Raw genomic sequence first — 57,671 nt, 5'->3', positions numbered from 1 at the left:
CATTTGAGCCCTCGGCGTTTGTTGAAATGAGGCAGGGATTCGCATAAGATTGAAGCAGATGGCACCCGTTGCCGCGGGTTAGCCAACTCCGAAACACGTTTGTAGCGTGAGAAGTGGCCGTCTTCGCATTATGCGGGGGCGGCTATTTCATTCGACCTCCAATGTGGATGCCGAGCTCCACAGCCGCGATTACAAGCAATAACAACGTCAGGACATCGTCAATACTCATAGTCCATCTCCTTCTTGGGTAGAGGGAGCTGGCCCATCTGCTTCAGCTTCCATTGTAGCTAAATACGAACGAATGTTCTATAGATGCTACGGAATTAGACAATTAGACAAGCATCTAAATATCGAGTATAGTGTGCGCGTCGTGAAAGATAGTGAGAGGAGGTTCTATGCCGGGAGAGGGATTTAAGGCACTGGCGGATCCAACGCGGCGGCGCATTTTGGAGCTGCTGCGCGAGGGCAACCGCACGGCAGGGGAGCTTGCCGAGCATTTTGACATCAGCAAGCCGTCCCTCAGCCATCATTTGGCAACGCTCAAAAACGCCGGGTTGGTGACCGATGAGCGCCATGGTCAAAACATCGTATACAGCTTAAACACCACCGTCATGCAGGACTTGATCGGTTGGTTTATGGGCTTTACAAACACTGAAGGTGATGAGGATGAATAACGAAAACAAGGGCATTCACGCCACGGGGGTATCGTCGCGCGTGTGGATTGCGCTGGTCGCTCTATGCGTCGCCAATGTCGCAGCGCATCTGATAGTGATGCCGAGCTTGCCTGCGCAGATTCCCACGCACTGGGGCGCGAACGGCGCCGTCGACGGTTGGGGCCCTAGCTGGATGGCCTCCGCGCTCGGCGTGCTGCCTCTGGCGCTTCTCGCAATGTTCTGCGTGGTGCCGCGCATCGATCCCAAAGGTGAGGCATATCGAACCTCCGGCAAGTTCTATCAGGGCTTCGTAATCGCCTTCACCTTGTTCATGTGTGCCATAAGCTGGTTGGGTGAGCTTACGGTCTGGGGCGTGGTGCCGGCGGTCGGTTCGGTCAACGTGCTGATTTCCGGTGCTATCGGTTTGCTGTTCATCGGCGTAGGCAACTACTTGCCGCGTGTGAAGCAGAACTATACGCTCGGTATCAAGACGCCCTGGGCGCTTGCCGATCCCGAGAACTGGCGCCGTACGCAGCGCTTTGGCGGTGCCTGCTTTATGGTGTTGGGCATTGGCCTCATCGTAATGGGCGTGGCGGGTAGCGTGCTTTCGAGTGAAGTCGTCGCCGCGGTGATTGCGGTGCTGGCGTTTGGTTCGGCTGGAGCTGCCTACGTCTATTCGTATCTGCTGTGGCGCAAATCGCAGCGAGCCGTTCGCTAAGGTTGCGGAAAACTAGCGTACGCAGTTCATAGTGTGTTCCGGGGGACTTTTCCCAGGTAGTATTAGGGGGTGTGGGCAACCATGCCCCTTTTTCGTTAAATTTCAGAGCTGGTTACCTCGTTTCGTTTCCACTAAAACGAAAACAAGAATAGGGAAACAGCAGGTAGAAAGGATAAAACAGGCAAATGGCGGAGTTTATCTACCAGATGTATCAGGCTCGTAAGGCCCATGGCGACAAGGTGATCCTTGACGACGTGACCCTGAGCTTCTACCCCGGTGCCAAGATCGGCGTCGTGGGCCCCAACGGTATGGGCAAGTCGACCCTGCTCAAGATCATGGCCGGTATCGAGGAGGTCTCCAACGGCGATGCCAGGCTCACTCCCGGCTACACCGTGGGCATCCTGCAGCAGGAGCCGCCGCTCGACGACGACAAGACCGTCATCGAGAACGTGCGCATGGCGTTTGGCGATATGATCGCCAAGGTCGATCGCTTCAACAAGATCGGCGAGGAGATGTGCGACCCGGATTGCGACATGGACGCCCTCATGGCCGAGATGGGCAAGCTCCAGGACGAGATCGATGCCGCCGACGGCTGGGATATCGATTCCAAGCTCGGCCAGGCCATGGACGCCCTGCAGCTGCCCGATTCTGACATGCCGGTTAACGTGCTCTCTGGCGGCGAGCGCCGTCGCGTGGCCCTGTGCAAGCTGCTGCTCGAGGCTCCCGACCTGCTGCTGCTCGACGAGCCCACGAACCACCTGGACGCTGAGTCGATCCTGTGGCTCGAGCACTTCCTGCACAACTATCAGGGCGCGGTGCTTGCCGTCACGCACGATCGCTACTTCTTGGATAACGTTGCCGAGTGGATCTGCGAGGTCGACCGCGGTCACCTTTATCCCTACAAGGGCAACTACTCCACGTATCTGGAGACCAAGGCCGCCCGTATCGAGGCTCAGGGTAACCGCGATGCCAAGCTCGCCAAGCGCATGGAGGCCGAGCTCGAGTGGGTACGTAGCTCGCCCAAGGCTCGCCAGGCCAAGAACAAGGCCCGTCTGGCTCGCTACGAGGAGATGGAGGCCGAGGCCCGCGCAAGCCAGAAGCTCGACTGGACCGACATCCGCATCCCCGTGGGACCGCGTCTGGGCAACAAGGTGCTCGAGGCCCATCACCTGCACAAGGAGTTCGACGGTCGCGTGCTCATCGATGACCTATCGTTCACCCTGCCGCGCAACGGCATCGTGGGCGTCATCGGCCCCAACGGTGTCGGTAAGACCACGCTGTTCAAGACGATTGTGGGCTTGGAGCCGCTGACTTCGGGCGAGCTCGAGGTGGGCGAGACCGTCAAGATCTCCTATGTCGACCAGAACCGTTCCGGCATCGACCCCGATAAGAACCTGTGGGAGGTCGTCTCGGACGGCTTGGACCACATGATGGTCGGCGAGACCGAGGTTCCGAGCCGTGCTTATGTGGCGAGCTTTGGCTTTAAGGGCCAGGACCAGCAGAAGCGCGCTGGCGTACTCTCCGGTGGCGAGCGCAATCGTCTGAACTTGGCGCTTACGCTCAAGCAGGGCGGCAACCTGCTGCTCCTCGACGAGCCCACGAACGACCTCGACGTCGAGACGCTGTCCTCGCTCGAGGCGGCGCTGCTCGAGTTCCCGGGCTGCTCGGTGGTCATTAGCCACGACCGTATGTTCCTGGACCGCGTCGCCACGCACATTCTGGCGTGGGAGGGCACCGACGAGAACCCGGGCAACTGGTATTGGTTTGAGGGCAACTTCGAGGCCTATCAGGCCAACCGTATCGAGCGGCTGGGCGAGGACGCAGCCCAGCCGCATCGTATTCACCGCAAGCTCACGCGCGATTAATCGAGCTCAGGTGACCTAACGAGAAAGGGACGATAACCTTGAGGGTTATCGTCCCTTTTTGCTACTCGGCAGAAGATTCAACCTTGTCGATGGTCCAGGTGGCTCCGAGGCCTCCGGTGGTGTTGCGGCGGATGCGCACGGTGACTTCGTGGCGCTCGCCGGCCTGCGTGTAGCGCAGGGGGAAGCTTGCGCGGTTTCGCGCGGCCTCGATGGTACCGCGCTCGCGGGCGATCCAGTAGTACTCGCCGACGATGCCGAGCGTGTCGGCGCCGTAGGGGAGATAGGTCGACAACTGGTGCAGAAGCGGGCCGGGGCAGAAGACTTCGGTTGCGAAATCGATAGGGAAGTCCTCGGGGATGGTCGGTACTGCAGCGGGGACCGGAGCCGGTGCCGGTGCGGGAATCTGGTCATAGACAGGTGCGGATGCGGACTCGATGACGGGTGCAGACTCAGGCACCGGTTCCGGCTTAACTGCGGAATCTGTCGGTTCCACGGAGACGGATGTGTTTTCAGTCTCGGTTTTGGCATCGGCCTGCGGGGCGTCCTCTGCCTCGACAGACGACTTTGCCTCGATGGGCGTGGATGCCATGGTGGTGATGCCAGCGTTTGCGTTCTCGGGGTCATAGACGACCGTGAGCGAGATTGCGGGCTGCGGCGTCTCGGGCTCCGGCGCCGACTCGGTAGCGCCTTGATCGGCGGGCTCGTCGGGCTGATCGTCCTTAGGCTCGTCGCCAAAGACATCGCTGTTTTGGAACGCAGACGTCTCAGGTTGGTTAGCGGCTTCTTCGGTTGTCGACTTGGGCGCTTCGTTGAGCTCCGCAGTGGCTTCCTGCTCGGATATGACTTCGGGATCGGTCGTGGCGGCGATTTCGGTTTCGGCTTCTGCTGCTACCTCAATAGCGACTTCGATCTCTGTCTCGGGCTCGGGCTTCGGCACAGCTTCAACCACGGGCTCGGGCTCGGCGCGCTTAACGTGCTTGGGGCGCACGGCCTTGAGGTCCTTCTCGCCGCGCTTTTTCTTTTTGTAGGACTGCTTGGCTCCCTTGGCTGCCTTGGGCTTGTCCTCGCCCTTGGCAAGGGCGGCATCCCAGGCATCGTTGGCGATGACGGTGGCATACAGGCGACCGCCCTTAAAGACGGTCAGCTTAATACAGTCGTCGAGTTCCTCGAGCAGCTCGCGCGTGGACTCGAAGCCCAGGTCATAAGCAGTCATATCGCCAGCGGCGAGCGCCTCCTCGACCTGCGTCATAAACGTTTGCTTGCCGCATCCAATCGCATCGCGCAGCAGGCGATACAGATAGATGTGATTGCCCAGCGAAAGCGTGGGCCTAACTATTGTCTTGCTCATGGCAAATCTCCTCTTTACACACCAAAGCATCTTACCATCGCGCAGGGCTTGCCACCTCGGCGCCCAAAGCAAACGGGCGCGACCGTTGCCGGTTCGCGCCCGTTATGCAGGTCGGTTATCTGTGAGAGACAAACGTGCTTAGTTGCCCGATGTCGTGCCTTGGCTCGAGCTGTCAGATGCCGTGCCGGATGCGGTTCCGCTCGAGCTGTTGGTGTTGCCGTTGTCGGTAGATCCCGTACTCGATGTATTGCCGCTCGTCTGGTCACCCGTGCTCGGCTGAGAGCCGTCGTTCGTTTGGCTGGAGTCGGTCGTTCCGGATTGTGTGCCGCCGCTGTTCGAAGAGGAATCGGTGCCTTGCGACTGATCAGGGGTGGTCGAGGAAGAATCGGTGGGTGCGGAGTTGGCCTGTGAGTCGTTCGGCTGGCTTTGCGATTGGCCGGCGCTGTCCGCGTCTTGCTCGGTCGTGCGCGACGACAGGATTGGCTCGGGACGCTCGCCCAGACCCTCACCGGCAGTGGTGATAAGGATGGCGCCGGCGCAGGCGATGACCGCGACGATGGCGATGGCGATCGAGAAGACGATGACCTTCTTTTGCGTCTGGCTGCGCTCTGCAGCGGCCTTGGCGCGCAGGCTGTTGGGGGCGACGCGCGCCGTGGTCGCGCGCCCCGCAATCTGGCGCATCTCCTGCGTAGTCGCGGCGCCGCCCAGGTGCTCCTCGACATTGGGCTCAACGGGCTCGTAGGCGCCGGCAGGGTAGTCGACAGCGGCGTGCATGCTCTTGATTGCTTCGGCGCTGGCGGAGATAAAGTGGCGATAGACCTGCGAGGACACAACAGTGATGACTGAGCTCACAGCGGCACCAATCACCGAGCCGGCAATGCCGATCTTTGAAGCAAGCGCCACGCTCGTGGCGGCAGCTGCGGCGCCGGCGACGATCTGGGGAATGGAAATGTCGTCGAACAGGCCCTTTTTGGGCGCGATGGCCATGGTCTGTCCGATGGAATGGTTCTCGTGCACGCCGTTGTTGAGCGCGGCCGGTGTCATGACGCGCGTGCGCGGCGCGTCGGTGTACTTGGTTGTCATACGGGGTCCTCCCGGTGTAAATCTGCTTCGTTTCGTGTAGCCATCAGGGTACCCACCAGATGTGAATCGTACGTGACATTTAACAGATACCATCAACTCATCAATAGCTCACCGAGTTGGTGGGGTGCGGTTGCACCCGGCGGTTGAACTACAATAGGGCTTGCTAATTGTTGTGAATGGCGTCTACGCACGGGAGCATTCTTATGAATCTTCACCTTTCTCAGTCTGATGGCTTTTTGCGCGTGGCGGCGGCGTCGCCGCGGATTCGCGTCGCCGATGTCGAGGGCAATGCCGAGGTTGCGCTGGCGGCTGTTCGCGATGCTGCCGAGCGTGGCATTCGCGCGCTGGTGCTGCCCGAGCTTAACCTGACCGGCTATACCGTGGCCGATCTGTTCCATAACCGCACATTGCTGCATGCCTGCGAGGCTGCTCTGGTGCATATCCTCGACGAGACTCGTGAGCTGCCGATTGTCTTTACCATTGGTCTTCCCGTTGCGGTTGCCGAGAATATCTACAACTGCGCCGCCGTGTGCTGCGCGGGCGAGCTTTTGGGCCTCACGGCCAAGAAGTATTTGCCCAACTATGGCGAGTTCTATGAGCGCCGTTGGTTTGCTCCGGCACCTACCGATCCCGTTTGGCTTGAATTTGCCGGTCAGGGTCCGGTTCCGCTGGGTTCGGGGCTTGTCTACCGCTGCTGCGATGAGGGCGCCGAGGATTTGGTACTCGGTATTGAGATCTGTGAGGACCTGTGGGTGCCGGCACCCCCTTCGACCGAGATGGCGCTTGACGGTGCGACGGTGATTCTCAACCCGTCGGCCTCGGACGAGATTATCGGTAAGGCAGATTACCGCCGCAGCCTTATCTCCAATCAGAGTGCGCGTCTGTACTGCGCCTATGCCTACGCCGATGCGAGCGAGGGCGAGTCCACGACCGATATGGTCTTTGCGGGCGAGAACCTTATCTACGAAAACGGCTCCAAGCTCGCCGCGACGAAGCTCCTCACTTGCGATATGGCGGTTGCCGATGTCGACCTTGACCGCCTGGTTGCCGAGCGCTGTCGCTCGACGACGTGGACGCGCGCGGACGATGCGCCGGAGGCCACAACCGTTGAGTTTTCGTTTGAGGGCGTGTTGGCCGAAGAGCCTGTCCTGCGCGACGCCTGCGACATCGACCGTGTCTTCCCCCGCGCGCCCTTCGTGCCTGCCGACCATGGTGACCTGGCCGAGCGTTGCGAGACCATCCTCGACCTGCAGACCGCGGGCCTCAAGACCCGTCTTGCCCATACGGGTACCAAGGCGGCCGTCATCGGTCTTTCAGGCGGCCTGGACTCCACGCTGGCACTGCTTGTGACCGTGCGTGCCTTCGATGCGCTGGGGCTGCCGCGCACGGGTATCACGGCGGTCTCCATGCCAGGTTTTGGCACGACGCATCGTACCAAGTCGAATGCCGAGTCGCTTGCCCGCGACCTGGGCGTGAGCTTCCGCGAGGTTTCGATTCACGCGGCCGTGGATCAGCACTTCAAGGACATTGAGCACGATCCGGCCGTGCAGGACGTGACCTACGAGAACAGCCAGGCCCGCGAGCGTACGCAGATCCTCATGGATTTGGCCAACCAGGCCGGTGGCTTTGTCATCGGCACCGGCGACCTGTCGGAGCTGGCGCTCGGCTGGGCTACCTATAACGGTGACCACATGAGCATGTACGCCGTCAACGCGAGCGTGCCCAAGACGCTTGTGCGCCATCTGGTACGCTACGCGGCTGATGTCTTTGGCGGGCGTATTGCCGAGGTCTTGCTCGACATCCTCGATACGCCGGTGTCCCCCGAGCTTCTGCCGCCCACGGGCGACGGCGAGATTGCGCAGAAGACCGAGGATTTGGTGGGCCCGTACGAGCTGCACGATTACTTCCTCTATTACCTGCTGCGTTTTGGCTTTGAGCCGGGCAAGATCTACCGCATGGCGCTCAAGAGTTTCGAGGGCGTCTACGACGCCAAGACCGTCCACACGTGGCTGCGTACGTTCTATCGTCGCTTCTTTGCCCAGCAGTTTAAGCGCAGCTGCCTGCCCGACGGTCCCAAGGTGGGCTCGGTGACGCTCAGCCCGCGCGGCGATTGGCGTATGCCGAGTGACGCCAGCTCGCGTCTGTGGCTTGCGCAGATCGACGCGCTCAATCCAGTTGACTAAGGTTGGCTAAATTGAACCAATACGGGGGTTGCAAGCGTTACACTTTTGCAATCTGATGGCCCGTATCGCGCGGCGCTCTTGTCGGAGCGCCGCGTTTTTCATATCGAAAGGTGGCACCATGCAGGCATCGCAGCGTCTCGACCGCTTTGGCGCGGAGGTCTTCGCCTCGCTCAACAACAAACTGCTTGCGCTGAAGGCTCAGGGCAAGACCATTTACAACATGAGCGTGGGCACGCCCGACTTTAAGCCGTACGACCACGTGGTCGAGGCGCTGATCCAGGCCGCCCAGGACCCCGAGATGTGGAAATATGCCCTGCGCGACCTGCCCGAACTCAAGCAAGCCGTGTGCGATTACTATGAGCGTCGCTTTGGTGTCTCCGGCATTACGCCGTCTATGGTGCAGTCGTGCAACGGCACGCAGGAGGGCGTGGGTCATTTGGGCCTGGCCCTGCTCGATCCGGGTGACACCATTTTGGTTCCCGATCCGTGCTACCCGGTCTTTGAGGCGGGCGCCAAGATCGCCGATGCCAAGCTCGAGTACTATCCGTTGGTCGCCGAGCATAATTACCTGCCCTATGTGGCGGGTATCGATCCCGAGGTGGCCGATCGTGCCAAGTATATGATCGTGTCGCTGCCCGCAAACCCGGTCGGCTCGGTGGGCACGCCCGAGGTCTACGAGGAGATCATCGCTTTCGCCCGCGAGCACGACCTGCTCATCGTCCATGACAACGCGTACTCCGACATCGTGTTCGACGGCGAGCCGGGCGGAAGCTTTTTGCAGTACCCTGGCGCGCTCGAGGTGGGCGTGGAGTTCTTCTCGCTTTCCAAGTCGTTTAACGTCACCGGTGCGCGTATCGGCTTTTTGGTCGGCCGCGAGGACGTGGTCTCTGCCTTTGCCAAGCTGCGCGGTCAGATCGACTTTGGTATGTTCTTCCCGATCCAGAAGGCTGCTATCGCCTGCCTGAACGGTCCGCGCGATGAGGTCGAGGCGCAGCGTCTGAAGTACCAGGAGCGCCGTGATGCCCTGTGCGACGGTCTTGAGGGCCTGGGCTGGGAGCGTCCCAACGCGCATGGCTCTATGTTTGTGTGGGCCAAGCTTCCCGGTGGTCGCACCGATTCCATGGCGTTTTGCGAGGAGCTCATGGAGAAGGCCGGCGTTGTGGTGACGCCGGGCGCGAGCTTTGGTCCTTCGGGCGAGGGGCACGTGCGCATGGCGCTGGTCTTGCCGCCCGACCAGATTGCTTTGGCTGTCGAGGCCATTCGCGAGGCGGGCCTGTATTAGAAAGGTATTTCGGCTCGTCAATAGCTCGAAACCGATTTCGTGCAGTTATTTTACGATTTCTGCAAACAATTTCGGTAAACGGTCGATTTTTGGCTGCGAATAGGAGCATAATCAAAGTCCCGATTGGATGTATTGGGATTACGGCAAGCCGCTCGGGTCGTTCCCGGGCGGCTTGCTTGTGGAGAGAGATGGGAGTTTCTAATGGTTAACGAGAAGAAGGTCGCTATTGTCGGCTGCGGTTTCGTTGGTTCGTCTTCGGCGTTCGCGCTGATGCAGAGTGGTCTGTTCTCCGAGATGGTCCTCATCGACGTGGACAAGAACCGCGCCGAGGGTGAGGCCCTGGATATCGCGCACGGCATGACGTTTGCCGAGCCGATGAAGATCTACGCCGGCGATTATTCCGATGTCGCCGACGCCGCCATGATCGTCGTCACCGCTGGTGCTGCTCAGAAGCCCGGTGAGACCCGCCTGGACCTGGTCAACAAGAACGTCAACATCTTTAAGTCCATTATCCCCGAGATTAAGAAGTCCGGCTTCGACGGCATCCTGCTTATCGTCTCCAACCCGGTCGATGTTCTGACCTACGCCGCCATCAAGATGTCCGGCCTGCCCGAGGGCCACGTCATCGGTTCCGGCACCGTGCTCGACACCGGCCGTCTGCAGCAGATGCTTGGTGCCCACGTCGAGGTTGACCCGCGCGATGTCCAGGCCTATGTCATGGGCGAGCACGGCGACTCCGAGTTTGTCGCTTGGTCCAGCGCCCAGGTTGCCGGCGTTCCGCTGAACACCTTCTGCGAGCTTCACGGTCATCTGGAGCATGAGGCTGCCGAGAAGCGCATCGCCGAGGACGTCAAGAACTCCGCCTACACCATCATCGAGAAGAAGCACGCCACCTACTACGGCGTCGCCATGGCCGTCAAGCGCATCTGCACTGCCGTCATGCGCGATGAGCAGACCGTTCTGCCTGTCTCCTCGCTTATGGTGGGCGAGTACGGCCTGTCCGATCTTGCCATCTCCATGCCGACCGTCGTTGGCCGCGACGGCGTTGTCTGCCGCGTCCCCGTGCCGCTGAACGATGACGAGCAGCATGAGCTCACTGCCTCCGCCAAGGCCCTCAAGGACATCATCGACAGCGTCGACTTCTCCTGCTAAATCAAGCTCGCGAGAGCGAAAAGCTACAATGAAGGCGTCCGAGCCCACACGGCCCGGGCGCCTTTTTGATGTAAAGTAACCTGACCCCAATGCACCATAGTTGATGGGAGGGCCATGTCGGATTCCTCTAGTTTTTTGACCTATGCCCAGACGGCGTTTGATCCGTTTGAGGAACGGCCGTTCTGCGCGGTGGATAGCCTGGTCTTTGCGTGGTTGTCCTATTTGCGTTTGCCGGGTGATATGGCGGAGCTGACGAACTGGCAGGGCCTAGACGTACGCGAGCTGCTGCGTGCCGAGTGCTACCGGGACATGATTGGCGACTTGTGGGATTCAGAGGGGAGCAGGGCCTTGTTGGAGGCCGTGGCAGCAAGCCCTCGCTACCGTGGCGTGCACGTTTGCGGCTATCGTGCCGTGAGCGATGTGGTGGCGACAGAGCAGTTTGCAGCCATGGCGTTCCGGTTTCCGGCGGGGTTTAGTTATCTTTCCTTCCGAGGGACCGACAGCACGATTGTGGGCTGGAAAGAGGACTTTAACATGGCATTCCGGTGTCCTGTGCCGGCTCAGGAATCCGCGGCGCGTTATGTGGACGAGGCGGCGGATGCGATTGGCGGGTCGCTTTTGTGCGGAGGTCATTCCAAGGGTGGAAACCTTGCGGTGTACGGTGCGGCGATGTGCTCCGATGTCGCCTGTGAGCGAATCGAACGGGTGTATTCCCATGATGGTCCGGGCTTCGTCGAGGAGTTTCTGAACGGCAACGCCTTTGCCGATCTTTCCGGTCGAATCGACAAGACGCTACCTCGGTCGTCGATCTTTGGCATGATGTTCGAGACGCAGGAGGACTATGCCATCGTTGAGAGCACCGAGTTCAGCCTGCTGCAGCACAATCCCTTTAGCTGGGTGGTTGATGGTCGCGACTTCGTGTACTGTGAGCGCCTGTCCGCCGGTGCTCGATACGTTGATGGCTCCATTCGCGAGATGCTGCTTGCAGTGTCACCTAGCGAGCGCGAGCGTTTTGTAGATGCGTTGTTCTCCGTGTTTGAGGCTACGGGTGCTGAGCGGTTTGCGGATATCGCCGGGAATCTGCGCGAGAGCCTGCCCGTGATGCTCCAGGCTGCGCAAGGTTTCGATAAGGATACACGACGCTTTGTCTCGCAGACCATCGTGGCAATCCTTAAGTGCGCACTGCTGCCCAAACGACCCCAGATCGACATGTCCGCTGCCGGCAAGAGTTTGGCAGAACAGCTCGAGGCTTGGCAGTCCGAGCTCCTGCGCTAACCATTGGTGCAAAGCAACCTGTCCCTGATGCACCAAGCTTCGATGCGCCTGGGGCGGGCTCGACCGCTATACTGGTTCGTGCCGAAAACGATCTAGAACGGAATGCCGTATATGAAAATCAATCACGCGATTCTGCATATCCTGGACTTTGACTCTGCCGTCAACGTTATGAGCCAGCGCGAGCTCGATATCGAGAGCCGTACCGTGCGTAATTTCGTAACCACGCACCTGCGGCGCGCTCGTACCTCGGCTGATAACAAGCGTGCTACGTTTGCCGAGAACTCCGCATTCGGCGGCGAGCTCAAGGGCTATTTCTTTGGTGAGCGTGAGTTCGTGGACCTGTCTCAGCAGATTGCGGAGTTCATCTCTTCCGAACTTACCAAGGCCGAGAAAGCCGAGTCCACTGACGTGCTCGTGGCCGACTTTGATGACGATGAGGATGCCCGCTGGTTTGCCGTGATGCTGCTGGGCTCCAAGCAGGCCTTTATGCACGAAGTGGGCCGCGAGGAGGGGGAGGTGCGCAACGACATCGCGCGCCACTACGCCATTCTGCCGAACCCCTCGCAAAAGGTGCCGAGCTATGCCATCGTGCGCGCGAGCACCATGGAGATCGGCTATGTGGACAAGAAGCGCAAGATTGCCGGCGAAGACCGCATGCTCATTCCCGACGGTCTGCTGCAGTGCGATACGGGCGTGTCGGGCAAGGAGGTCATCGACACCGTGACGCGCGTGGTCGAGGAAGTCGCCGAGGAGCACGGTGCCAATACAGCCGTAGCGCTCGCTAAGGTTAAGGCCGCTGTGGCCGAAAAGGTTGAGGATGACGAGGAACTGCCGCCTTGGGATATCGTCGATGAGGTCTTTGAGAACGAGCCGGTCATCAAGGAGAGCGTACGTGCGGCGCTGACCGAAGAGAAGGTGCCCGAGCGTGTGCCCGTGGAGCGCAAGCAGGTCGAGCGTGCGGCCGTGCGCAACCACAAGATTCGTACCGATACGGGCATCGAGATCAGCTTTCCGGCCGAGATGGGCTCGAACTCCGAGTACATCGAGTTCGTCAACGAGCCCAACGGCCTCATTTCCATCGAGCTCAAAAACATCGGCAGCATCGAGAATAGATAAACTACGCTTGGACGCTGCAGAAAAACAAAGGTCGAAGCCTCGGATGAGGGCTTCGGCCTTTTTTGCTTGGGATTGAATTGCGCCGTAGGTTGAGCATACGTCAGCGAAAACGCCCCAGAGCGAGCAAGGTGACGTGAAAGAGGAAGGCATTGACCTTTCGGTCATGCCCGACGATTGAACGTCAGATTGCCGCTCTGGGGCGTTTGCAGCGTCGACTTGTTACGCGGTTTGTCAAAACCGCGTAACCCTACAGTTGACGTAAACCCTCTTCCAGACCGGTCTTGCTGTCGGTTTTCTCGTCGCGCATCTTGATGACGCGAGCGGGAACACCGGCCACGACGGCGCCGGCGGGGACGTCCTCGACGCACACGGCGCCGGCGGCAACGACAGCGCCCTTGCCCACACGCACGCCTTCCAGGACCACGGCGTTAGCGCCGATCATGACATCGTCCTCGATGATGACGGGCGTGGCGCTGGCGGGCTCCACGACGCCTGCCAGCACGGTGCCGGCGCCGATGTGGCAGTTCTTACCCACGGTGGCGCGGCCGCCCAGCACGGCGCCCATGTCAATCATGGAGCCCTCGCCAATGACGGAGCCGATGTTGATGATGGCACCCATCATGATGACGGCGCGATCGCCGATCTCGACGCGGTCACGGATGATCGCGCCCGGCTCGATGCGGGCGTTGATGCCCTTGAGGTCGAGCATGGGCACGGCGGAGTTGCGGCAGTCGTTCTCTACGTCGTAGTAGTCGATGGAGTCGGCGTTGGCGTCGAGGATTGCCTTGAGCTCATCCCAGTCACCAAAGACGGTCTTGCCACGACGACCGCCGTAGACGTGTGCATTGCCCCACTGGACCTTCATGCCCGGCTTTTCGCGCACGTACAGTTTGACGGGCGTTTTCTTGGGCGCGGTGGCGATGTAGTTGATAATCTCCTGGGCATCCATCTCGGCTGCGTTACTCATATGCTGTTTCTCCTTTGCGTGGGTACGGTAGATAACTGGTTAGGCGAACATGACTTGGTCGAAGGTGTAGAAGCCAGGGTCGCGGACGACGAGCTTTTGAGCGGCGGCCAGAGCGCCGTTGACGAAGATCTGACGGCTCGTGGCGCGATGCGTGAGCGTGACTTCCTCGTCCTGGCCAAAGAAACTCACCTCGTGCACACCGGCGACGGTGCCGCCGCGCAGCGAGTGCATGCCGATTTCCTTGGGATCGCGAGCGCCGCACATGCCCTCGCGACCGTAGACAGGATGATAGCCAGCCTCAGGCTCGGCCTCGACCACGGCGTCGAGTAACAGCTTGGCGGTGCCGCTGGGAGCGTCGACCTTTTGGTTGTGGTGCGTCTCGACAATCTCGCAGTCAAAGCCGGGCAGTTCACGCGTGGCCTGGGCCACTAGGTGACGCAGGGCGGCGATGCCGATAGAGTAGTTGCCCGAGTGCATGACGCGGGCATTCTGGCCCAGCTCGCGCAGGTGGTCCATCTGCTCGGGGGTGTAGCCTGTGGTGCCCGAGACCAACGCCGCGCCCGTGCGCTCGACATAGGCGACAACGGCATCGAAGGTCACGATGTTCGAGAAGTCGATGATTACATCGGCTGTCGGTGCGCTCTCGAGCTCGGACAAGTCGAAGCCGATCTGGGCGACGATGTCAAAAACGGGCTCTCCAGCGGCGTTGACAATGCCCTCGGCGGTAGTGCGGATCAGCGAGCCCATGCGGCCCGTTCCCATAATGACGGTCTTAATCAAGCAGACCAGCTCCCTTCAGAGCATCGGTAAGTGCAGCGCGCGTGTCGTCTGCCATGGGGCATAGCGGCATGCGGTAGTTTGCCTCGATCATGCCCATCTGGGCGAGCGCTTCCTTAACGGGGATGGGGTTGACCTCGCTAAAGAGGGCATTGATGAGCGGCTGGCCGGCAATCTGGATATCGCGGGCGCGCGCTACGTCGCCGTCCAGATAGGCGCGACACATGTCATGCACGAGCTGCGGCTGAACATCGGCCCACACACTGATGGTGCCCGAGGCGCCCAGGCTCATGAGCGGTACGGTGAGGGCGTCCTCGCCCGAGTACATGCGGAAGTCATCGGACAGCAGGTGGGCGATCTTGGCCGCGTAGGCGACGTTGCCCGAGGCTTCCTTAATGCCCATGATGTTGGGGTGCGCGGCCAAGCGCTCTACGTTGCGCTCGCTGATGCCGCAGCCGCAGCGGCCGGGGATGTTGTACAGGATGCAGGGGATATCTACGGCATCCGCTACGGTCTTAAAGTGCTGGTAGATGCCCTCCTCGTTGGACTTGTTGTAGTAGGGGGCAATGAGCAGCAGGCCGTCGGCGCCCAGGCCTTGGTAGGTGAGCGACTTGGTGAGCATGGTCTGCGTGGAGTTAGAGCCCGAGCCGGCGATGACGGGGACGCGGCCTGCAACCTGCTTGACCACGGCGGCGACGACGGAGTTGTCCTCGTCATCGGTCATCGTGGCGCTCTCGCCGGTGGTGCCCAGGGTGAGGATGGCGTCGGTGCCATTTTGCAGGTGGAAATCGATAAGGCGCTCGAGTGCGTCAAAGTCGACGCTGCCGTCCTTTTTAAACGGCGTGACGAGGGCGACGATTGAGCCCTCGAGATTACGGATGTCCATGTTCTTCTCCTTCGCTTCCGCGATCTGGATGCGTTTGTTCCACTGAGCGGCGACGGCCAGGCGTTCGTCCTGGGCGCGACGGCGGGCGCTTTCGGCACGCGATTTGGCCAGTAGCTCACGGCCGCACGGCAACACGTCGAGCGTGGCAAAATAATCGCCCGGGCGCTCGGCGCGTCGGATGAGGTCGGCCGAGCCATCGGGGCGCAGCAGAACCTCGGCGGAGCGCAGACGGCCGTTGTAGTTGTAGCCCATGGAGTAGCCATGTGCGCCGGTATCGTGGATCACGAGCAGGTCGCCCATGTCGATATGCGGCAGCTCACGATCGATGGCGAACTTGTCGTTGTTCTCGCACAGATTGCCCGTGATGTCGTAAGTGTCCGTAATGGGCGCCGCGGTCTTGTCGGAGCCACCCGGCTGGCCCATCACCGTGATGTGGTGGTAAGCGCCATACATGGCAGGGCGGATCAGATCGACGGCGCTTGCGTCCACGCCGATATAGTTCTTGTAGATCTGCTTCTCATGGATGGCCTTGGTCACCAGGCAGCCGTAGGGCCCCATCATAAAACGACCCATCTCGGTGCAGATAGCCACATCGCCCATGCCGGCGGGAACCAGGATCTCGTCGTATGCCGCGTGCACTCCCTCGCCGATGGCGCGAATGTCGTTGGCCTGCTGCTCGGGCAGATAGGGGATGCCGACGCCGCCGGACAGATTGATAAAGGCGACATGTGCGCCCGTTTCACGCTCCAGGCGCACGGCAAGTTCAAAGAGGATGCGTGCGAGCTTGGGATAGTAGTCGTTAGTGACGGTGTTACTGGCAAGGAAGGCATGGATGCCAAAATTCTCGGCGCCCTTGGCCTTGAGCATGCGGAAAGCCTCGAAGAGCTGCTCGGTGGTCATGCCGTACTTGGAGTCGCCCGGGTTGTCCATGATGCCGTTGGAGAGCTGGAACAGGCCGCCCGGATTAAAGCGGCAGCTGACCGTCTTGGGGATGGGGCCCGCGACGCGCTCAAAGAACTCGATGTGGCTTATGTCGTCAAAGTTGACGATGGCTCCCAGCTTGTCGGCGAGCTCAAAGTCGGCAGCCGGCGTGTCGTTGGACGAGAACATGATGTCGTGTCCCGTGATACCCAGTGAGCGGGCGATCATGAGCTCGGTATAGCTCGAACAATCGCAGCCGCAGCCGTATTCGTTGAGAATGGAGATGAGCGCCGGGTTGGGATTGGCCTTGACGGCAAAGTATTCCTTAAAGCCCGGGTTCCATGCGAAGGCGTCGCGCACTTCTTGCATGTTGCGGCGGATGCCCGCCTCGTCGTATAGATGAAATGGCGTGGGGAACTGCTCGACGATATGCTCGAGCGTCTCCTTGTCCACAAACGGCTGCTTGGCCGCATATGCCTCGTTGGGGGTCAATGCCATGTCCCGTAAACCTCGCTATCCAGACGGCGCCATCTGCGCATCGAATCCGCATAACGTGGACCCAATGTCCGGATAGCGCTCCCGCATTGCTGCAGACAGTCCTGCGGGTGTTTCCCGCAGGCCCACCAGGCTGTTCGTGCCCGAAATGCCCAGTTCGGCGGGTTTCGCCTCCCCGCAGGGTCAAAGTCTGCCGACTCGCCCGCGGCTCATCGTGCCCGCGCCTCTATCAAGTGGTAAAGACCCTACCACGTTGCACTTTACCAAACAAGAGTATTCGTATATAACGTTTAAAAAATGCAGGGATATGCTGGAAATAAGGGTGCGGCAATCTTGCGGCACAATATTGTGTGAATGGATATGCCCCCCCATGAAAGGAATCTTTATGACCGAGCTCCAAGAACTTCGTTGCTATCGGCGCGACTTGCACCGCATTCCGGAGCTCGACTTCGATCTTCCGCAAACCATCGCCTATATCGAGGGCGTGCTCGCTCCGCTCGCCTGCGAGGTGACCCATCCATGCCCCAGCTGCGTCTGCGCTTTCTTCGATGCCGGCACGGGCGCCGCGCATGCCACGGCGATTCGCGCCGACATGGACGCCCTGCCCATCGCGGAGGCAACGGGCGCGGCCTTTGCCTCGACGCATCCCGGTAAGATGCATGCGTGCGGTCACGACGGTCACATGGCCATGGTGCTTGCCGCCGCGACGTATGTCGATCGCACGATTCGTGAGCAGCCGGGTGCCATCAAGCGCAACGTGCTCTTTGTGTTCCAGCCGGCCGAGGAAACGACCGGTGGCGCCAAGACAGTGTGCGAGAGCGGCGTATTCGAGCGCTATGGGGCAGATCGCATCTTTGGCTTCCACGTGTGGCCCGATCTGCCTGCCGGCACGTTGGCGAGCTGCCCTGGTCCGCTGCTGGCGCGCTCAAGCGAGACGCACATTCATATCCATGGCGCGAGCATCCATATCGCCAAGACCTACGGCGTTCCAGTCGAGAAATCGCATGATGCTGCGCTGGCAGCGGCCAAGTTCTTAGTTTCCGAGCGTGAGCTCATGGACGAATTGGGTGCCGACGAGCCCTGCATTGGTAAGTTTGGCCTGCTGCAGGCCGGCACCGTCTGCAATGCGGTGGCGGGGGAGGCCCATGTTGCGGGCAGCTTGCGCGTGTTTACGGACGATACGTTCGACCGCGCACGCGAAGGCGTACGCCGTGTGCTCGATGAAGCATGCGCTGCAACGGGATGCACGTACGATCTCGATTTTGCCGAGGGCTATCCGCCGGTCGATAACGACCCCGAGCTGTTCGCCCACATTGCGCCTGCCTTGTCCGAGCTGCAACTCGTGGATGAGCCGCTGCTAATCGCCGAGGATTTCGCGTTCTATCAGCGCCATCTGCCGGGCGTGTTTTTCTTGCTGGGCACGGGCGTGCCAGAGGGACAAGAAAACCCGATCGACGCTGATGGCTGCCCAGCCTATGCCACAAGCGCTCTGCATACCGATAGTATGCTCTTCGACGAGGAAATCCTACTCAAGGGCCTCGATGCCTACAAACGATTGCTTGGCTTGGAGTGACGATGGAACGACGCCGACAGTCTGCCGTATATAGCCCGGGTGGATGCGGGTGTGGCTTGCTACTGCTTCCGGTTATTGCTGTGAGCATTGGCGTGATGTTTGCGCTTGCCGGGGTGGCAGCGGCGGCACTCGTGTTGCTGATTGTGGCCATCGGCGTGACGGTCTGGCTGTGCCGTTCTCGCGAGCAGCGCCGCGCCGACGGTAAGACCAATGTCGGCTGGGTCGTCTTCCTGATCATTGCGTACCTATTGAGCATCAGCTACCTGGTGTTCTTTGTTCTAATGATGATCAGTGCCTTTACCGGGAAATCCGTTATGGTGGGTTGATGCGCTGCCAGCAGACGGTCACGCAAAGTGCGTTTGCTCGGCGTCTGGATAGCTGCATTGGCCGTTTACCGCAACTTTAGCTCTCAGCTAATGAATTCAAGTTCAATCCTTCCTACGATGTGCTGTGTGCCGGCACGGTAGCCGGATCGTAGGAAGGATGAATAATGGCAAAAGAGGGAAAGAAGCCGATCGGCAAGATTGTCCTAGGCGTCATCGTGGTGCTGGTTATCGTCGGCGCCGTGGGTTCTATGGGTGGCAATTCAACCGATTCGTCTGCGAGCGATTCGGCAAAACCTGCCGAGGCGACACAGCAGGCTGAGGAGCAAAAAGAACCGCAAGAACCGTATACCATTGCTGACGAGGCTGAAGACACCTCCAGTCAGTTTGCCTATAAGATCACGGGCACGCTGACCAATAACACGGACAAGGAAAAGAGCTACATCCAGATTGAGTATGTTCTGTATGATGCCGATGGCAACCAGGTTGGAACGGCTCTTGCAAACACCAATCATCTGAAGGCGGGCGGCTCCTGGAAGTTCGAGGCGCTGGGTACGGTGTCTCCCGACCAGGTTGCTAGCTGGGAGCGTTCGGACGTAAGCGGTTTCTAGCATGTTGCATGCACTGGGGGAGGTGAAGTCGTATGCCCGATAAAAAGCTGACCGAGGAGCTGCTCAATGAGCTTCTCGATGCGCCGAACATCGATAGCTTTATCAGGGAGCATGACTTTGCCGCCCCGTCGCTTTCGGACTACCTGAAGCAGCTGCTGCAGGAAAAGGGCTTGGAGCGCTCGCGCGTGGTTCGTATGGCCGATCTCAATGAGACCTTTGGCTATCAGATCTTTACCGGTGCGCGTCACCCGAGTCGCAATAAGGTGCTGCAGATTGCCTTTGCGATGGCGCTGACGCTCAAAGAGACCAACCGTGCACTGACGGCTGCCGGGGTAAGCGTCCTTAACTGCAAGGATCGCCGTGATGCGATTATCATCTTTTGCATCGATCGCGGGTGCAGCCTCCAAAAGGTCAACGAGGAGCTGTATCGCTTTGGCGAGGAGACGGTGAATTAGCGACTGATATCTGAGCCGGCGGGACTGCCGAACAACGGTGCAAGCGAACGGGGCGCGGATGCCATGGGGTGTCTGCGCCCTGCGCTATGATGGAGACTATGGATACTCAGACCACAACATATTCCGATGACGAGCTGACCGCAGCGCTTGCCGAGCACCTGGCGTCGCTCGGTCGCGACGACAGCTATCGCGTGGAGCGTGTACTTAAGCGCTCGTCCGTTGAAACAACCGAGCTCGTGTACTTTGAAGGAACCGGTGGTGGTTCGCTCGGCCCCTTTGTCCGTAAACGCATCGATGCTTCGGCTCAAATCGGCGGGGCATACGAGCGTCTGTTTGCCGCCCAGCGGGCAGGCAGGCGTTTTGAGCACCTGCCCAGAATCGTCGATTGTCGTCGTGTGGGCGACGAGCTCAACGTGGTTATGGAATACATCGAAGGGGAGACGCTCGGGGCGCTGGTGGACCGTCTGGGGGCTACCCCCGATTATGCGCGCGAAATGTATCCTGCCCTATGCGATGCCGTGGGCGAGCTCCACGCCGGTTTTGCAATGGCGGGGGAGACGTCGGCGCCGGTGATCCATCGCGACCTCAAGCCGTCGAATATCATCGTGACGGGTGTCAACTATACGTCTGATGACGGCCTGACGTTTTCGTCGCTGGTGATTATCGACTTGGGGATTGCGCGCGTATGGCGCGATGGTGCCGATGCCGACACCGTCAAGTTCGGCACGCGACCCTATGCGCCGCCCGAGCAGTATGGGTTTGGGCAGACGAGTGTGCGCAGCGACGTCTACGCACTTGGCGCCCTGTTGTTCTTCTGCTTGACGGGAGCCGACCCTAAACCAGGGCTCGACATGCGCGAGCAATGCGAGGCGCGTGGCATTCCCACTCCACTTGCCGATGCCGTCTGCATGTCGATGGCGCTCGACCCGGCCAAGCGTTTTGCGAGTGCGGAAGCGTTGGGACGGGCGACGCGCTCGGCATACGATCTGAGCCGCCCCGTGCGGCCTCCTACACCTGCGCCTGTCCGTACTCCGGCCTCGGAGACGGTGTTGATGCTCCAAGGGCTCCAGAACCCTGCAGGGCTTCCTAGGCCTGCCGCCTCCGCTGCATGCGGTCTGCTCTCTCGCGTTCCGGAGTCTCTGGGGCGCATTTGGAATACGCTTGTCTGCTTCTCCCTACTTGTGTTCTTTGCCGGAAGTCACTTTGCCGTCTTTCACCCCACGGGAGCAAACCAAAGCTACCCGACGTGGTTTCTCATAATCGAGTATTTTTTCTTTGTTGATGGCCCTATGGTGCTTATGCATTTTGTGCTGCTCGATAAGCGCCGTCTTCGTCGGCGATTCGCACTGCTCGACAGCTATCGCGGCAAGAAACTCGCGAAACTCTGGCTCAAGGCATTGGGTGTGCTGCTCCTATACATGATCGTCATAGTCGCGGTTGCCAATGCGACCGGCGTCGTCGATACCTCCGCTACCTAAAAGAAAAGGGCCCCATTGGGGCCCTTTGCAGTTGCGCTTAGATGCGGTTCATCTGAGCGGCGACTTTGTTGTACCAGTCCTGCCACGTGGGCGGGCAGTACTTTTTGGCCGCTGCCGGGGTAAGGGTGGAGCCGTAGTTGGCGCCCAGATAGGCAACGTGAGCGGAGATGCCCTCGCTCCAGCTGCCAAAGCTGCGCCAACCGCCGCCACGGGCACTCCAGCCCCAGGCGTTGTAAGAATTGGCGCAATAAGCACCCTTGGTGCTTTCGATGCAGGCGATGGCGGGGGACCAACGGGGGTCGACACCGGTATTCCAAGCGGCGACGGCAAAGTTATAGCCCTGGCCTGCCATGGGGGAGCCGGCGAGATAATTGTCGATGCGGCTCGTCCACTCATTGATGAACGAATCGTAATCGGAGCTACCGGTATTGGCGTTGTTCACCGTGGTGTCGATGGTGGTGTTGGTGTTGGTGGCCTGGCTGCTGGAATTGCTGCCGCTTACGCCCTCGCCCGAGAGCTTCTCGGCGGCGGCGGCCTTATCGGCCTCAAGCTTGGCAAGCTCGGCGGCATTTTCCTGCTCGGCTTTTGCCTGTGCCTCGCTGCGGAGCTGCTGGGCCTGAGCCAACGCATCCTCGGCGTTTTTCTGCTCTGCCTCAAGCTGAGACTTGGCCTGCTGGAGCTCAGCCTTGTTCTGCTCGAGTTCGGTTTGCATGTTATTGAGCTGTTCGATCTCGTCGACGCTCGAGCTCGTGATCTGGTTGGTGTATTTGCAGGTCGTGATGAACTCACCCAGGCTCTGCGCGTTGACCAGGAAGCTCACGATGGGGTTGGTGCCCTTCTGATACTTGTACAGATCGCGCATGGCGGAGCTTGCCTTGGCCTGCTGCTCGGGAAGCTTAGCCTCGATTTCCTCGATGCTTGCCTCATTGGAGTCAATCTGCTTTTGCAGGTCATCGAGTTTGGTGCGGGCGTCGTTGTAGGCGCTCGTGGCGGCTTCGATCTTCTGCTGGGCTGCGGAAAGCTGGTCCTGCGTTGCCTGCGAGGCGGCATACGCCGCAACGGGGGAGAGCATCGGCGTGGCCGTCAGCGCAACGGCGAGCGCGGCGCTCGTGATGATACGAGCCGGCTTCGACGCAATGAGCGCTGCGGCGCGATGATTCGAATGCTGCATCCAGTCCCTCTGCAATCAATCGTAGGTTATGGTTCGAACGGTATTCTACTACTGCTTTCGACCTCAACTTGAACCTTAAAGGTTCCAAAGGGTCAAGTTGAACTTGAGGCTTTGGCTTTGACCTGCAGTTATGATGAATTGTTGAGAAACCATAGAGTTCAACTTTAACGTTACAGAACCCTGTTTGAGAGGAGTTTTGGGATGTAAAAGCTATCTCAACATGGGGTTTTACAACTACAGCGTGCCCTCCTGACGAGCCTGCTCAATCTCTTCGAGGGCCTCGGCAGGGGTGAACGAACAGGTGCCGTCGCCGAGCTTGACCACCTGGATGTCGTCGCCGATATGGACCTCTCCGCCCTTTAGTACCACGCCAAAAACGCCCTCGTGGGGAAAGATGCAGTCGCCGGCGAGATAGTAGATGGCACAGCGTGTGTGGCATACCTTGCCGATTTGGCTGATTTCGACAAGCACCTCGCTGCCAAGCTTGAGCTGCGTGCCCATGGGGAGCGAGAGTAGATTGATGCCTTGCGTGGTGAAGTTCTCCCCAAAGTCACCCTTGCGCACATCGAGTCCGTGGGCCTGCGCCGTCTGGATGGACTCTGCGGCCAAAAAGGAAACCTGACGGTGCCAATGCCCGGCGTGTGCGTCGGAGGCGAGGCCAAATTGTTCTATAACGGTGTCGTGTCCATCCGCGACGGGCGACTTGCGTGTGCCCTTGTGCGCCGACGTGTTGATTGAGACGATGCGGGCGGGCCTGTCGTAGGCATCGTTTGCCGTGCGTAGGGGAACGGCCGTTTGTGCGCGTTCCGCCAGCTCGCGCTTCGTGGCATTGAGGATAGGATTATCGGTCGGATGGTCTTGGGGCACGTGCGCGCCTTTCGTTCGAGGATGTCAATACGCTGAATCCTACAACAATGGTAGGTTCATTGCCCATTGTCATACAACGGTGAGCGCCGTCTTCGTGCTGGACGATTGCGTCGATTGCCATAGATACGGTGGAGCTTTGGGCGCCGGCGGTTTGGCACGCTAGAATAAATCAGTTGCGCAAAGACCGCCCGTTGTGTGGGCAGTTCGTGATAGGAAGTTTCCATGGCATTGCAGTTTACAGAGCGCGAGTTCATCCCCGTGCTGCTCGGCGGCGACATCAACGCCTATTCGGTGGCGCGCGCCTTCTACGAGGAGTACCAGGTCAAGAGCCTGGTCTTTGGCAAGTACCAGACGGGTCCCGCGTACCGCAGCCAGATTATCGACTACACGCCCAACGTGGATATCGACACCATGCCCGTGATGCTCAAAACCGTCAACGGCATTGCCCAAGCGCATGCCGACAAGACGATTGTCCTTGTGGGCTGTGGCGATAACTATGTTGCCCTCGTGGCTCAAGCCAAGGACGCCCATGAGCTGGCGGATAACATCGTCGCTCCCTACGCGCCCTACAGCATGCTCGAGCAGTGCCAGAAGAAGGAGATCTTCTACGAGCTGTGCGAGAAGCACGGCGTGCCCTATCCGCATACCTTTACCTTCACCATGGCGATGCTGAACGCCCAGGGCGAGGCACCTGCCGAAGTGCTCGACCAGATCGATTTTCCCTACCCGATGATCCTGAAGCCTTCCGATGGCATCATGTGGTGGCAGCACGAGTTCGAGGGCCAGAAAAAGGCCTATGAGATTGCCGACCGTGCCGAGTTGGAACAGGTTATTCGCGACTCGTATGCCAGCGGCTACACCGACGACCTGATCTTGCAGGATCGCGTGCCCGGCAACGACGAGTACATGCGCGTGCTCACCAGTTATTCCGACCGCAACGGCAAGGTGCGCATGATGTGCCTGGGTCACGTGCTGCTCGAGGAGCATCAGCCTCACGGTGTCGGCAACCACGCCTGTATCATCACCGAGCCCAATGACAAGCTCATGGGCGGCGTGCGCAAGTTGCTCGAGGACCTTCACTTTGTGGGCTATTCCAACTTTGACGTTAAGTACGACGAGCGCGACGGCTCGTTTAAGTTCTTCGATTTCAACACGCGCCAAGGTCGCAGCAACTACTACGTCACTAACAGCGGCTTTAACGTTGCCAAGTATGTGGTGGACGAGTATGTGTTCAACCGCCCGTTTGAGCCGGAGTTTGTGACGGCGCAGGACGAGGCGCTGTGGATGGTCGTCCCCATGGGTGTCGTCGACAAGTACGTCAAGGATCCCGAGCTGCGCGCTAAGGTGCATCGCCTGGACAAGGAAGGCAAGGGCGCCGACCCTTCGTTTATGAAGGGCGACTTTGTCTTTAACCGCTGGCTGCGCATGTGGCACACCAAGCTGCGCCACTTTAAGCTGTTCAAGACGTATTACAAGTAGATGAGTGCGGCGCCCGTCCGGTTTACATCGGGCGGGCGCGGGTATGATACGCGCAATTGCGCAAGCGTCACCAAGGAGGCGGCGATGGAAAAGCTGGGAGTTATCGGCGGCATGGGCGCCGAGGCCACGTCGTATTACTACGACCAGGTAGTGCGTCATACGGCTGCTGCCTGCGATCAGGAACATATCGACATGGTGGTGCTCTCCAAGTCGACCATGCCCGACCGCACGCTTGCCATTAAGACCGGCGAGCATGCCAAGCTGCTGACGACCATGAAAGAGTGTGCCCAGGCACTCGAGTCGCTGGGCTGCGCGCACATTGCCATTCCCTGCAACACGTCACACTACTTCTACGACCAGATCCAGTCGTTTACGAAGGTGCCGATTATCCACATGCCGCGCGAGTCGGTTCGCTATGCCCTTGCGGGTGCGGTGATGGGGGAGTGCGAGTTCGACCCCAACCTGAGTATGCCGGCCGAGCCGGTGCGCAAGATCGGCATTATGGGCACCGACGGAACCGTGGGCGCGGGCGTCTACGGCCGCGAGTGCGAGGCTGCGGGTGTTGAGGTTGTCTATCCCAGCGAGAAACGTCAGAACGATGTGATGTCGCTTATCTACGATGATGTGAAGGCCGGACGTGAGCCCGATATGGATAAGTTCGACCGCGTGATGTGGGAGTTCGCCCGTAGCGGCTGCGACCGTGTCATTCTGGCCTGCACCGAGCTATCGGTGCTGCAGAAGTATCGAGAGATGCCCGAGATCACCCTCGATGCCATGGATGTCCTGGTGCGCGAATCCATCATCCGCAGCGGCGCCCCCTACCGCCTCTAGCTTCCGACCTGTCAAAAAGGGACAGGTTAATTCTGGTAGGTTTTATCTGGGAAAACAGTAAAGGCCTCGGCTCGTTTGGTGCGAGCCGAGGCCTTTTGCGTTGGGCGGTTGCTGTCGGTGGCGAACTAGAACAGGAAGCCGATGGCGATGAGGGCGATGCTGACGACGAGCACGGCGATGTCCAGGCCCTTGATGGGGTAGCGCTTGTACGAGCTGGCGCGTGTACGCAGATAGAAGCCGCGCTGTTCTGCCGCCAAGGCCGTGGCATCGGTCTTGCCTACGCTCGAGATGAGCAGTGGCACGCACAGTGGCAGCATGAGCTTAAGCTTCTTGATGGGGTTTTTGGTGTCGTACTCGACGCCGCGTGCGGTCTGCGCCTCCATGATGGCGTTCATCTCCTGACCAAACACCGGCACAAAGCGCAGCGCCGTGGTAAAGGTGAAAGCATAGCGATACGGTACGTGCAGCACCTCGACGCAGGCGTTGGCAAGGTCGTTGAGCTTGGTCACCATGAGCATGAGGATGAGCGGTAACGCCACACCCAGCAGGCGCAGACAGGCCTTCGATCCTGTGATGAGGCCCGTGTCGGTGATAAAGCCCCACACAACGTTGCCATCGCGCATAAAGGCTAGCTGGAGCACCAGCATGATAAGCGCGAGCGGAATCAGCAACTTGAGCAACGAGAACAGACGGTCGACGACACCGGCATAGGCACCCAGCGCAAGGGTGAGTGCCAAAAAGCCCAGCAGCGCCACGTAGGTGTCGGACAAGAAGATGCCGACGATGATGGCGGCGGCGAGGCCCAGTTTGACGACGGGGTTCAGGCGATGCAGCAGCGTATCGCCCGGCATGTAGTCGATGACGTTAACCACGGTGGACCATCTCCTTGGTAATGCGAACGACATCGGTGACCTCGCTTACCTGCGCAAAAGCGGGCGAGACGGAAGATGCCAGACGGCGCGAGAGTTCAATAACCTGGGGCGGCTCAACATAGGCACGCTGCATGAGATCGATGTTCGAGAATAGCTCGTGCGTGCGGCCGCGGTCGAGGATGCGACCGTCGGCCATTACCACAATGCGCTCGGCAAAATCCGAGACGACTTCCATATCGTGGCAGACCATAATCACGGCGCAGCCGCGCTCGGCCATGGTGCGCACCGTTTCCATGACGGTCATGCACTCACGGTAGTCAAGGCCGCTCGTGGGCTCGTCGAGCACCACGATTTTGGGCTCTACGACCACGACGGAGGCGAGTGCCACCATCTGGCGCTGACCGCGCGAGAGCGAGAAGGGCGCCTCGTCGGCCGGCAAGCCAAAGCGGTCGATGACGAGCTGGGCGCGACGCAGCGCCTCGGCACGGTCGATGCCGGCAAGCTCCAGGCCAAAGGCGACCTCGTCGAGCACGGTGTCCTTGCAGATCTGGCGGTCGGGGTTTTGGAAGAGGGTTGCGACTTCGCGGGCGATGCGGCTCGTGGGAACGGCTGCGGTATCCAGTCCCGTGACGCGCACGCTGCCCGAGGCGGGCTTAAGCAGGCCCGTGAGCAGCTTGGTGAGCGTGGTCTTGCCAGCGCCGTTTTGGCCGACGATGCCCACGAGCTCGCCGGGATAGAGGGTCAGGTTGAGGTCGTGGACGGTAGCGCCGCCATTGGGATAGGCAAACTCAACATGGTCGAAGGTGAGCACGGGCTCGGCGTCCTTGGCATGAGGGCGCAACGACGGTGCATGCGGGGAGCCGGCGGGTGCCTGAATGTCGTTGCTTACGTGTGCGGGGTCGACGATGCCCGAAATCAGGCGCTCGGCCTCATCGACATCCAAGCAAGGGGTACCGCTTACCAGGCCATCGGCCTCGAGGCTATTGAAGATACGCGTGACGCGAGGGCAGTCGACGCCGATGGCACGGAGCTCGTCGGTATGCGCGAAGACCTCGTGTGGCTCGCCCTGCAGCGCGATTTCGCCATGGTTGAGCACGAGCACGCGGTTGCAGTACTCCGAGAGCAGGGCGACCTTTTGCTCAACGACGACGATGGTAATTCCAAGTGCGCGGTTTGCCTCACGCAGCGTCTCGAAGACCAACGTGGAGCTGGCGGGGTCGAGTGCCGCGGTGGGCTCGTCGAGAACCAAGACGCGCGGACGCATGGCGAGGATGGCGGCGATGGCTACCTTTTGTTTCTGTCCGCCCGAGAGGGTGGCGATCTCGCGGTCGCGCAGGTCGCTGATGCCGACGGTCTCGAGCGTTTCGCTCACGCGCTGCTCGATCTGGTCGTGGGGAACGCCAAAGTTCTCGAGGCCAAAGAGCATCTCGTCCTCGACGACCGAGGCGACCATCTGCGTGTCGATATCCTGCAGCACGCTGCCGACGATTTGCGACACGTCGGTGAGCGAGGCTTCGCAGGTGTCGTGGCCGTTAACCATGACGGACCCAAAGAACGTGCCGGTGTAGTGGTGTGGCACGGCACCCGACAGGCAAGCGGCAAGCGTGGACTTGCCGGCGCCCGAGGGCCCGATGATGCCGATGAAATCTCCCTTGTTCACGCTGAGCGAGATGTGGCTGAGCGCCCGCTCGGTTTGCGTGCCATAGGAGAACGAGACATCGTCGACGTTGATGATCGTTTCCATGGATACCTTTCATAGTCATTGGGGACGTTCTTACATGACTAGTCGTTTAAGAACGTCCCCAAGAGCTAGTTGTCTGGGACAGTCTTTTGATGACGGGGCCGTGGAGTTGCGGCTCCGTCCATCATATCAGGCTATTTGTTGAGCACCATGCGGAGGGGGAAGAAGAGGGCCTGGACCACGACGGCGTTGAAGACGGCAGTGCCGAGCACGATGGGCACCTTGGCGAGCGCCGTGGGCAGCGCGGCATCCATGATGACGGTGCCCAGGACGGCGAAGAGGGCACCCGAGACCAGGGTGGTGAGCAGACCGGCGATGAAGGGATTGACCTTGCTGCCGCCGATGTTTGACTTAACGAGCGCTGCCATCGTCAGCGCGCCGGCAAGCTCGGTGACAAAGTTGAGGCCAGGGATTGACGTAGTGATCTGGATAACGGCGGCCGATAAGATGCCAAAGATGGCGGCCTGAGCAAAGCTTGCCTGCGTGAGCGCGATGGCTAGGGCATAGGCGGCAATGATGAACTGCGGCTTGATGCCCGTGACGGCCAGGGCATTGCCTACGGTTATGTTGAGGATAAAGCCGGCGGCAAGCAGGACGGCGAGCAGGACCAGCGAGGTGATATCGAGGATGCCTTTGTCGTAAGCGGCGTTGGTAGAAATAGTACGAGCCTGAGTGTTGGCGGCCATGATGTTCTCCTTAAGGTGAGATTTGAGATAAAAGTATCCTGGACCCCCACGAAAGGGGTTAAATCGAAAAGGGGATTAATTTTGAATAATGGAGCACAGAGACGACTTTACGAGGGCCCCAGGTTGGCGCGAAAGAGGAGCGAAGCGTACTTGGGTACGCGAGCGACGAATGAACGCCAAGATGGGGCCCTCGTAAAGCCGAGCGGGTTAGTTGAGCCTCAGGGCCTTCTGAATGGGCAGGTAGAGGGCACCGACCAGAATGGCGTTAAAGACGGCGGTCATGGCGACGACGGGCAGCATGGCGGCGGCGAGCTCGCCGACCACGCCGAGCATGGCCATCTTGATGACCATGAAGATGACGCCCGAGACAAAGGTGGTCAGGAAGGTTGCGACAATGGCGATGGCGGGTTTGACCTGACCGTTCTTGCCGGCGGCGTTGACGATGCCGGCCATGAGCATGGCGGCAATGCCCTCGGCGGCAAAATCGACGAACGGCGAAGTGGTGGTGATCTGGATTACGGCAGCCGAGATGAGGCCAATGACGAGCGCCTGGCCGATGTTGGGGCGAACGACCAGGATGGTGAGGCAGAAGGCCGAGATGATGAACTCGGGGCTGATCATGCCGCCCGAGATGCCCGAGATTGCCTTGCCGACGGTGAAGTTGAGGATGAAGCCGGCGGCGAGCAGGATGGCGAGCAGGACGAGGGCGCGGACATCGAGTTTGCCGCGGTCGGCGGTCTGGACGGTGCGGGGCTGGGTGGCGGTGGTGTTCTGAGACATGGTGAAAATCCTTTCGGAAGGGGAGTGCAAGAGAAAAGCGGAGGCGCGTGATGCGAATGCGATCGGGCTCGAGATAGAAAAAGGCCCCCGGTCGAAACCGGAGGCCTTCCAATCACCTAGAGCGCAAAAACAGGCGTGAGGGACTCACTGTCGACCGATCGTATTCGCATCACGCCACCACCAGTTGTTGAGAGAGTTCATCGTGTTCTTCATGTTGGTGGCTCCTTTCGTGATGCCGTGGCGCGGTCGCACCTAGTTGCTGTTGCGCTGCACTATAGCACAGCGAAGTGTGTGCGGGGAAATCTTTTTAAAAAAGATTTCAGGCGGGTTTCCCGTCGGTCAAAAAGGCGGGTTAAGCGGGCGAGGCTGCCATTGCTGCCTCGCCCGCTCAGCTAAGACGTTACTCCTTATTGCGACGGTAGAGGAAGTAACCGCCTGCGGAGATGACGGCAACGCCAGCGATGGCGAATGCGGCCACCATGCGGCCATCAAAACGATCGCCAGTGGTGGGCAGGCTGCCCTTGGTGTTCGTCTTGTTAGTGGTTACCGTGGTCGTGGTGTCGGACTTGCCAGGCTTCTCAGGCTTGGCGGCCGGCTGCTCGGGCTTAGCGGGCTGCTCGGGGGTACCGGGCTGATCCGGGGTGACGGGGTCGGTGGCAAGAGCATCCTTGGCGTAGGTGATGGATACCTTGAGGCCGTTGGTCTCAGTGTTCAGATCGCTCGGAGTGAAGGGCTCGTCGAAGTTCTCAGCCTTCAGGTATTCGCGCATCTCCTGGAGCAGGGCCTTGCACTTGACGTAGGTGTTCTCGGTAGCAGCCTTGCCGGCCTTGTTGGCTAGGGCAGTGCGGCCCTCGGGGGTCGTCTCGGCCAGCATGGCGGCGTCAACTTCCTTGTTCTGCTCGATGAGCTCGTTCTGGAGCGCATCGAGGTAGGCACGGACGCTGATACCAAGGGTGTCAGGGTTCTCAAAGCAGAGCGAGCTGATGTCCATGAGGACGTAGTTGATTGAGTTCTCGGGCTCCTCGTTGTACACGACGTCAGTCTGTTTGCAGTGATCGAAGGAGACGGTCTGATCGCTGAAGTACGGGCTGACCTCAGTTATCAGAGCGGAGTACAACGGGATGGCGACGGAGTACGCAGCGCGGGAGAGCATTTCCCACTGGATGGTAGCGACTTCGGGGTCATACCCGCGACGAATCTGGAAGAGGTTGATCTCGGTGTTGCGCTCGCTGCCGATGCAATAAACACCATCAGTGTTCGCGTTGAGGCCAGGGACGTTCTCGCCGCGGTTGCCGAAGGCGCGAATCAACTCGAAAGTGCTCCAACCAGACTTGCCAGGCTTGAAGAACAGGGGCTGGATTTCGCTGACCATGGCTCCCTTTTGGTCAGGTTTTCCTTTCTTCTTTACTGTGATAATGTCGTAATCTGTGCCTTCGGTCAGCTGACTACCAAAATAATCGCGGCCTTGCACATAGCGGGACCACTGGTTTACGCCGGAATCGGCGAGGCTTTCGCCATACGTTTGGGCGACATCGAATTTGCCGTCAGCGGAGTATTTGGCGAAACCCTTTTCTTCGGGCATGGATTGGATCTTTTCAGAGTGGAGGCAATTCTCGGTGTCATTGAGGTCGACATCGTAGTTGAGGCTCCCGATATTAGGGTTGAGCGACGCGACGTCGTCAGCGAGCTTCATGGCGATCCACTGATGGGCGGAAAGTGTGGCGAACAGCCAGGTCTCGTTGTTGTCGGCGATGATGATCTGGTCGTTGGTGCAGACGCCTTGATCATCGATCAGGCTGCCGAGAAGCTCGACGCCCTCGCGGGCAGTGGCACTCTCGCCCAGGATGATGCTGCCGTAGCTGTATTCGCCCAGACCTACTTCCTCATCGATGGGGTCTGCTGCATCGGCCTCCTCGTTATAGGAGGTGCTCAGCGTGGCAGAGCAGGAGACGCCCTTCTCGTTGATGCCGGCTTCGGAGTAGGCGTCGGTGCGACCCATCCAGTTGGAGGGGTGGTCGCGCACATAGCTGTAGCGATAGGTGGGCTTGTTCGAAGTGTATTCAAAAGCAGATTCAATCGAGCTGTACGTAAAGCCAGGTTCGTGGGCAGGTTCGATGCCGTAGTGCTTAAGATAGCGCTTGCCAAAGTCCTCGGCGCGGCCGTAGTACGTGTTGCCGTCGGCTGTTAGGTCTTTGCCCATGTACATCTGCGTGCAGGCGAGCGCAGAGGTCGGCATGGACATGATGGTTGCAGCTCCAAAGGCGAGGCCTATGCCTAGCTTCTTGAGCGCGTTGACGGGGTGAGTTTTCCTCATTTTCCCTCCCAGCGTGCGAAAGCCCTCTGTCGCCAGAGGGCTTCAGCCAATAAAGACACCCCATTAGCGTAACGAATTGAAAACAATATTCATCTATGAAAGAAACCTACTCGATAAGCGTGATGAAATATGCGATGAGCGGTTAATTGTACTCAGTTTGTAGCTTTACTTTAATAAAGACGCCCTGCAATTACTGTAGACGAATAAAGTAGCTGGGAATGCCCGAAATGAAAATCCCCCGCTGTTTGGCAAATGCATAAACAGCGGGGGAGACGATAATTGTATGAATATCATACCAATGTGGAATTACTTCTTCCGGCGGTGGATCACGTTAATCGCATAGCCGATGAGCATGGCCAGAACGATGACGATAAAGCCGAGCAGGGGATTGTCGTTCATGGGGTCCTCCTATTTTCCGAGCGGGGAGAATTCGTCGACGATGAGGTCGAGGCATTGCGGAAGCGCGCGGGCACCAAAGACGCCCGAATTGCTGGAGATAATCTCGCCATCGAACTGCATACCCAGCGATGGCGTGCAGGTGATCTTGGCTTCCTTGGTCTGGATGATTTTGAACTGCGGGCGCCCGAGTACCTTGCCGGCGGGGTCGAGCGCGGCGGTGATCACGGTAGGCAGCAGCTGCACGGTGCGCACGGGTTCGATGACCGCAATGTCGACCATGCCATCGTTCATGCGGCAGTCGGGGAACAGGTTGATGTCGTTTTGGATGACCGAGGTATTGCCCGCCATGCAGCAGATGCCGTCGAGCTCCTCGACAATGCCGTCGTGCTCAATCGTAAAGTGCGCCACCGTGGGGTTGGGCGTGGCAAGCGCGGACAGGAAGTAGGCGATCTCGCCGATGTCGTTTTTGGTGGGAGCGGCCTTCATCATGATCTCGGCGTCGAAGCCCGAGCCGGCGATGATGATAAAGCCGTGGCGCTTCTCTCTGCCGTTCTCGTCGAGCCAAAAGAGCTCGCCCATGTCCACTTTGACCGTGCGACCGGCGCGGCAAGCCTTGGCAAGCGCCGCCGCCTCAGGGGCATTGCCGATGTTGTTGAAGAACAGGCAGGCCGTGCCGGAGGGGAAGACGAGCGTGGGGACGCCGCATCCGCGCATCTGGTCGAGCACGTTGGAGACGGTGCCGTCGCCGCCCGAAATCACCACGCGATCAAACTCGCGCACGTCTGCCACGGCGTCCTCGGGTTCCATGCCATCGCCGATAAAACGCATCACGACCTCGTCGCCGCCCTGCGCGAGGGCGTGCGTGAATGCGTAGATTTCATCTGAGCTGGGGCCCGATGCCGGGTTGTGGATGATAAGGCAGCGCATACTTACGTTCCCGTTCTGTGACTAACCGAGTATAGTTGTAAGACAATGCCGTTATCCTACCCGTGTTTTTCGGGCCTAACCTTATTCGATGGGTTGATATGTACATTTCCACACATCAGGCTCTACTCGACTTTTGCCAGCGCGCCCGCGAATTCGACGCGATTGCCGTTGATACCGAGTTTTTGCGCGAGCGCACGTTCCATCCGCGTCTGTGTTTGGTTCAGATTGCCACCCCTGCCGAGAGCGTCGCGGTCGACCCTCTGGTGATCGACGACCTGTCGCCGCTGGCCGAGCTTATGGCCGACGAGAGCGTGACCAAGGTGTTCCATGCTTGCTCGCAGGACATGGAGGTCATGCTCCATACCGTAGGCGTGCTGCCGCGTCCGATTTTTGACACGCAGGTGGCCGCCGCCTTTTTGGGCGAGCGCCAGCAGATTTCCTACGGCGCGCTCGTGCAGACGTTTTGCGGCGTCTCGCTGCCCAAGACCGAGTCGCTGACCGACTGGTCGCGTCGCCCGCTGACCGATAAGCAGATTGAGTACGCAATCGATGACGTCAAGTATCTGATCGTTGCCTATACCGAGATGATGAGCCGCCTACGCGAGCTGGGCCGTGTGGATTGGGTGCTCGATGAGCTGCGCCCGCTTTCCGATGAGTCGCACTACCGCGCCGACCGCCATGAGGCATTCCGCAAGGTCAAGCGCATCAACTCGTGCAGCCGCCATCAGCTGGGCATTGCGCGCGAGCTCGCCGCCTGGCGCGAGGACCGCGCCGAGCGCCGCAACATCCCGCGCAAGTGGGTCATGTCCGACGATACGCTGCTGGCGCTCGTCAAGCGCAATCCCGTGCGCGTTGAGGAGTTCCGTAGCATCCGCGGTACCGATCAGCTGGGGGAGCGCGACGTGGACGGCGCGCTCATGGCCATCAAGCGCGGTGCGAGCTGCCCGCACGATCGTCTGCCGCTCATGGTGCGTGGGCATCGCCAGATTTCGCCGGAGCTTGAGAGCGTGACGGACCTGATGTATGCGCTTATTCGCTTGGTTGCTGAGCGCTCGGGCGTGGCGACCTCGGTCATTGCCTCGCGCGATGACCTGGCCGACTATATTGAGCACCCCGAGCAGAGTCCACTGCGCGAAGGCTGGCGTTTTGAGCTTGTGGGCTCGCGCCTGGACGATCTGCTTTCCGGCAATATGGGACTCACCGTGAAGGACGGAAAGATTGAGTTGTTATAGGGAAGCCTAGCCGCTTGAGTGGGTAAAATGCCTCCAACGTGTAACTCGATTCGGAGGAATTCGCATGCCCTATTACTATGGATACGGCTTTGGTATCGACCCGCTGTACCTGCTGGTTGTTCTTGTCTGCACGGTGCTTGGCCTTGCCGCGCAGAGCTATATCAATTCGACGTACAAGACGTGGTCCAAGGTTCGCTCGGACGGCGACACGGGCGCCAGGGTCGCTCGCCGCATGCTCGACGCCAACGGCTGCAATGCCGTGGGTATCAAGGGTGTCGTCGGTGAGCTCACTGACCATTACAACCCGCAGGACAACAACCTGTATCTGTCGGATTCCAACCGTTCGGGCGGCTCGGTCGCAAGCGTTGCTGTCGCTTGTCACGAGGCGGGCCATGCCGCGCAGCGTCAAAGCGGCTATGCCATGATGAAGGTACGTACCGCCCTCGTGCCGGTCGTCAACTTTACCCAGAACACTTGGACCATCGTGCTGCTCATGGGCCTGTTCATGAACATCGCGGGGCTCACGACTCTCGCACTGATCTTCTTCTCGTTTAGCGTGCTGTTCCAGCTGGTTACGCTGCCGGTCGAGATCGATGCCAGTCGCCGCGCCGTGGCGTATATCGAGCAGTCGGGCATGAGTTCCAAGCAGGTCAACGGTGCCAAGAAGGTGCTGACGGCAGCCGCGCTCACCTATGTGGCGGCGGCGCTCACCTCGATTATTCAGCTGCTCTACCTTATGGCTCGTTACAACAGAAACTCCAACCGATAACAAATGGGACCGACGGGCGCCGCGGGGATTTGTGTCCCCGCGGCGCTGTACCATGTGTTGGACTTGAATTAGCGCAGGGCCGGAGCCCATGTGCACGATGACGAAAGGGGGCTGCGTGGCAGGCTGGAATCTAACCGGCAATGCCGTTTCCGCCGAGTTCGACGGATCGGACGAGCAGGAGCGCAAAGAGCTCAGCGTGAGCCAGGCGGTGGAGATTGCCGCCGGCGCGCTTGATGCCATTCCGCAGCTGAGCGTTTTGGGTGAGGTCACGGGTTTCCGCGGCCCCAATGCCCGAAGCGGCCACTGCTACTTTCAGATCAAGGACGACTCGGCGGCCGTCGACTGCATCATCTGGAAGGGCGCCTACCTTAAGCGCACCTTCGACTTGCGCGACGGCATGCAGGTGAGCTTTAAGGGCAGCTTCAATCTCTACAAGCCCACGGGCCGCATGAGCTTCGTCGCCCGCTCGTTTTCGCTGGCGGGGGAGGGCCTGCTGCGTCAGCAGGTGGCTCAGTTGGCCGAAAAGCTGCGTCGCGAGGGTCTGATGGACGAGGCGCGCAAACGTCGCATTCCGGTGTTTTGCTCGCGTGTGGCGGTTGTCACCTCGCTTTCGGGCGCCGTAATCGACGACGTCAAACGCACATTGCGTCGTCGCAACCCGCTCGTCGAGCTCGTCTGCGTGGGCGCCAAGGTTCAAGGCGAGGGTGCGCCGGCCGAGCTCATTGAAGGCTTGCGCCGCGCCGCTGCCATTACGCCGGCGCCCGACTGTATTTTGCTGGTGCGCGGCGGCGGCTCCTTTGAGGACCTCATGACCTTTAATGACGAGGAGCTTGCCCGCGCGGTGGCGGCTTGTCCTGTGCCCGTGGTGACCGGCATTGGCCATGAGCCCGATACCTCGATTTGCGACATGGTGAGCGACCGCCGCGCTTCCACGCCCACGGCGGCGGCCGAATCGGTGGCGCCGGCTATGACGGAGCTGGCAGATGTGCTCGAGGCGCGCCATCAGCGCCTGGGTGCCGCGATGGCATCGATGATTGGGTCGGCCCAGGTCGAACTGGAGATGCTCGATCAGCGCGGTCGCCGTGCCTGGGATACCTATACGGCTCGCTTGGGCGATGCACTCGATGCCGCCGCATGCCGCCCGTGCCTCAACGACCCCACATTTATGGTTGAGCGTCGCGAATCGGAGCTTGCGCTGACTGCCGATCGCCTGTCGGGCGCCATAGTACGCTCGGTCGGGACATTCCGCTCCAACTTTGGGCGCTTGCCCGAGCGTCTGATTACAAGCACCTCGGGGCTCGATGGTAAGCGCCATGCGCTCACGCTTGCGAGTTCCCGCCTAGAGCATCAAGGGCGCACGATGCTCAGCAAGCCAGCGTCCGATCTGAGCCGTGCGGCAGCGTCGCTCGATGCCCTGTCGCCGCTCAAAGTGCTTGCTCGCGGCTATTCCATCGCGTACAGCGATGATGGTGTGGCTACGAGTGCCAAGACCTTTAAGCCTGGCGACGCCATTCGCGTGCGCATGGCAGACGGCAACGTGGCAGCAACGGTCGATACGGTCGAGTAGACCGCGTTTCGCAGTGATAGACCCTTAGGAAAGGAAACAGATATGGCAGAGAAGACCCCGGTAGAGCAGCTTACGTACAAGCAGGCCTCGCAGGAGCTGGAGCTCATCATCCGCAGCCTGGAGTCGGGCGATATGGAGCTCGAGGAGTCGCTCGAGAGCTACACCCGCGGCGTCGAGCTCCTCAAGAGCCTGCGCACCCGCCTGTCCGATGCCGAGCAGAAGGTCTCGGTGCTCCTTAAGGACGTCGACGGCAACGACGTGCTCGCCGACGGCGAAGCCGCCAACACCGACGACAACCTCTCGTTCTAACCATCCCGACCAAATATAATTACCTTGGTCTGTGAGAAAGGAACCAACCATGTGCGATTGCATCTTCTGCAAAATTGCCAACCACGAGATCCCCTCGACCGTTGTCTATGAGGACGACCAGGTCATCGCGTTCGACGACCTCAACCCCCAGGCGCCGGTCCACACGCTCGTGATCCCCAAGAAGCACTACAGCGACATCGCCGACAACGTACCTGCCGAGACCATGGGCGCCATGGCTCACGCCATCCAGGAGGTCGCCAAGGCCAAGGGTCTGGAGGACGGCTTTCGCGTCATCTCCAACAAGGGTGTCAACGCCGGCCAGACCGTCATGCACTTCCACATGCACGTCCTCGGCGGCAAGAATCTGGGCGAGAACCTCATCTGAGGACGCGTAGCCCGTCGACTTGGCTGCCTTTGGAGTACTCTATGCAGCTTTCTCAACTCGAATACCTTCAAGCGGTGGCGAACTATGGCGGCGTGCGCAAAGCAGCTCGCGCCGTTCATGTGAGTCCGCAGGCCGTTTCGTCGGCAATCAAAAAGCTGGAATCTGAGTATCAGATTGTTTTGCTCGACCGATCGGCGGGGGAGGCTGTTTTGTCTCCGGCGGGCAGAGAATTTGCGCGTCGTGTACGCGTGATCCTGGCACAAGTCGACGATCTCAAAAAGTACGCTCAATCGAGGGGCGACGGCGTTTCGCCCGATGGCCACTTTCGTCTTTACGCCCCCTGCCTTCATGGGCGGGGGCGCCTTTTTGCCGAAAACTGGTATGACTCGTTTGAAAGCTCGCATCCTCAGATTCACCTTGATGTGTGGCATCAGCCAACGGCTACATGCTTTGAATCACTTGTGCTTGGCATCTCGGATGCGGCTATCTCGTTTGAGGAACCACGGGACAGTGTCCTTTCTTCGAAATACTTGGGTGAAAAGGAGCTCAAGGTTCTTTCGTGCCCAGCGGGTCATCAATCTGTGGGCGCTATGACCGTTCGTGAGTTACTGGGCGGCAGGCTCGCTGTTCCCATTAATTTGTCACCCTGTCTCAATGCAATCAATCAATGTCCTGAAGCCCAGCTCGTCAATTTTCGCTTCCGTGATGTCGAATACGGAAACAGGGCTCAGACTGAGTTTCTTCAAGCCGGGGGATTGATATTGGGTTTGTCTGGGTCCTCTCTTGCGTCGGATGGATCAGAAGTGAGTGAGTGCTCAATTGAAGGTTCGCGTGATGTAACCTTGCCCATCTACTTTTGCTATCGACAAAATGCCTGGACTGATCGACACCAGACGGTATTTCTTCACCTATTGCGTCATCTCGCTTCGTGAGATTAATTGGCTTCGAGGCATCAAGTGATTATTGACGCCTTGTAACACATAGCTGACAGCTTTGCCCTCATGCTTTTCCAAGATTCCGATTAGATTGCTGACTCTTGGAGGACGGAGCATGAAAAACCGTACGGTTTTGCTTTATATGACGTTCGTTTTTCTGTCGAACTTCAGCACCATCTTGTATTTTCTAACTGTCTACCTTGAGTTCGTCGGGCTTTCGATGGTAGCGATTTCCAGCATGATGATTGCATATCAAGTGAGCAAGTTCATTCTTGAGGTTCCTACTGGCTATATTGCTGATAGGTTTGGACGAAAGACTAGCGGTCTCGTTGGCGTTGTGGGAATGCTTGGATACTACGCCGCCCTGCTTCTCGTCCGTTCTCCTCTGCTTTTAATCGGTGCGTTTGCTCTCAAAGGTTTTGCCGTTGCATGTGTGAGCGGATCCATCGAAGCGATTTACATTGACAGCGTCTCTCAGGACCAGCTCGTAAGACTTAATGTCGTTGAGCGATTTGTTTTCTATGCCTCTTATGCCATCTCCGCTTGCGTGGGCGGTTTCATTTCGTCTGTCGGTGCATACCTCATTGGTCTTTCGGCAGATATCATCGCAATGGTGTTGACGTTGGTTGTCGTTATCTGCATTCCTGAGATGCGAAGAGGGGGCACTGCGACGACACCTGAACATGGGATTAGCCCGAAGATGATCGGTGCCGCTATTGCGGGTAATGGCATTCTTCGTTCAGCGTTCATCATGGACTGTTCTCAGGCATTTGCTTTTGTCGCCCTGGAAGACTTTTTCTCACTGTTGCTTGCGGGTCGCGGAATGAATGCCGTCGCTTCGGGTGTGACCATTGCGGTCCAGCTCCTTGCCTCGGCTTCCATGGGACTTATTGTGCCCTGTGCGATTGCTCATGTCGACAAGGGTCGCTTTGCGCGTATTTGCGGCATCGTGCGTCTTTTCCTGACAGCTTTGTTTTTGATTCCCCTTACTCCGACTAATTTGCTGCCCGTGTTCTATGTGCTGCAGACGGTTGCGTACTCGTTATTTGCTCCAATTAAATACTCAGTTTTTCAAAAAGCAGCCGATTCTTCGATGCGCTGTTCACTGATTTCGGTTCAAAGCCAGATGGTGGCGGTGGGTGCCGTTCTTTTCTATCTGCTCAACGCTGTGTTGAGTAGCGTTGCGGGCATTCGAGTCGTATTGCTTGTCGCGCTCGGGATTTCTTCCCTTGTGTATATCCCCGCGCTATTTCGTCTTACAAGTCAAAGGACGTGAGTATTTGGGCATCGATAACTTATATATCAACGCAATAAACCCGAGCGCGAGGGCGTTTGGGTTTATTATTGAAGCGTATGTAACCTGGCGGCGCCACACCGCCTGTTAGTAGGGAGACACATGAACGTTCTGGTCGTCAACGCAGGATCTTCGACCCTTAAGTATCAGGTCATCGATACCAAGTCCCACAAGGTGTCCGCAAAGGGCTCCTGCGAGCGCGTCTGCTTTACCGGCGGTACCTTCACCCACGCTGCCAACGGCTCCAAGAAGGTGACCGAGAACATCGAGTTCCCCGACCACAAGGTCGCCATCGAGGTCGTCCTGAAGGACCTCGAGGCCAACGGCGTCAAGATCGAGGGTATCGGCCACCGTATCGTTCAGGGCGGTTGGTACTTCGGCGATTCCTCCCTCGTCGACGAGGACGTCCTCGCCAAGATCCGCGAGGTCGCCCCGCTGGCGCCGCTGCACAACAACCCCGAGGCCAACGTTATCGAGTACTGCCTAGAGCAGTATCCCGACCTGCCCAACGTTACGGTCTATGACACCGCCTTCCACTTCAACATGCCCGAGGTCGCCAAGACTTACGCCCTGCCCAAGGACGTCTGCGACAAGCTGCACATCCGTAAGTACGGCGCCCACGGCACCAGCTACCGTTATATCTCCAAGAAGGTCGCTGAGATGACCAACGGCGAGGCCCGCAAGGTCGTCGTGTGCCATATCGGCTCCGGCGCTTCCCTGTGCGCCATCGAGGACGGCAAGTGCATGGACACCACCATGGGCTTGACCCCGCTCGACGGCGTCATGATGGGCACCCGCTGCGGTTCCATCGACCCGGCTACCGTGTGCTACCTGCAGCGCGAGGGCGGCTACACCTTCGACGAGGTCGACGAGATGATGAACAAGAAGTCCGGCCTTTTGGCTGTGACCGGCGGCAAGACCAACGACTGCCGCAACGTCGAGGAGCTCGCCGCTGCTGGTGACCCCGAGGCTCAGCTCGCCTTCGACATGTTTGTCTACAAGATTGCCGCCAAGGCTGCCGAGATGGCCACTTCTATGTGCGGTATGGACACCCTGGTCTTTACCGCCGGCATCGGCGAGCACGCTCCGGCTGTCCGCGCCGGCGTTGCCGACCGCCTGGCCTTTATGGGCGTCAAGATGGATCATGCCCGCAACGCCCTGCGTGGTGACGGCGTTTGGTGCCTGTCTGCCAAGGATTCCAAGGTCAAGATTTTCGTCATCCCCACGGACGAGGAGTTCATGATCGCTTCCGACGTCGAGCGCATCGTCAACGGCAAGTAATTGCAAGAGGGGAGGGGCTGGACGACCGAGCGCCGTTCAGCCCCTCTTTTGTGTTCGTTGGGCGATATGCCTGATAGCTATTTATTAAGTTGTGATAACTTCTTATTAACATGCGGCCGCCTTAATGGGTCTGCGCCGACTGTATCGCACTGCAAAGGAGTCTCATGAACGTACTTGTTGTCAACGCCGGTAGCTCAAGCCTTAAATATCAGCTTTTGGATACCGATACCCGCGAGGTTTTCGCCAAGGGCAACTGCGAACGTATCGGTTCGGACATGGGCATCTTTGGCCACTCCGAGAACGGTGGCGCCAAGCAAACCGAGGAGGTTCCCTTCCCGGATCACCGTTCGGCTATCGCACGTGTGCTCGAGGAGCTCGAGAAGACCGACTTTACGATCGATGGCATCGGCCACCGTATCGTTCAGGGTGGCTGGTACTTCGATGATTCCGCGGTCGTCGACGATGAGGTCATGGCTAAGATCCTCGAGGTGGCACCGCTTGCCCCGCTGCACAACTACGGCGAGGCCGCGGCAATCGAATATTGCCGCGAGAAGTATCCGGAGCTGCCCAACGTGGCCGTCTTCGACACCTCGTTCCACATGACCATGCCCGAGGTCGCCTACACCTACGCCCTGCCCAAGGACGTGTGTGACAAGTATCACGTGCGCAAGTACGGCGCCCACGGCACAAGCCACCGCTATGAGTGGATGATGGCCAAGGAGATCCTGGGTTCGCGCTGCCACCGTCTGCTTTCGTGTCATCTGGGCAACGGCGCTTCGCTCGCCGCCATTGAGGACGGCGTGTGCCGCGATACCACGATGGGCCTCACGCCGCTCGACGGCCTGATGATGGGCACCCGTTGTGGTTCCATTGACCCGGCTACCGTGTGCTACCTGCAGCGCGAGGGCGGCTACAGCTACCAGGAAGTCGATGACATGATGAACAAGCAGTCTGGTCTGCTTGCCATCTCTGGCATCTCCAACGACGCCCGTGACATCCGTACGCGCGCCTCCGAGGGCGACGAGCGCTGCCTGCTCGCCTTCGATATGTTCGCCTACAAGGCCATGCAGCAGGCCGGCTCCATGATCGCTTCCATGGCGGGCGTGGACACCATCACCTTTACCGCCGGCATCGGCGAGAACGACTGGTCGATCCGCAAGGCCTTCTGCGACTGCTTTGAGTGGCTGGGCGTGCGCATCGACAACAACAAGAACCGCGAGGCCGTGGGTAACGGCCCGCAGGTCATCAGCGCCGCCGGCTCTTCCGTCACGGTCATGGTCATCCCCACCGACGAGGAATACATGATCGCCCACGACGTCGAGCGTCTGACCGCGAATAACTAGTGCGTTCGCTTGCGATTGAACGAAAGGCCTCCTGAGCAGCAGCTCAGGAGGCCTTTTTGCTAGCAGGCGGAAATTCCAGTCCCAAAGTGACCATCGCCAGCAACGCCTGCGCTCCCGACAACGGCACCCATCCATTCAGATCCTCAGCCCCAGCTCGTAGCCAAGCCGCCGTCCACTCCAGATGCCCTGATTGCAACGTAGCGGCAGGGACCCTACAGGGTAAAGCTCTGAAAACTTTCCGCAGGACGCATGAAACCCCCGCCGCACGAAGTGCGCAGCGGGGGTTTCATGCATGTCCGAGGACGTTTTCAGAGCTTTACCCTGTAGGGTCCCGAGGGGATAAGTCCGCTACTCAGCCATCTGAGCCTGGACGGCGGTGATGGCCACGACACCCACGATGTCGTCGGCAGAACAGCCGCGCGACAGGTCGTTGACCGGCTTGGCGATGCCCTGCAGGATGGGGCCGTAGGCATCGGCGCAGGCGAAGCGCTGGACCAGCTTGTAGCCGATGTTGCCGGCCTCGAGGTCGGGGAACACGAGCACGTTGGCCTTGCCGGCGACAGAGGAGCCGGGAGCCTTGAGCTGGGCGACGGTGGGGACGATAGCGGCGTCGAGCTGCAGATCGCCATCGATGGCGATCTCGGGAGCCTTCTCCTTGCAGAACTTCACGGCCTCCTGGACCTTCTTGGCGACCTCGCCACCGGCGGAGCCCATGGTGGAGTAGGAGAGCATGGCCACGTGCGGCTCGACGTTGCCCATGAAGGTGGACCAGGAGTGAGCGGAGGCGATGGCGATCTCGGAGAGCTCGTCGGAGGACGGGTTGATGTTGAGGCCGCAGTCGGCAAAGATCAGCGTGCCGTCGGTGCCGAACTGTGGGGTATCGGTGCACATTACGAAGAAGGCCGAGACCAGCTTGGTACCCGGGGCGGTCTTGAGGATCTGCAGCGCGGGGCGCAGGGTGTCGGCGGTGGAGTGGCAGGCGCCGGAGACCAGGCCGTCGGCGTCGCCCATCTTGACCATCATGGTGCCAAAGTAGGTGGCGTCCATCACCTGGGCGCGAGCCTGCTCGATGGTAACGCCCTTCTTGGCACGGAGCTCGGCAAACTTCTGTGCGTACTCCTCGTGCTTCTCGGCGTTGCGCGGATCGATGACGGTGGCGCCGGGGACGTTGATCTCGTTGGGATCGCCCAGGATGACGATGTTGGCCAGGCCTTCCTCGATGATCTTGTTGGCCGCGACGATAGTGCGCGGATCCTCGCCCTCGGGCAGGACGATGGTCTTAAGGTCGGCCTTGGCGGCAGACTTCATACGGTTTAGGAAATCGCTCATGTTACTCCTTGCAAGCGTTTCGCTAAGCTCCAGGCTCCCGGCTGTTCACGAATAAACCCGCTGCTAGCGGGTTTACCTTTCAATTATGTACGCCGCGGTGCTTGAGCTTTCCTTGTGTGGCAAGCTCATTATAGGACGCATTAGCGCTATAATCGCTCTGATAAATGTGTCTCGAAGAATGTTCGAGAAAAGCCCAGCTAACGAGCCCGTGGCTTTTGACAAGGAGTATCGATGCAGATTACCTCAGGCCTGCCTGAAGGCTTTAACGCCGGCGCGTACGACATGATTGTCGTCGGTGCTGGATATGCCGGTGCCGTTTGCGCCCGCCGTCTTGCCGAGACCATCGGCTATCGTGTTGCCGTTTTGGAGCGCCGTAGCCACATTGCGGGCAATGCCTATGACTGCACTGACGAGGCCGGAATCCTGATCCACGAGTACGGTCCGCATATCTATCACACCTTTAACGAGCGCGTGCACAATTTCCTGTCGCGCTTTACCAAGTGGACGGATTATCAGCACAAGGTGCTCGCCAACATCAACGGTACCCTTATGCCCGTGCCATTCAACCATGCGAGTCTCAAGCTCGCCTTTGGTGACGAGCGCGGCGAGGAGCTGTATCAGAAGCTCGTGGAGACCTTTGGCAAGGACGTCAAGGTGCCCATCATGGAGCTGCGTAAGAAGAACGACCCGGATCTTGCCGAGGTCGCCGATTACGTCTACGAGAACGTCTTTTTGCATTACACCATGAAACAGTGGGGCCAGACGCCCGATCAGATCGATCCCTCGATCACCGGCCGCGTTCCCATCTTTGTGGGCGATGATGACCGTTACTTCCCGCAGGCCCCCTTCCAGGGTATGCCGCAGGATGGCTACACGGCGCTGTTTGAGCACATGCTCGACCACGACCTGATTGATGTGTTCTGCGACGTGGATGCTCGCGATCTCTTCGAGATCGACGAGACAACCGTCAAGGTCGACGGCAAGGTCTACGGCGGCGAGATTGTCTATACCGGTCCGCTCGATGAGCTGTTCAACCTCGACCTGGGCGCGCTGCCGTACCGCACGCTCGATATGAAGTTCGAGACGCTCGATATGGACCAGTTCCAGCCCGTGGGCACCGTCAACTACACCACGAGCGAGGATTACACGCGCATCACCGAGTTCAAGAACATGACCGGTCAGGTTTTGCCCGGCAAGACCACCATCATGAAGGAGTACTCCAAGGCCTATACGCCCGGCTCGGGCGAGACGCCGTATTACGCCATTCTCGAGCCCGAGAACCGTGAGCTCTATGAGCGCTATCTTGAGCGCGTCCAGAACCTGACAAACTTCCACCCGGTGGGTCGTCTGGCCGAGTATCGTTACTACGATATGGATGCCGTGACCAATTCCGCCCTCGATCTTTCGGATGAGATTATCGCCTGCCATGCATAAAGTCATAACATTCGGTATTCCCTCGTATAACGCCGCTAAGGACATGGACCATTGCATCACCTCCATCTTGGAGGGGAGCAATTATGCCACCGATATCGAGATTATCGTTGTGGACGACGGCTCCAAGGATGAGACGGCCGCCAAGGCCGACGAGTGGGAGGCCCGTTATCCTGGAATCATCCGCGCGGTGCACCAGGAGAATGGCGGCCACGGTATTGCCGTCCTTTCGGGTCTGCGCGAGGCGCAGGGCACCTACTACAAGGTTGTCGACTCGGACGACTGGCTTGACAGCGCTGCCCTTTCGACCATGCTGTCGATTCTGCGCGGCTTTGAAGAGCGCGACCAGCGCGTTGACCTGTTTATCTCGAACTACGTGTACGAGAAGGTTTACGAGGGTACGCATACGGCCATTGGTTACAAGTTTGCCCTGCCTCGAAAAAAGATCTTTACCTGGGACCAGATCGGCCATTTCCGCCTGGACCAGAATCTGCTCATGCACAGCCTGTGCTATCGCACGGATGTGCTGCGCGAGTCCAACCTTCCCATGCCGCCGCACACGTTCTATGTGGACAACATCTACGCCTACGTGCCGCTGCCGCGTTGCAAGACCATGTACTACGCCGACATCGACCTCTATCGCTACTTTATCGGTCGCGAGGGCCAGAGTGTCAACGAGGCCACGATGGTCAAGCGTCTGGACCAGCAGTTCCGTGTTACGCGTATCATGATGGAGTCGTACCACCTGTACGGCGATGTCGAGTCGTCGCGTCTGCGTTCGTACATGATGGGCTACTTCACCATGATGATGGCGATCTGCTCGGTGCTCACCAAGCTTTCCGACGAGGATTGTGCCGATGAGCGTCTGAAGACGCTGTGGAATGATTTGAAGGCCTATGACGAGCGTATGTATCGTCGTGCACGTTACGGTGTGGTCGGCTTCTTCACCAACCTCCGCGGTCGTGCCGGAGACAAAACCACACTCGGCCTATACCGTCTTGCCTCAAAGATCTTCAAATTCAACTAGCTGCTGAGTAATCGCTGCTGATAGGCTGACTGGGCCCCTTGGCCTTTAGTTTGCTACTGCGAACAGTCCTGCTCGCACGGAAAGCACATTAAGTGCTTTCCGGCTCGTGCGGAACTTGTAGCAAACTAAAGGCCAAGGGGCCTCTGCTATAAGAATCGATTGTCAGGTTATTTGAATTTGAAGATCTTAGACGCGCGGTACACAGGGGCCTGGGCTGAAAAGATTTTGGTTGGTAGTCGGTCGGAGGCGGGCGGGCATTACGTTTGTCGCGAGTTCCGCATGCAAAGAAGGCCACTTAATGTGGCCTTCGTCTTGCATAGGACTGTAGAGCAGCAAACGTAATGCCCGCCCGCCTCCGACCGACGGTCGAGTGAGATTACTTCGCGGCGCCGGGGATGCCGTGGGAGGTTTTGGCGGTTTTGGCTCCGTTTACGATGGCGGTTTGCAAAGCCCTTACGGCGAGCATGCCCAGCAGGTCTAGGGGAACGGCGGCGCTTGCCTGGGCGCCCAGTTTGCCGCTGGCGAGGGTGTAGATGGTGTCGCCGTCGTTGGTGGTGTGCGTGGGACGGATGGCGTGTGCGTAGGCGTCTGCGGCCATTTGGGAGACCTTGGTGGCCTGGGCCTTAGTGAGCTCCATGTTGGTGACGATGCAGCTGATGGTGGTGTTGGTGCGGTCGAGCGGCATCTGCATGGATCCGGCGGCGGCAAAGGCTGCGAGTTCCATGTCGACGATCTGGTCGCTATCGGCTGCGGCACGCATACCGGCGACCCACTCGCCGGTGAAGGGGTCGACAACGTTGCCGCAGGCGTTGACCGAGACCACGGCGCCCACCTTGACGGGGCCGAGTGCCACGGCGGCGGCTCCAAGGCCGGCCTTCATGCAGGTGGCAGGTCCCATGAGCTTACCTACGGTGGCGCCGGTGCCGGCGCCCACGTTGCCCTGCTCGAGCGAGGCAGGGGTGTGGTCGAGCGCCTCGCGCACGGCGGCGATGCCGGCCTCAATGTCGGGGCGAACGGTGGGGTTACCAAAGGCGAGGTCGAAGATACAGCTGGAGCACACGATAGGCACCTGCGTGGGGCCGACGGGAAGGCCGATGCCGCGGCTCTCAAGCTCGCGAGCGACGCCGCTTGCAGCCTCGAGGCCAAAGGCCGATCCGCCCGAAAGGCAGACGGCGTGGACCTTGTCAACGGTGTTTTCGGGACGCAGCAAGTCGGTCTCACGCGAAGCGGGAGCGCCACCACGTACGTCAACGCCACCGGTGGCACCCTCGGGCGCCACGATTACGGTGCAGCCGGTGCCAGCCTCCTCGTCCGTATAGTTGCCAAAGCAAAAGCCATCGACATTGCAAACATCGATGGCTTCGAGCAGTGTGTCCATGTTTTCTCCTATCGGTTTTCCGCCGGGCCTTATGCCCGGTCGGGATCCGTGCGGTACGGCAAAATTGTAGGCGCTGGGGGATACCCAGCGCCAGATGCAATTACGAGAGTTTTTGAATCGCGCGTGCGACGCGAGCGATGGGCAAGCCCACCACGTTGTAGAAGTCACCCGAAATATCGTGCACAAGCATGCGGCCGCCTGTGCCTTGGATGCCGTAGGCCCCGGCCTTGTCCATGGGTTCGCCGGAGGCAACATAGCGCTCGATCTGCTCTTCGGTAAGCTCATAGAACGTCACGTCGGTCACATCGACAAACGACAGGCTCTCGGCGGCATGCGGAGCTGTAGCGTCGCCGGCTTTAACGATGCAGACGCCGGTTGCGACCTGGTGTGTGCGGCCCGAAAGCTCGCGGAGCATGGTGCGCGCCTCGTCCTCGGTTGCCGGCTTGCCCAGAATCTTGCCATCGAAGGTGACAATAGTATCGGCCGCGACGGTCAGTTCGTTGGGCTCGGCATGCTCGGCGGCAACGGCGGCGGCTTTGGCGCGTGCTAAGCGTTCAACGAGCGTAAGCGGGGCCTCGCCATCAAAAGGCGTTTCGTCGATATCTGCGGGAATCACGCGAATGTCAAAGCCCGCTTCGCGCATCAACTCGATGCGGCGCGGTGATTGCGAAGCCAAAATCATAGCTGAATGCCCTCGGCGACCTTCTCGACGGCCTTGTCGCCGGCGAGCGTGCGCAGCAGCTCAAGCGCAAAGGGGAGCGACTGGGCCATGCCGCTGGCGGTGATGATGTTGCCGTCTTGCGTAACCTTCTCGCCGGTATAGGCGCCTTCGGGGAAGCTTTTCTCAAAGCCAGGGAAGCATGTGGCCTGGCGCCCCTCGAGTAGGTCGAGCTCGCCCAGGATAAACGGGGCGGCGCAGATGGCGGCAACGTGCTTGGTCGCGGCGAACTCGCAGACCACGTCGCAGACGCGCTGATCGGCGCGCAGGTTGGTGGCACCGGGCAGGCCGCCGGGCAGCACGACGCAGTCGTACTCGTCAAAGTTGATCTCATCAAAGAGCGCATCGCAGGTCACGGGGATCTGCAGCGAGCTTACGACCTCACGCGTGGGCATGATCGAGACGAGCGTGGCACGCACGCCGCCGCGACGCATGACATCGACCATGGTCAAGCATTCAATAGTTTCAAAGCCATCGGCGGCGAGAACGGCAACGCTGGGCATGAGGGTTCCTTTCATAGGCGGCATACAATTAGCCGTCTTATACCCCGAAGACCTCCGCTTGCCACGCTCGATTTCCCAATGATTTTTCTGAGCAATGATTAAGTGGCTAGTTGCGCCTAAGGTGGACGACGGTCTCGCAGTGGAAGGTTTGTGGGAACAGGTCGACTGGCGTGATCTTTACGGGGGAGAAGGTGCCTTCTTCGACAAAGCGTTTGAGATCGCGCGCCAGGGTGGCCGGGTCGCAGCTCACGTAGGCGACATCGCGAGCACTCGTGCTGGCGATAAGGTCGATCGCCTCGGGGGCGAGGCCTGCGCGCGGCGGGTCGACCACCAAGACGTCGGCATCCTGGTCGGGGAACTCGCGCACCGCGTCGCCGCCGATGACGTCGACGTTGTCGAGCTTGTTAATCTCCAGGTTGCGGCGCAGGTCGCGCACGGCCGGGCCATAGGCCTCGACGGCGGCAACAAAGTCGCAGCGGCGGGCGAGCGGCAGGGTAAAGGTGCCGGCGCCGCAGTACAGGTCCACGGCCAGCTCGTCTTCCTGCGGGTCGAGGGCGTCCATAACGAGCTCAATCAAAATCTCGGCGCCCTTGGTATTGACCTGGAAAAACGACGGGGCAGATAAGCGCATCTGGCCTTCGGCGATATTCTCGGTCCATGAGCCCTCACCGGCGAGCATCTCGACTTTGGAGACGCGGCGGGCTTTCTTTTCGCCCTTGCTCATCACACGCACGATGCTCGTGGGATGAGCGGCGTCCGCCAGCACGCGCGAGACCTGCGAGCGCGGGAAGGAACCCGTGGGCGTCCAGAGCGCGACCTCGAGTGCCTTGGTGCGGCGCGATGCGCGAATGCCCACGCGTTCGAGGCCCAGGTCATGGCTGCCACCTAGATAGTTGAGTGCGCCGACGACCGATTTGAGCGCCTTCGGGAAACGCTTATCGAACAGCGGGCACGAATCGACAGTCACGATTTTGCTGGGGTCGACACCGTGCATGCCAAGGCGCACGCGACCGTTGAAGACGGTCGGTTCGAGCTCGATTTTATTGCGGTAGCCCCAGTCGTCTTTGGTGTGGCGGATGGGCTGCACCAGCTCATCGACCTGCTCGGGAGCGAACTTGCCGATGCGCTCGAGCGTGGAGCGCAGGTTTTGCTCCTTGGCGGCGAGCTGTGCCGTGCGTGAGAGATTGCCCCACGAACAACCGCCGCAGATGCCCACGAAGGGGCAGGGGGGCTGAATGCGATCGGGGCTCGGCTCCAGAATCTCGGTCGTGCGGGCGCGCATGAACGACTTGCCGTCCTGTACGACTTCGGCCTCGACGGTGTCGCCTGCCACGGCGCCCTGCACAAAGACGGCCTTGCCGTTGTCGGCGTGCGCCAGCCCGTCGGCGCCGTAGGTCATCGATTCTATGGTGAGCTTCATATTCCTGCCTGTCATTCGCGTTGTTGTCCGCACCATGGTAGCAGGGAAAAGCGCCCCGCATCCGAGGCTTTCCTCAAATACGGGGCGCTTCTACAAACGTCTATTTCGTCTTGCCGGTAATGAGTGTCTTAAGGCCTAGGCCGATCAGACCCAGTCCCATGCGCACGCGACCGGGGCGATGGCGCTCGATGGCCTTGGTCTTGCCGGCGGGCTTATCGCGACGGGCGCTCGTCTCGGGTGCGGGCTTGGCGACCTGCGGCTCGGGCTGAGGTATAGGTGCAGGCTCGGGCTCAATGACGGTTGCCTGGACCTTCTGAACCTCGGGTGTGGCCGGCTGCGGCTTAGGAGCGGGGGCGGGCTTTGCCTCGGCGGCGGGCTCTGCGGCAGCCTCGGGCTCATTCACCGGGGGAGCGGCAACCGCTTCCGGTTTGGCAACTGCCCTATGTTCAACCTCGGCCTGAATAGCCTCCTCGGCCACACGTTCCTTCTCCTGTGCGCGCTGCTGCGCGGCGGCCTCGGCGTTGCGATAGGCGCGCTCCAGCAGAGCTTCCTGCGAGTTGAAGGGTTTCTCGCCCTCTGCACGCTCCACGGGAACCCAAGTGCCGTCGCTCGTGAGGCTGCGGGCCTTCACGTTGTCGCGCAGCTGCATGCCCATGTACTCGTGCACCAGGGCGCGGCAGGTGGGGTCGAGCACGGGGAAGGCGATCTCCACGCGGTGCTCGGTGTTGCGCGTCATCATGTCGGCCGAGCTCAGGTAAATCATGTCCGAGTCCACGCCAAAAGCGTAAACACGGGCGTGCTCCAAAAAACGTCCGACGATGGAGCGCACGTGCACGTTCTCGGTCTTGCCCGGAACACCGGGCTTGAGGCACGAGATGCCGCGGATGATCATGTCAACGCGGACTCCTGCGCACGATGCCTCGGCAATCTTGTCGATGACCTCGCGGTCGGTGAGCGAGTTGAGCTTAAAGAACACACGGGCGGGCTCGCCAGCGAGGGCGCGCTGGATCTCGCGATCCAGGCCGCGCATGATGAGCGGCTTGAGGCCCACGGGTGCCACGCCCAGGAAGCGGTAATCGCCGCGCAGGTTGCCCAGCGACAGGTTGCGGAAGAACAAGTTGGCGTCCTCGCCGATGCCGGGGTGAGCGGTCATGAGCATAAAGTCGCTGTAGAGTTTGGCCGTCTTCTCGTTAAAGTTGCCGGTGCCCAGCAGCGTTAGGCGCGTTAGCGCCATGCCCTCGCGATAGGTGAGCTGGCAGATCTTGGAGTGGCACTTAAAGCCCTCGGAGCCGTAGATGACGGTGCAGCCGGCCTCTTCCAGGCGCTCGGCCCACTCGATGTTGTTCTGCTCGTCGAAGCGGGCGCGGAGCTCCATGAGCACCGTGACCTCTTTGCCGTTCTCGGCGGCATCGATCAGCGACTCGCACAGGCGGCTCTGCTTGGCCACGCGGTAGAGCGTGATGCGCAGTGAGATGCACTCGGGGTCGTAGGCGGCCTCGTGCACCAGGTCCAAGAACGGATTCATGGCCTCGTAGGGGTAAAAGAGCAGCTTGTCGCCCAGCAGCACCTGCTCGCGGATGGAACGGGACATGTCGATGGTGGGGTTGGGCTGCGGCTTAAACGGCGTAAAGAGCAGCTCGTTGCGTAGATGCTCGGGAATCTTGCCCTCAATGCCAAAGACGTAGCCCAGGTCGAGCGGGATATCGCAGGTAAAGACCGAGCGGCGAGAAAGCTCGAGCGCCTTGCGGATGGTCTTGAGCGTCGCCTTCTCGAGCGACCCCGAGACCGCGAGCACTACCGGCTGCAGACGCAGGCGCTTCTTGAGGATGCGCTTCATGTGCTGGCGGTAGTCCTCTTCCTCCTCGACGCCCTCGCCGTCCGGATCGATGTCGGCGTTGCGGGTGACGCGGATGAGCGCGCGGTCGAGCGGCTTATAGGAGCCAAAGCAGCTGTCCAGGCAGGCGAGGATGACGTCCTCGAGCAGAATGTAGGAGTAGGTGCCGGTGGGCGAGGGAATCTCGACCACGCGGTTCATCGAGGCGGGGATCTCGATAAGGCCCAGCAGGCTCTCCTCGTCGGTGACGCCGTCCAAGCCACAAGCTAGATAGAGTGCACCGTTGCGCAGGTTGGGGAAGGGATGGCGCGGGTCAATGACCAACGGCGAGATGACCGGCGACACGTAGGCCTGGAAGTAACGGGTTACAAAGGTGCGCTCCTCGGGCGTAAGCGAATCGATGCGGGCGCGGTGAACGCCCAGGGTGTCGAGCTTGCCCTCGATGCTCTTAAAGATGGACTCCCATCGGGTAAGGAGCCCGGGCATTTCGGCCATGACGGCATCGACCTGTTCGGAGGCGGTCATATTGCTCTTGTTGTCGACAGGCTGTTTTTTGAGCTCTGCCAGATCGGACAGGCCGCCCACGCGCACCATGAGAAACTCGTCGAGGTTAGACTCGAAAATCGACACGAACTTTAGACGCTCGAACAGCGGAACGGTCTCGTCGAAGGCTTCGTCAAGCACACGGTTGTCAAAGCGCAGCCAGCTGAGCTCTCGGTTCTGCGTGTACGAGAAGTCGCGCGGCGGTTTGCGCAGCTTTGCGGCGGCTTGCTTTTTTTCGATTTTGCTCGGCATATGCATCTGTCCGTTCAGTCCCCGCAGGGGACGGTTGCCTAACACTATTCACTATTGTCTCAATTTAGTCGACCTATGGCACGGACGTATCGCGTGAACGGTATCTTTACCTACTTCTTACGCTGACAAGCCATAGAGCTGACGCCCGCCGTGTTGTGAAAAACGGTCTATATCCTCACTCAACTGGTGAGTATGTGTGAATAAGAATGATAGGTAGCTGAATATCATCGAATACAGACAGAAACACGAACAAGCGTCATTTATATACATAAAACCGTTGTAGATATGCAATTCCTAATCGAAAGATTGGAGTTGTAATTGCGAATGATTTTTGAGAAAAAAGAGCGTTTACCTTAGAAAAGTTACTTTAGAACGCCGAAGTACATCATGGGGGAATCACATGCGATATACCGTTCATCGCACTTTGTTGACCGTTCGGGGGCGAGGTGGAATTGCGGGTGATTTTTGGATATAACTAGAGCTGTCAGCAAGCAGCGTCCCATATGGAGGGGCGCTGATACATTCGGCCAGTAAGGCCCGAAAGAAAGGTAGGAGGCCATGACGAAAGGTCTGCACGTGCCTTCCGAGATCGGCAAGCTCAGGAAGGTCTGCCTGCACCGTCCCGGCGACGAGCTCCTCAACCTGCCGCCCGACGAGCTCGAGCGACTCCTGTTCGACGACGTCCCGTTCCTGGAGGTCGCACAGCAGGAGCACGACACCTTCGCCCAGATCCTGAGGGACCAGGGCGTGGAGGTCCTCTACCTCGAGAACCTCGTCGCGGAGGTGTTCGACCAGGTCCCCGGCGCCCGCGCCGAGTTCACCGACCAGTACATCGCCGAGGCCGGCATCCGCGGCCAGCACATGCCGCAGATCGTCCGCGAGAAGCTGGACTCCATCGAGGACAACCTCGAGTTCGTCAAGAAGACCATGGCCGGCATGACCAAGGCCGAGATCGACATGCCCCTCACGGCGTCCACGACCCTCGACTCCCTGGTCAACTCCGAGTCCGAGTCCGACCTGATCATCGACCCGATGCCGAACCTCTACTTCACCCGCGACCCGTTCGCGGTCGTCGGCGAGGGCGTCAACCTCAACCGCATGTACTCGGTCACCCGCAACCGCGAGACCCTGTACGGCAAGTACGTCTTCAAGTACCACCCCGACTACAAGGACGTCTCCCTGTACTTCCGCCGCGACTGCCAGTTCCACACCGAGGGCGGCGACGTGCTGAACATCAACGAGAAGACCCTCGCCGTCGGCATCTCCCAGCGCACCCAGGCCGCCGCTATCGACGTCATGGCCCAGAACATCTTCTGGAACTCCGACTCCAAGGTCGAGCGCATCCTGGCCTTCGACATCCCGGTCTCGCGCGCCTTCATGCACCTCGACACGGTCTTCACCCAGATCGACGTCGATAAGTTCACGATCCACCCCGCCATCATGGGCACCCTGCGCGTCTACGAGCTGACCGCCGGCAAGAACCCGGGCGACGTGAACATCCGCCTGATCGAGGACACCCTCGAGCACGTCCTGGAGGACGCCACCGGCGTCGACCAGGTCAAGCTGATCCCCTGCGGCGGCGGCGACCCGATCGCGGCCTCCCGCGAGCAGTGGAACGACGGCTCCAACACCCTGTGCGTCGAGCCCGGCAAGATCTGCGTCTACGCCCGCAACACCGTCACCAACGACGTGCTGTACAAGGAGGGCCTGGACCTTCTCGTCGTGCCCTCCGCCGAGCTCTCCCGCGGCCGCGGCGGCCCGCGCTGCATGAGCATGCCCTTCTGGCGCGAGGACCTCTAAGGTCTTCAAGGGCCCGTACAGGTCATAATACATACATCTAGCTGCCATTAGATGTCTCTCATTGGGGCGGTGCGGGTTTTCGCACCGCCCCAATCTTGTATGAGGAACGTTAACACGGTTGGATGACTGCTTTTGTAAGGAGCCTGGCCATGGACATCAAGACGATTGGCGTTGAGGAATGGCTCAACGTTTGGGAGAAGAGCGCCACGTGGGACATCGCCCAGTCGACGATCTCGTCGCTCACCATGGGCGAGCTACGTGCGCTCGACGAGCAGGACGGTGCCACGTTCTACGAGCGCCTGGACCGCGAGAAGATGAACTACGGCTGGATCGAGGGTTCGCCGGAGTTTAAGGCCGAGGTCGCCAAGCTCTATCGTCGTGAGGTCAATCCCGACCATATCCTGCAGACCAACGGCTGCACGGGCGCTAACCTCAACGCCATCATGGCTGTGGTCGAGCCCGGCGACCATGTTATCGCCGAGTGGCCCGCATACGCGCCGCTCTACGAGATCCCGCGCACGCTGGGCGCCGAGGTCGAGTATTGGGAGCTTCGCGAGGAACTCGGCTGGAAGCCCGATATCGAGCAGCTCAAGCGCTTGGTGCGCCCCAACACCAAGCTCATCTGCATCAACAACGCATCGAACCCCATCGGTACGGTGCTCGATGCCGATATGCTCGGCCAGATTGCCGAGATCGCCCGTTCGGTGGGCGCCTACGTGTTGTGCGATGAGGTGTATCTGCCGCTCGAAAACACTGACTCCTTTATGTCGATGGTCGACGTGTACGAGAAGGCCATCGTCACCAACTCGTTGTCCAAGACCTATTCGACGCCTGCGGCCCGCGTGGGCTGGGTCGTGGCCGACGAAGAGGTGTCCAACAGCATCCGCACGTATCGCGACTACACCATGATCTGCGGCGGCGTGTTCAACGACGCCCTGGCGACCTACGTGCTCGAGCACAAGGACAAGATTCTCGAGCGCAACCGCAAGATCGTGTTTGGCAACCGCGATATCGCGCAGGCTTGGATCGATACGCAGCATCGCGTGTCCTGGACGGCCCCGCAGGGCGTGTCCACCTCGTTTATCCAGCTGGACATTCCCGAGGACGACGAGGAGTTCTGCAAGCGCCTGTTGGCTGAGAGGGGAGTGCTGCTGGTTCCCGGCAGCCGCTTTGAGCTCCCCTGCGGCGCACGCCTGGGCTACTGCGCGAGCGAGGACGTTCTTCGCGAGGGCCTGAGGCTTTTGGGCGAGGCACTGGCGGAGTTTGATCGCTAGGATCCCGATGATCTTCGAGGGCCTTATCCAAATAGGACGAAGATAATCGAAAACGGACCCGTTTCCCTAGGGGAAGCGGGTTCGTTTTTCTATACCGAGAAGTCAAGTTGTTACAAATGGGGCCGTAAAGCGAGCCGGTATCCGCTGGGCCTTATACTGAGCTTCCGGTGAACGGTATCAAGCGTCTGGTAAACGGTAATTTGTTTACCAGAAATGAATAGGACAAACTTTTTTCTGAATAAAAATGAAAATGGTTGAGACGCGGCATGAATCGTTAATTCTATTCATAGCTTTATTAGAAATATGCAATTTGAGGGTGGTTTAATAAAGTTAAGTTCCATTTGCTATTTGGATTGAAAACGCGTTTTAGCACGTAAATACACTTTATTAAATCAAAGTGTGCCATGCGTGAAGTATATGTGTATGCCGTTCACCCCTCATATAAAACCGTTCGGGGGCGAGGTGGAAGTATGGACTGATTTTGGATATAAATATGTCGTCAGCAATAACGCCTCACACGGAGGGGCGCTAACGAATCGGCCCTGACAAGGGCCCGAAAGAAAGGTAGGAGGCCATGACGAAAGGTCTGCACGTGCCTTCCGAGATCGGCAAGCTCAGGAAGGTCTGCCTGCACCGTCCCGGCGACGAGCTCCTCAACCTGCCGCCCGACGAGCTCGAGCGACTCCTGTTCGACGACGTCCCGTTCCTGGAGGTCGCACAGCAGGAGCACGACACCTTCGCCCAGATCCTGAGGGACCAGGGCGTGGAGGTCCTCTACCTCGAGAACCTCGTCGCCGAGGTGTTCGACCAGGTCCCCGGCGCCCGCGCCGAGTTCACCGACCAGTACATCGCCGAGGCCGGCATCCGCGGCCAGCACATGCCGCAGATCGTCCGCGAGAAGCTGGACTCCATCGAGGACAACCTCGAGTTCGTCAAGAAGACCATGGCCGGCATGACCAAGGCCGAGATCGACATGCCCCTCACGGCGTCCACGACCCTCGACTCCCTGGTCAACTCCGAGTCCGAGTCCGACCTGATCATCGACCCGATGCCCAACCTCTACTTCACCCGCGACCCGTTCGCGGTCGTCGGCGAGGGCGTCAACCTCAACCGCATGTACTCGGTCACCCGCAACCGCGAGACCCTGTACGGCAAGTACGTCTTCAAGTACCACCCCGACTACAAGGACGTCTCCCTGTACTTCCGCCGCGACTGCCAGTTCCACACCGAGGGCGGCGACGTGCTGAACATCAACGAGAAGACCCTCGCCGTCGGCATCTCCCAGCGCACCCAGGCCGCCGCTATCGACGTCATGGCCCAGAACATCTTCTGGAACTCCGACTCCAAGGTCGAGCGCATCCTGGCCTTCGACATCCCGGTCTCGCGCGCCTTCATGCACCTCGACACGGTCTTCACCCAGATCGACGTCGATAAGTTCACGATCCACCCCGCCATCATGGGCACCCTGCGCGTCTACGAGCTGACCGCCGGCAAGAACCCGGGCGACGTGAACATCCGCCTGATCGAGGACACCCTCGAGCACGTCCTGGAGGACGCCACCGGCGTCGACCAGGTCAAGCTGATCCCCTGCGGCGGCGGCGACCCGATCGCGGCCTCCCGCGAGCAGTGGAACGACGGCTCCAACACCCTGTGCGTCGAGCCCGGCAAGATCTGCGTCTACGCCCGCAACACCGTCACCAACGACGTGCTGTACAAGGAGGGCCTGGACCTTCTCGTCGTGCCCTCCGCCGAGCTCTCCCGCGGCCGCGGCGGCCCGCGCTGCATGAGCATGCCCTTCTGGCGCGAGGACCTCTAAGCC

The 57,671-nt window shown here is 59.7% G+C and carries 48 protein-coding genes and 1 riboswitch; of the genes, 29 read left to right on the top strand and 19 right to left on the bottom strand.

Going from position 1 to position 57,671, the window contains the following annotated elements; translation table 11 throughout:
* Positions 1 to 395 precede the first annotated feature (395 nt).
* The 3 genes from I2H81_RS04805 to ettA all read left to right on the top strand — a co-directional run bounded on the left by I2H81_RS04805 (position 396) and on the right by ettA (position 3,236).
* Entirely contained in the window at positions 396 to 674 is a 279-nt protein-coding gene (locus I2H81_RS04805; RefSeq protein WP_195644748.1) for an autorepressor SdpR family transcription factor, read from the top strand.
* On the top strand, positions 667 to 1,371 hold the full coding sequence (locus I2H81_RS04800; RefSeq protein ID WP_195644747.1) for an SdpI family protein: 705 nt from the start codon (positions 667 to 669) through the stop codon (positions 1,369 to 1,371). The genes I2H81_RS04805 and I2H81_RS04800 overlap by 8 nt, the downstream gene beginning before the upstream one ends.
* 185 nt (positions 1,372 to 1,556) lie before the next feature.
* Positions 1,557 to 3,236 (top strand): energy-dependent translational throttle protein EttA, encoded by a 1,680-nt coding sequence (ettA, locus tag I2H81_RS04795; RefSeq protein WP_055251458.1) that lies wholly within the window; start codon positions 1,557 to 1,559, stop codon positions 3,234 to 3,236.
* A 61-nt stretch (positions 3,237 to 3,297) separates the two neighbouring features.
* Here the strand turns inward: ettA and I2H81_RS04790 are convergent, their stop codons facing one another.
* Positions 3,298 to 4,584, bottom strand: a complete 1,287-nt coding sequence (locus tag I2H81_RS04790) for a hypothetical protein (protein ID WP_195644746.1) — start codon at positions 4,582 to 4,584, stop codon at positions 3,298 to 3,300.
* 138 nt (positions 4,585 to 4,722) lie between these two features.
* Positions 4,723 to 5,667 carry a hypothetical protein gene (locus I2H81_RS04785; protein ID WP_195644745.1) on the bottom strand — a complete coding sequence of 315 codons (945 nt, stop codon included), beginning with the start codon at positions 5,665 to 5,667 and terminating at the stop codon, positions 4,723 to 4,725.
* A gap of 203 nt (positions 5,668 to 5,870) precedes the next feature.
* Here I2H81_RS04785 and I2H81_RS04780 point away from each other — a divergent pair, with 203 nt between their 5' ends.
* The 5 genes from I2H81_RS04780 (at position 5,871) to I2H81_RS04760 (ending at position 12,675) form a co-directional block, all read left to right on the top strand.
* Positions 5,871 to 7,850 (top strand): NAD(+) synthase, encoded by a 1,980-nt coding sequence (locus I2H81_RS04780; RefSeq protein ID WP_229108071.1) that lies wholly within the window; start codon positions 5,871 to 5,873, stop codon positions 7,848 to 7,850.
* 118 nt (positions 7,851 to 7,968) lie between these two features.
* Entirely contained in the window at positions 7,969 to 9,132 is a 1,164-nt protein-coding gene (locus tag I2H81_RS04775; RefSeq protein WP_195644743.1) for a pyridoxal phosphate-dependent aminotransferase, read from the top strand.
* A 201-nt stretch (positions 9,133 to 9,333) separates the two neighbouring features.
* Entirely contained in the window at positions 9,334 to 10,284 is a 951-nt protein-coding gene (locus tag I2H81_RS04770; protein ID WP_006234343.1) for an L-lactate dehydrogenase, read from the top strand.
* 114 nt (positions 10,285 to 10,398) lie between these two features.
* Positions 10,399 to 11,559, top strand: coding sequence for an Mbeg1-like protein (locus tag I2H81_RS04765; protein WP_195644742.1), 1,161 nt, complete (start codon positions 10,399 to 10,401; stop codon positions 11,557 to 11,559).
* A gap of 111 nt (positions 11,560 to 11,670) precedes the next feature.
* The gene (locus tag I2H81_RS04760) at positions 11,671 to 12,675 is read left to right on the top strand and encodes a nucleoid-associated protein (RefSeq protein ID WP_195644741.1); all 1,005 of its coding nucleotides are present in this window, start codon (positions 11,671 to 11,673) and stop codon (positions 12,673 to 12,675) included.
* Between the two features lie 247 nt (positions 12,676 to 12,922).
* Here I2H81_RS04760 and dapD read toward each other — a convergent pair whose 3' ends face one another.
* Genes dapD through dapA form a run of 3 tightly spaced genes read right to left on the bottom strand, consistent with a single transcriptional unit; the run spans position 12,923 to position 16,724 of the window.
* Positions 12,923 to 13,642 (bottom strand): 2,3,4,5-tetrahydropyridine-2,6-dicarboxylate N-acetyltransferase, encoded by a 720-nt coding sequence (gene dapD, locus I2H81_RS04755; RefSeq protein ID WP_148332713.1) that lies wholly within the window; start codon positions 13,640 to 13,642, stop codon positions 12,923 to 12,925.
* A 39-nt stretch (positions 13,643 to 13,681) separates the two neighbouring features.
* A complete protein-coding gene (dapB, locus tag I2H81_RS04750) occupies positions 13,682 to 14,422 on the bottom strand; it encodes a 4-hydroxy-tetrahydrodipicolinate reductase (protein WP_229108070.1) in 741 nt (246 codons plus the stop codon).
* On the bottom strand, positions 14,415 to 16,724 hold the full coding sequence (dapA, locus tag I2H81_RS04745) for a 4-hydroxy-tetrahydrodipicolinate synthase (RefSeq protein ID WP_195644740.1): 2,310 nt from the start codon (positions 16,722 to 16,724) through the stop codon (positions 14,415 to 14,417). Before dapA ends, dapB begins: the two co-directional genes overlap by 8 nt.
* Before the next feature lie 65 nt (positions 16,725 to 16,789).
* Positions 16,790 to 16,958: riboswitch (Lysine riboswitch) on the bottom strand.
* Positions 16,959 to 17,106: 148 nt separating this feature from the next.
* Here dapA and I2H81_RS04740 point away from each other — a divergent pair.
* The 5 genes from I2H81_RS04740 (at position 17,107) to I2H81_RS04720 (ending at position 21,161) form a co-directional block, all read left to right on the top strand.
* Positions 17,107 to 18,294 (top strand): amidohydrolase, encoded by a 1,188-nt coding sequence (locus I2H81_RS04740; protein WP_195644739.1) that lies wholly within the window; start codon positions 17,107 to 17,109, stop codon positions 18,292 to 18,294.
* A gap of 2 nt (positions 18,295 to 18,296) precedes the next feature.
* Complete coding sequence (locus tag I2H81_RS04735; protein ID WP_195644738.1) at positions 18,297 to 18,620, top strand: hypothetical protein; 324 nt, start codon at positions 18,297 to 18,299, stop codon at positions 18,618 to 18,620.
* A 164-nt stretch (positions 18,621 to 18,784) separates the two neighbouring features.
* Positions 18,785 to 19,228 carry an FxLYD domain-containing protein gene (locus I2H81_RS04730; protein WP_117773919.1) on the top strand — a complete coding sequence of 148 codons (444 nt, stop codon included), beginning with the start codon at positions 18,785 to 18,787 and terminating at the stop codon, positions 19,226 to 19,228.
* Between the two features lie 32 nt (positions 19,229 to 19,260).
* On the top strand, positions 19,261 to 19,683 hold the full coding sequence (locus I2H81_RS04725) for an XRE family transcriptional regulator (RefSeq protein WP_195644737.1): 423 nt from the start codon (positions 19,261 to 19,263) through the stop codon (positions 19,681 to 19,683).
* Between the two features lie 98 nt (positions 19,684 to 19,781).
* Positions 19,782 to 21,161, top strand: a complete 1,380-nt coding sequence (locus I2H81_RS04720) for a serine/threonine protein kinase (RefSeq protein ID WP_195644736.1) — start codon at positions 19,782 to 19,784, stop codon at positions 21,159 to 21,161.
* Between the two features lie 37 nt (positions 21,162 to 21,198).
* On the opposite strand, the gene I2H81_RS04715 is transcribed toward I2H81_RS04720, so the two are convergent.
* Both I2H81_RS04715 and I2H81_RS04710 read right to left on the bottom strand, forming a co-directional pair.
* Positions 21,199 to 22,332: a coiled-coil domain-containing protein gene (locus I2H81_RS04715; protein ID WP_099431497.1), complete on the bottom strand. Its 1,134-nt coding sequence runs from the start codon at positions 22,330 to 22,332 to the stop codon at positions 21,199 to 21,201.
* A gap of 234 nt (positions 22,333 to 22,566) precedes the next feature.
* Positions 22,567 to 23,199 carry an MOSC domain-containing protein gene (locus I2H81_RS04710; protein ID WP_195644735.1) on the bottom strand — a complete coding sequence of 211 codons (633 nt, stop codon included), beginning with the start codon at positions 23,197 to 23,199 and terminating at the stop codon, positions 22,567 to 22,569.
* A gap of 222 nt (positions 23,200 to 23,421) precedes the next feature.
* Between I2H81_RS04710 and I2H81_RS04705 the strand changes: the two genes are divergently transcribed.
* Positions 23,422 to 24,678: a carboxylate--amine ligase gene (locus I2H81_RS04705; protein ID WP_195644734.1), complete on the top strand. Its 1,257-nt coding sequence runs from the start codon at positions 23,422 to 23,424 to the stop codon at positions 24,676 to 24,678.
* An 84-nt stretch (positions 24,679 to 24,762) separates the two neighbouring features.
* Entirely contained in the window at positions 24,763 to 25,509 is a 747-nt protein-coding gene (locus tag I2H81_RS04700; RefSeq protein WP_229108069.1) for an aspartate/glutamate racemase family protein, read from the top strand.
* A gap of 125 nt (positions 25,510 to 25,634) precedes the next feature.
* Here the strand turns inward: I2H81_RS04700 and I2H81_RS04695 are convergent, their stop codons facing one another.
* The 6 genes from I2H81_RS04695 to I2H81_RS04670 all read right to left on the bottom strand — a co-directional run bounded on the left by I2H81_RS04695 (position 25,635) and on the right by I2H81_RS04670 (position 33,228).
* Positions 25,635 to 26,381 (bottom strand): energy-coupling factor transporter transmembrane component T family protein, encoded by a 747-nt coding sequence (locus I2H81_RS04695; protein WP_195644732.1) that lies wholly within the window; start codon positions 26,379 to 26,381, stop codon positions 25,635 to 25,637.
* The gene (locus I2H81_RS04690) at positions 26,374 to 28,125 is read right to left on the bottom strand and encodes an ABC transporter ATP-binding protein (RefSeq protein WP_195644731.1); all 1,752 of its coding nucleotides are present in this window, start codon (positions 28,123 to 28,125) and stop codon (positions 26,374 to 26,376) included. Before I2H81_RS04690 ends, I2H81_RS04695 begins: the two co-directional genes overlap by 8 nt.
* Before the next feature lie 131 nt (positions 28,126 to 28,256).
* Positions 28,257 to 28,808, bottom strand: a complete 552-nt coding sequence (locus I2H81_RS04685) for a hypothetical protein (protein WP_195644730.1) — start codon at positions 28,806 to 28,808, stop codon at positions 28,257 to 28,259.
* A 207-nt stretch (positions 28,809 to 29,015) separates the two neighbouring features.
* A complete protein-coding gene (locus tag I2H81_RS04680) occupies positions 29,016 to 29,588 on the bottom strand; it encodes a hypothetical protein (protein ID WP_118260341.1) in 573 nt (190 codons plus the stop codon).
* A 400-nt stretch (positions 29,589 to 29,988) separates the two neighbouring features.
* Positions 29,989 to 31,902, bottom strand: coding sequence for a C69 family dipeptidase (locus I2H81_RS04675; protein ID WP_195644729.1), 1,914 nt, complete (start codon positions 31,900 to 31,902; stop codon positions 29,989 to 29,991).
* A 408-nt stretch (positions 31,903 to 32,310) separates the two neighbouring features.
* Complete coding sequence (locus I2H81_RS04670) at positions 32,311 to 33,228, bottom strand: diacylglycerol/lipid kinase family protein (RefSeq protein ID WP_117773928.1); 918 nt, start codon at positions 33,226 to 33,228, stop codon at positions 32,311 to 32,313.
* Positions 33,229 to 33,326: 98 nt separating this feature from the next.
* Between I2H81_RS04670 and rnd the strand changes: the two genes are divergently transcribed.
* The 9 genes from rnd (at position 33,327) to I2H81_RS04625 (ending at position 42,343) form a co-directional block, all read left to right on the top strand.
* Positions 33,327 to 34,460, top strand: a complete 1,134-nt coding sequence (gene rnd / locus I2H81_RS04665) for a ribonuclease D (protein WP_195644728.1) — start codon at positions 33,327 to 33,329, stop codon at positions 34,458 to 34,460.
* A gap of 64 nt (positions 34,461 to 34,524) precedes the next feature.
* Positions 34,525 to 35,229: a zinc metallopeptidase gene (locus tag I2H81_RS04660; protein ID WP_195644727.1), complete on the top strand. Its 705-nt coding sequence runs from the start codon at positions 34,525 to 34,527 to the stop codon at positions 35,227 to 35,229.
* A 115-nt stretch (positions 35,230 to 35,344) separates the two neighbouring features.
* Positions 35,345 to 36,796 (top strand): exodeoxyribonuclease VII large subunit, encoded by a 1,452-nt coding sequence (gene xseA, locus I2H81_RS04655; protein ID WP_324253205.1) that lies wholly within the window; start codon positions 35,345 to 35,347, stop codon positions 36,794 to 36,796.
* Positions 36,797 to 36,838: 42 nt separating this feature from the next.
* On the top strand, positions 36,839 to 37,105 hold the full coding sequence (xseB, locus tag I2H81_RS04650) for an exodeoxyribonuclease VII small subunit (RefSeq protein ID WP_006234311.1): 267 nt from the start codon (positions 36,839 to 36,841) through the stop codon (positions 37,103 to 37,105).
* A 49-nt stretch (positions 37,106 to 37,154) separates the two neighbouring features.
* A complete protein-coding gene (locus I2H81_RS04645) occupies positions 37,155 to 37,490 on the top strand; it encodes a histidine triad nucleotide-binding protein (protein ID WP_035137921.1) in 336 nt (111 codons plus the stop codon).
* A gap of 41 nt (positions 37,491 to 37,531) precedes the next feature.
* Positions 37,532 to 38,422 carry a LysR family transcriptional regulator gene (locus I2H81_RS04640; RefSeq protein WP_195644726.1) on the top strand — a complete coding sequence of 297 codons (891 nt, stop codon included), beginning with the start codon at positions 37,532 to 37,534 and terminating at the stop codon, positions 38,420 to 38,422.
* Positions 38,423 to 38,540: 118 nt separating this feature from the next.
* The gene (locus I2H81_RS04635; RefSeq protein ID WP_195644725.1) at positions 38,541 to 39,701 is read left to right on the top strand and encodes an MFS transporter; all 1,161 of its coding nucleotides are present in this window, start codon (positions 38,541 to 38,543) and stop codon (positions 39,699 to 39,701) included.
* A gap of 120 nt (positions 39,702 to 39,821) precedes the next feature.
* Entirely contained in the window at positions 39,822 to 41,000 is a 1,179-nt protein-coding gene (locus I2H81_RS04630) for an acetate/propionate family kinase (protein WP_195644724.1), read from the top strand.
* 164 nt (positions 41,001 to 41,164) lie between these two features.
* Positions 41,165 to 42,343, top strand: coding sequence for an acetate/propionate family kinase (locus I2H81_RS04625; RefSeq protein ID WP_195644723.1), 1,179 nt, complete (start codon positions 41,165 to 41,167; stop codon positions 42,341 to 42,343).
* 348 nt (positions 42,344 to 42,691) lie between these two features.
* Here I2H81_RS04625 and pta read toward each other — a convergent pair whose 3' ends face one another.
* The gene (gene pta, locus I2H81_RS04620) at positions 42,692 to 43,672 is read right to left on the bottom strand and encodes a phosphate acetyltransferase (RefSeq protein WP_195644722.1); all 981 of its coding nucleotides are present in this window, start codon (positions 43,670 to 43,672) and stop codon (positions 42,692 to 42,694) included.
* A gap of 231 nt (positions 43,673 to 43,903) precedes the next feature.
* Between pta and glf the strand changes: the two genes are divergently transcribed.
* The gene (gene glf, locus I2H81_RS04615) at positions 43,904 to 45,106 is read left to right on the top strand and encodes a UDP-galactopyranose mutase (RefSeq protein WP_195644721.1); all 1,203 of its coding nucleotides are present in this window, start codon (positions 43,904 to 43,906) and stop codon (positions 45,104 to 45,106) included.
* The gene (locus I2H81_RS04610; RefSeq protein ID WP_195644720.1) at positions 45,099 to 46,130 is read left to right on the top strand and encodes a glycosyltransferase family 2 protein; all 1,032 of its coding nucleotides are present in this window, start codon (positions 45,099 to 45,101) and stop codon (positions 46,128 to 46,130) included. The genes glf and I2H81_RS04610 overlap by 8 nt, the downstream gene beginning before the upstream one ends.
* Positions 46,131 to 46,506: 376 nt before the next feature.
* Here I2H81_RS04610 and I2H81_RS04605 read toward each other — a convergent pair whose 3' ends face one another.
* From I2H81_RS04605 to ppk1, 5 genes are all read right to left on the bottom strand, one after another.
* On the bottom strand, positions 46,507 to 47,508 hold the full coding sequence (locus tag I2H81_RS04605; protein WP_195644719.1) for a P1 family peptidase: 1,002 nt from the start codon (positions 47,506 to 47,508) through the stop codon (positions 46,507 to 46,509).
* Positions 47,509 to 47,608: 100 nt separating this feature from the next.
* Positions 47,609 to 48,190, bottom strand: coding sequence for a Maf family protein (locus I2H81_RS04600; RefSeq protein WP_195644718.1), 582 nt, complete (start codon positions 48,188 to 48,190; stop codon positions 47,609 to 47,611).
* Complete coding sequence (locus I2H81_RS04595; RefSeq protein WP_117638209.1) at positions 48,187 to 48,729, bottom strand: DJ-1 family glyoxalase III; 543 nt, start codon at positions 48,727 to 48,729, stop codon at positions 48,187 to 48,189. The genes I2H81_RS04600 and I2H81_RS04595 overlap by 4 nt, the downstream gene beginning before the upstream one ends.
* 106 nt (positions 48,730 to 48,835) lie before the next feature.
* Positions 48,836 to 50,164: a 23S rRNA (uracil(1939)-C(5))-methyltransferase RlmD gene (rlmD, locus tag I2H81_RS04590; RefSeq protein ID WP_195644717.1), complete on the bottom strand. Its 1,329-nt coding sequence runs from the start codon at positions 50,162 to 50,164 to the stop codon at positions 48,836 to 48,838.
* A gap of 85 nt (positions 50,165 to 50,249) precedes the next feature.
* On the bottom strand, positions 50,250 to 52,778 hold the full coding sequence (ppk1, locus tag I2H81_RS04585) for a polyphosphate kinase 1 (protein WP_229108067.1): 2,529 nt from the start codon (positions 52,776 to 52,778) through the stop codon (positions 50,250 to 50,252).
* A 558-nt stretch (positions 52,779 to 53,336) separates the two neighbouring features.
* Between ppk1 and arcA (I2H81_RS04580) the strand changes: the two genes are divergently transcribed.
* The 3 genes from arcA (I2H81_RS04580) (at position 53,337) to arcA (I2H81_RS04570) (ending at position 57,668) form a co-directional block, all read left to right on the top strand.
* Complete coding sequence (gene arcA / locus I2H81_RS04580; RefSeq protein WP_099431519.1) at positions 53,337 to 54,578, top strand: arginine deiminase; 1,242 nt, start codon at positions 53,337 to 53,339, stop codon at positions 54,576 to 54,578.
* A gap of 149 nt (positions 54,579 to 54,727) precedes the next feature.
* Positions 54,728 to 55,852 (top strand): aminotransferase, encoded by a 1,125-nt coding sequence (locus tag I2H81_RS04575; protein WP_195644715.1) that lies wholly within the window; start codon positions 54,728 to 54,730, stop codon positions 55,850 to 55,852.
* Between the two features lie 574 nt (positions 55,853 to 56,426).
* Positions 56,427 to 57,668: an arginine deiminase gene (gene arcA, locus I2H81_RS04570; RefSeq protein ID WP_099431519.1), complete on the top strand. Its 1,242-nt coding sequence runs from the start codon at positions 56,427 to 56,429 to the stop codon at positions 57,666 to 57,668.
* Positions 57,669 to 57,671: the final 3 nt, after the last annotated feature.

The organism is Collinsella aerofaciens, from assembly GCF_015561195.1.
Lineage (GTDB): Bacteria > Actinomycetota > Coriobacteriia > Coriobacteriales > Coriobacteriaceae > Collinsella > Collinsella aerofaciens_AC.
The sequence above is the reverse complement of the archived record's forward strand: the minus strand, read 5'-3'. Positions and strand labels throughout refer to the sequence as shown.

Excerpts from the sequence above, each read along its gene's own strand:
- I2H81_RS04805 (WP_195644748.1), top strand. The coding sequence starts at position 396 with ATGCCGGGAGAGGGATTTAAGGCACTGGCGGATCCAACGCGGCGGCGC.
- I2H81_RS04800 (WP_195644747.1), top strand. The coding sequence starts at position 667 with ATGAATAACGAAAACAAGGGCATTCACGCCACGGGGGTATCGTCGCGC.
- ettA (WP_055251458.1), top strand. The coding sequence starts at position 1,557 with ATGGCGGAGTTTATCTACCAGATGTATCAGGCTCGTAAGGCCCATGGC.
- I2H81_RS04790 (WP_195644746.1), bottom strand. The coding sequence starts at position 4,584 with ATGAGCAAGACAATAGTTAGGCCCACGCTTTCGCTGGGCAATCACATC.
- I2H81_RS04785 (WP_195644745.1), bottom strand. The coding sequence starts at position 5,667 with ATGACAACCAAGTACACCGACGCGCCGCGCACGCGCGTCATGACACCG.
- I2H81_RS04780 (WP_229108071.1), top strand. The coding sequence starts at position 5,871 with ATGAATCTTCACCTTTCTCAGTCTGATGGCTTTTTGCGCGTGGCGGCG.
- I2H81_RS04775 (WP_195644743.1), top strand. The coding sequence starts at position 7,969 with ATGCAGGCATCGCAGCGTCTCGACCGCTTTGGCGCGGAGGTCTTCGCC.
- I2H81_RS04770 (WP_006234343.1), top strand. The coding sequence starts at position 9,334 with ATGGTTAACGAGAAGAAGGTCGCTATTGTCGGCTGCGGTTTCGTTGGT.
- I2H81_RS04765 (WP_195644742.1), top strand. The coding sequence starts at position 10,399 with ATGTCGGATTCCTCTAGTTTTTTGACCTATGCCCAGACGGCGTTTGAT.
- I2H81_RS04760 (WP_195644741.1), top strand. The coding sequence starts at position 11,671 with ATGAAAATCAATCACGCGATTCTGCATATCCTGGACTTTGACTCTGCC.
- dapD (WP_148332713.1), bottom strand. The coding sequence starts at position 13,642 with ATGAGTAACGCAGCCGAGATGGATGCCCAGGAGATTATCAACTACATC.
- dapA (WP_195644740.1), bottom strand. The coding sequence starts at position 16,724 with ATGGCATTGACCCCCAACGAGGCATATGCGGCCAAGCAGCCGTTTGTG.
- I2H81_RS04740 (WP_195644739.1), top strand. The coding sequence starts at position 17,107 with ATGACCGAGCTCCAAGAACTTCGTTGCTATCGGCGCGACTTGCACCGC.
- I2H81_RS04735 (WP_195644738.1), top strand. The coding sequence starts at position 18,297 with ATGGAACGACGCCGACAGTCTGCCGTATATAGCCCGGGTGGATGCGGG.
- I2H81_RS04730 (WP_117773919.1), top strand. The coding sequence starts at position 18,785 with ATGGCAAAAGAGGGAAAGAAGCCGATCGGCAAGATTGTCCTAGGCGTC.
- I2H81_RS04725 (WP_195644737.1), top strand. The coding sequence starts at position 19,261 with ATGCCCGATAAAAAGCTGACCGAGGAGCTGCTCAATGAGCTTCTCGAT.
- I2H81_RS04720 (WP_195644736.1), top strand. The coding sequence starts at position 19,782 with ATGGATACTCAGACCACAACATATTCCGATGACGAGCTGACCGCAGCG.
- I2H81_RS04715 (WP_099431497.1), bottom strand. The coding sequence starts at position 22,332 with ATGCAGCATTCGAATCATCGCGCCGCAGCGCTCATTGCGTCGAAGCCG.
- I2H81_RS04705 (WP_195644734.1), top strand. The coding sequence starts at position 23,422 with ATGGCATTGCAGTTTACAGAGCGCGAGTTCATCCCCGTGCTGCTCGGC.
- I2H81_RS04700 (WP_229108069.1), top strand. The coding sequence starts at position 24,763 with ATGGAAAAGCTGGGAGTTATCGGCGGCATGGGCGCCGAGGCCACGTCG.
- I2H81_RS04690 (WP_195644731.1), bottom strand. The coding sequence starts at position 28,125 with ATGGAAACGATCATCAACGTCGACGATGTCTCGTTCTCCTATGGCACG.
- I2H81_RS04685 (WP_195644730.1), bottom strand. The coding sequence starts at position 28,808 with ATGGCCGCCAACACTCAGGCTCGTACTATTTCTACCAACGCCGCTTAC.
- I2H81_RS04680 (WP_118260341.1), bottom strand. The coding sequence starts at position 29,588 with ATGTCTCAGAACACCACCGCCACCCAGCCCCGCACCGTCCAGACCGCC.
- I2H81_RS04675 (WP_195644729.1), bottom strand. The coding sequence starts at position 31,902 with ATGAGGAAAACTCACCCCGTCAACGCGCTCAAGAAGCTAGGCATAGGC.
- I2H81_RS04670 (WP_117773928.1), bottom strand. The coding sequence starts at position 33,228 with ATGCGCTGCCTTATCATCCACAACCCGGCATCGGGCCCCAGCTCAGAT.
- rnd (WP_195644728.1), top strand. The coding sequence starts at position 33,327 with ATGTACATTTCCACACATCAGGCTCTACTCGACTTTTGCCAGCGCGCC.
- I2H81_RS04660 (WP_195644727.1), top strand. The coding sequence starts at position 34,525 with ATGCCCTATTACTATGGATACGGCTTTGGTATCGACCCGCTGTACCTG.
- xseB (WP_006234311.1), top strand. The coding sequence starts at position 36,839 with ATGGCAGAGAAGACCCCGGTAGAGCAGCTTACGTACAAGCAGGCCTCG.
- I2H81_RS04645 (WP_035137921.1), top strand. The coding sequence starts at position 37,155 with ATGTGCGATTGCATCTTCTGCAAAATTGCCAACCACGAGATCCCCTCG.
- I2H81_RS04640 (WP_195644726.1), top strand. The coding sequence starts at position 37,532 with ATGCAGCTTTCTCAACTCGAATACCTTCAAGCGGTGGCGAACTATGGC.
- I2H81_RS04635 (WP_195644725.1), top strand. The coding sequence starts at position 38,541 with ATGAAAAACCGTACGGTTTTGCTTTATATGACGTTCGTTTTTCTGTCG.
- I2H81_RS04630 (WP_195644724.1), top strand. The coding sequence starts at position 39,822 with ATGAACGTTCTGGTCGTCAACGCAGGATCTTCGACCCTTAAGTATCAG.
- I2H81_RS04625 (WP_195644723.1), top strand. The coding sequence starts at position 41,165 with ATGAACGTACTTGTTGTCAACGCCGGTAGCTCAAGCCTTAAATATCAG.
- pta (WP_195644722.1), bottom strand. The coding sequence starts at position 43,672 with ATGAGCGATTTCCTAAACCGTATGAAGTCTGCCGCCAAGGCCGACCTT.
- glf (WP_195644721.1), top strand. The coding sequence starts at position 43,904 with ATGCAGATTACCTCAGGCCTGCCTGAAGGCTTTAACGCCGGCGCGTAC.
- I2H81_RS04610 (WP_195644720.1), top strand. The coding sequence starts at position 45,099 with ATGCATAAAGTCATAACATTCGGTATTCCCTCGTATAACGCCGCTAAG.
- I2H81_RS04605 (WP_195644719.1), bottom strand. The coding sequence starts at position 47,508 with ATGGACACACTGCTCGAAGCCATCGATGTTTGCAATGTCGATGGCTTT.
- I2H81_RS04600 (WP_195644718.1), bottom strand. The coding sequence starts at position 48,190 with ATGATTTTGGCTTCGCAATCACCGCGCCGCATCGAGTTGATGCGCGAA.
- I2H81_RS04595 (WP_117638209.1), bottom strand. The coding sequence starts at position 48,729 with ATGCCCAGCGTTGCCGTTCTCGCCGCCGATGGCTTTGAAACTATTGAA.
- rlmD (WP_195644717.1), bottom strand. The coding sequence starts at position 50,164 with ATGACAGGCAGGAATATGAAGCTCACCATAGAATCGATGACCTACGGC.
- ppk1 (WP_229108067.1), bottom strand. The coding sequence starts at position 52,778 with ATGCCGAGCAAAATCGAAAAAAAGCAAGCCGCCGCAAAGCTGCGCAAA.
- arcA (WP_099431519.1), top strand. The coding sequence starts at position 53,337 with ATGACGAAAGGTCTGCACGTGCCTTCCGAGATCGGCAAGCTCAGGAAG.
- I2H81_RS04575 (WP_195644715.1), top strand. The coding sequence starts at position 54,728 with ATGGACATCAAGACGATTGGCGTTGAGGAATGGCTCAACGTTTGGGAG.
- arcA (WP_099431519.1), top strand. The coding sequence starts at position 56,427 with ATGACGAAAGGTCTGCACGTGCCTTCCGAGATCGGCAAGCTCAGGAAG.